This window comes from Okeania sp., from assembly GCF_035285525.1.
Taxonomy (GTDB): Bacteria; Cyanobacteriota; Cyanobacteriia; order Cyanobacteriales; family Microcoleaceae; genus Trichodesmium.
Genome location: NZ_JAYKGW010000050.1, coordinates 1 through 42,287, shown reverse-complemented (window position 1 = coordinate 42,287; position 42,287 = coordinate 1). Strand labels below are relative to the sequence as shown.

Genomic DNA, 42,287 nt, shown 5'->3' with positions numbered 1-42,287 from the left:
GATTTTTGAATTAATACTGGTGCGTTATGGCTAGCGCCTAACACACCCTACCCGACTTTAGGGATTTTTGAATTAATACTGGTGCGTTACGGCTAGCGCCTAACACACCCTACCCGACTTTAGGGATTTTTGAATTAATACTGGTGCGTTATGGCTAGCGCCTAACAAACCCTACCCGACTTTAGGGATTTTTGAATTAATACTGGTGCGTTATGGCTAGCGCCTAACACACCCTACCCGACTTTAGGGATTTTTGAATTAATACTGGTGCGTTACGGCTAGCGCCTAACACACCCTACCCGACTTTAGAGATTTTTGAATTAATACTGGTGCGTTACGGCTAGCGCCTAACACACCCTACCCGACTTTAGGGGGTTTGGAGACCAAACCCCTACGAGAAAATATTACAAATTACTTGTAACTTCTATAGGTTGAAAATCTGATGGCTGCTTGATATGAGTTGCCAACACTGTATTCTCTTCAAACTGAACTCGCTGTAACTGCACAGCACAAGCCTTTAATTCTGGTTCCCCAGACTCAGGACAAGCTTCAGGATGAGTCAAAGCATTTACTTCTGTGTCATCTCCCCACAATGCTCCCCAGTGCATCGGTACAAATACAGTTCCCGGAGTAATAGCTTTAGTGATTTTGGCTGGAAATTTGCCATAGCCTCGGCGCGATCGCACTTCCACCAAATCATTTTCGGAAATATCTAACTTCCGAGCATCCTTGGGATGAATTTCTATAAAAGGCATCGGGTGCATTTTCTTAATTTTCTGAATATGTGCGGTGCGGGTTTGAGTGTGCCAATGACCATATAATCGCCCAGTTGTCAAGACAAAAGGATAACCAGGATTAGGTGGTTCTGCCAAACCTTTAGAATAATATGCTGCAAACTTAGCTCTGCCATCAGAAGTATTAAACTTGAAATCAGTATATAAACGTTCCTGAGATACACCATTTTTATCAGAGCAAGGCCATTGAGTCGGACCTTGTTCTCGGAGTCGTTGATAGGTAATGCCAGTCATATCACAAGGACGATTCCGTGTAAACTCCAAAAACTCAGCTCTCACAGATTCTGAGTCAGGAAAATTAAACTGATTCACAAATCCTAAACGGCGACCTACTTCCACAAAAATTTCCCAATCTGCTTTCGCCTCTCCTGGAGGTTCTCGAAATGCCGGACATAAAGTCACCACTCGCTCCGAGTTCGTCATCGAACCGGTTTTTTCTCCCCACTGAGCAGCAGGCAATAACAAATGAGCATATTCAGCAGTTTCGGTGGGATAATAAGCATCTTGATAAATAGTAAAAGGCGATTTCAACAAAGCTGCTTTAGTCCGCTCTAAATCTGGCATACTCACAGCGGGGTTGGTAGCAGCAATCCACAAACACTCAACTTCCTCTTGTTCCAAACCTGTAATCATTTCCCAAGCAGAACGACCAGGAACAGGAGAAATTTTTCCAGGAGTTAATCCCCATAACTGTTCAACTTCAGCTCGATGTTGAGGATTTTTCACTACTCGATAACCAGGCAAAATATGAGCTAATCCCCCTGCTTCTCTACCACCCATAGCATTAGGTTGACCAGTTAGAGAAAACGGACCTGCACCTGGTTTGCCAATATTACCTGTCATCAAATGCAAATTAATCAGCGTCCGTACTTTTGCCGTTCCCTCGGAAGATTGATTGATTCCCATTGACCACAGAGACAAAACTCGTTTAGACTCTCCCCAATAACGAGCAGCTTTTTCCAAATCATCCAAACGAATCCCACAATGACGTGCCACCAGTTCTGGTTTATAGTAACGAATCACTTCAGCATATTCAGGAAAACCAGTTGTACATTCATCAATGAACCCTAGATCGAGCCGACCCCAACCCATGAGCAGATGAGCTATACCATTAACTAAATCAATATCTGTACCGGGTTTAATTGCCAAATGTAAGTCTGCTGCTTCTGCGGTTTGAGTACGACGGGGGTCTACCACTATCATTTTCACTTTTTTATTTTTTTTGTGATATACCCGCAAACGGTTGAAGACAATGGGATGACATTCTGCTGTATTAGTGCCTATTAAAAATGCACAGTCTGTCTGTTCCAGGTCATCGTAGCAACAGGGAGGACCGTCAGAGCCAAAACTTTTAATGTATCCAGATACTGCCGAAGACATACAGAGGCGGGAGTTAGAATCAAAGTTATTGGTTCCCAGATATCCTTTGAGCAATTTTTGGGCAATATAATAATCTTCGGTTTGAAGTTGACCGGAACCATACATACAAATTGTATCTGCTCCTTTAGTTGACTGTGCAGTTTGAATACGGTCAACAATGCGTTCAAAAGCTTTCTCCCAAGTGACACGATGGAAGGGTTGATCTAGGGTGTCGCGCATCATAGGATATTTGAGGCGACTTTTATCCAATGCTTCACTGATAGTAGCACCTTTGACACAAACTTTCCCTTGACTAGATGGATGATAGCGATCGCCTTGTACTTTCCAAATTGGATTACCTTCACTGTCTCGATGTGTTGGTTTTCCTGGTCTGGCTGGTGGTGATACTTCTAATCCGCAACCAACACCACAATAGGGGCAAAGAGTTTTTGTAGGTTCCATAGTTTATTTTTTATAGGGAAGAGGGAAGAGGGAATCAGGTGGCTATTTACCTGTAAATATTATAAAGAGTAATACTTTAATTTATCAATACCCCTCTTAATTAAGATATTTTTTTTATTTATCTTTGTAATTTTGATTGATTATTCAAGAATCTATGAAAAATTGTCTGTTATATTGGATACGTTTTCCAAATTTTTCAGCCCACATTCCGTGTTTCATAATTTAAACTATTGCGTATGGGGTTTTAAGCACTATATCTAAGGTCGCTGTTTCAATAATGGATAATTGATAATTACCTCTCCTTAAAAACGGATAGGATTGAATAAAAGGAAAAAATTTATTTTTCAAGGGGAGGTTAGATATGGTTAGGGAACCCATCCATTTCACCCTTCGGGAAGCTCTGCTGACGACCGCTTTTTCCCCTTGAAAGGGGAGGCTTTAAGGCGCGAATTATTTAGTTATTTAGTTATTTAATTATTAATTCTTTGGTAAGTTCTGAATAATTATAGAAGTTTTCATGTTTTATAGATAGGACTAAAGCCATGAACGCTATTGGTAGGTTGTGTTTTGCGTTCCGAAAGCTCCGCTTTATATGTCGGCTCAAGCGCCGAAACGCTACGCGGCATATAAAGCGTATCTCGTAACTGAGCAATACTCCATATATAGTGCCTTTGCGTAAGTCCTGATAGAGCACAGAGATTTGGGTTTACAGGAAGAATAAAGAAAGAAAGAAAGAAAGAAAGAAAGAAGAGTTTTTGTAGTCTACCTTTGTGAAAGCCACTATAACAATTAATAATTAGCTCTTCTTTTTAAGAAAAGGATTAGTTAAAAAGAATTTTTTTGTTATCTTAGTCTATAAGTCAACAGTCAAGGTTAAAAAGTCAAATGCTTTTTGTATTTAAAGACAAAATAGTGATATTGTATTCCACAATAATTTTAATTGCTAGCTAAATATTTAGCTGATAGCTGACGGCTAAATACTCTTACAAATATCTATCCAATGACAAAATTAATTATTCAAATACCTTGCTATAACGAAGAAGAATCTTTAGGAGTAACTCTCACTGCTTTACCTCGAAAACTACCAGGAATAGACATTATTGAATGGCTAATAATTAATGATGGTAGTCAAGATAGAACAGTGGAAGTTGCTAAAGAATATGGAGTAGATCATATTGTTAGTTTTCCGACCAACCAAGGTTTAGCCAAAGCATTTATGGCAGGTTTAGAAGCTAGTTTAAAAGCCGGAGCTGATATTATTATTAATACGGATGCAGATAATCAATATTGTGCGGATGATATTCCTTATTTAATTCAACCTATTATTTTGCATCAAGCAGAAATTGTCGTAGGAGAAAGACCAATTTGGAAAACTAAAGACTTTTCTTATAGTAAAAAATTACTGCAAAAATTAGGGAGTTGGGTAGTAAGAATAGCCAGTAATACAAATATTCCAGATGCACCTAGTGGGTTTCGAGCTTTTAGTCGAGAAGCTGCGATGCAACTTAATGTATTTAACTCTTATACTTATACCTTAGAAACCATTATTCAAGCAGGACAAAAAGGTATAACAATTACATCTATTCCTATTAGAACAAATAGAGTTTTTAGACCTTCTCGGTTAGTTAGAAGTACCCCTATTTATGTATTGCGTTCTCTATTTACTATTCTGAGAATTTTCTTACTTTACAAACCCCTACGTTTTTTTATAATGTTAGGAAGTGTACCATTTATTTTCGGAGTAATTTCTGGTATTCGTTGGTTATTTTTCTTTTTTAGTGGATATGAAAAAACCAGAGTACCTACTTTGATTTTAGCCACAATATTAGTATTAGTTGGATTTCAATTATGGATCTTAGGTTTAATTGCAGATTTAATGGCAGCAAATCGGAGAATTATGGAAGAAATTCAAGTGAGAATGCGTAGGCAAGATTGCAATTAAGTAAAGCAAAAGGAAGGAGGAAGAAAAATTTGCTGATATTAGGAGAGAAGGAGTAAATATTCAAAAAAAAAAGATAAAAATGATAGAGATATGTTTTACTCATATATCCTCTATTATAATTCCCCTAACTATAATTAATTTTAAATGATTTGTGATAGAAAACTAAACTGTAGGGGCTTGGAAACCAAACCCGTAAGTATTCAGCTATTAGTACCTCAGCACTTCAGCAATAAAAAGCTTAATCTCAAGGAAGATATTTAAGCGAATAAAGAAAGTGAAAGTTGAATTTTGTATCAGATAAAATTGTTGATTTATCGGGAACCGTATAATAAAGCTTTTATCTGAAAGTAAAATAAATAGCTGACCGCTAAATGCTGACGATGCAGAATGGTTTCCAAACCCTAGCATAAATCGGATTTAGAAACCAACCCTCTAGGATAAAATCTGACAATCTATTTAGGATTGCTAATCAAAGAAAATATGCAAAATCAAGAACCACCTATAACTAATCAAACTGATTTATCAAATACAGAATCTCATTTATCATCCAGTAAAAATGATATAACTCAGATGGAAAATATTGAGATGAGAGACTTATTTGCTGAAGAAGCATTAGCTCAAATCCCCAAAATTTTAACTTTGTTAGATCGTAATTTACATAGTCCTACCTACGGCTGTTTCGACCGCAATTTTTGGCATTATAAAATAATAGATTTTCCTAGTGGTATGGCTCAAGAATTTGTCTTACCTCTAGCCTTAGCTTATATTTTAGAAATTCCTAATAATCCATATTATCTTCAGGAAATGATCAAGGAATGGGTAGAAGCAGGAATTTTATATGCTGCCAATACTGCTCATGCTGATGGTTCTTGTGATGATTATTTTCCCTTTGAAAAAGCTAGTGGAGCTACAGCTTTTTCTTTATTAGCTAGTGTTGAAAGTTATCAAATATTAGGATTAAATAATTACGCAATTCTCAGTTTTTTTGAAAAACGAGCTAACTGGTTAGTTAATCATTATGAAAGTGGTAAATTGGCTAACCATGAAGCATTAATTGTTTTGTGTCTAGAATTATTAAGTATATTATTAGAAACCTCAAAGTGGGATAAAGCAAAAGCAAGTCGTCTGGAAAGATTATTAAGTTGGCAGAGTCAGGAAGGATGGTTTACAGAATATTCTGGTTTTGACCCTGGTTATCATACTCTCACAATATCTTGTTTAGCCAGAATTTATGAATTAAATCCTAGTGAAAAATTAAAAGATATTATTATTAAAGCAGTCGAACTAGCTGGTCAATTTGTTCATCCTGATGGTTCTTTTGGCGGAGAATATGCTAGTCGTAATACCTATAACTTTTTCCCTCATGGATTTGAGTTAGTTGGTCAATGGTTCCCTGCTGCTTTGTCGATTAATGACCAATTTTTAATAGGTTTAAAAAATGGTTTAGCCCCTTGTTATGCTGACGATCATATTATTGGTCATCATACTTGGAATTATTTGTTAGCATGGCGAGATTTTGTTACAGAAAGACCTGTTGATATTAATCGCGATGTTGCTAGTCTTTGGTTAAAAGAAGCTGAAATTTTGATTAAAAGACGACCAGAAACAGAATTATATGTAAGTTTGAATAAAGGTGGTGTTTTTAAGTTATTTCGTGACCAAAAATTAGTTGCTTCTGATACTCATTTATCCCTCCAAGTTACAAAAGGGAAAAAAGTTTTAAATGCAGTTAGTCATTTAAGCAGTGATTATGATGTGAAAGTATCTCAGGACGAAATAACTATTTCTGGTAATATGGGTTGGGCAAAACAAACTCAAATGTCACCTTTAAAATTAATAATTCTCAGATTAGTAATGTTAACTTTTGGGCGTTTTTTCCCCAATTTAATTAGAAAAATATTACAAAAAATTCTGATTACTGGCAAACAAGATACACCTTTTTATTTCACCCGAAATTTCACATATAAAGATGGAATTTGGCATATTAAGGATGAACTTTTTACCCAGTCTTGGTTAAATGTAATTAATGGGGGTATTGGTTGTGACCAAACCTCTATTTATGTAGTAATGAGTCGCACTTTTCAAGCTGGTCAATTACAGCAATGGCACGATTTAACGCCGGAAATTAAACAACTTTCTCCTGGTCAACCTTTGAAAATTGAACGTAAGTTTTGATTGTAATTATTTAGCTGCAAACTATTAGCTATTGGCTATAGGCAGTAAGTGTTTATCCCAAATTAATTAGGGTTTGCTGATTAAATCTAAAAGTCTTTATATACTAATGGTTATAGTCTTTTTAAAGGGTTGAAAAAGTGCAACTTTTTCAGCCCAAAATATCAAAAAGTTAGAATTTTTAGCAAACCAAGAGTCAAAAAATAAAAGAAGAATTATTCCTGCTACTATCTCTGTCTTCCCACCTTCCCAAGACTTTCCACACTTTCCACCCTCCCCACACTCTGCTTTTTTCAGTAAACCCTAATTAGGGTTTGTTTATTAAATCTAAAAGTATTGATTCATAGATAAATACTAAGTGCCTTTTTAGGGTTTGAAAAAGTGAAATTTTTTAGGTTGCTCAGGTGCGAATAATACCATTTCTCAAAAACTTTTCTACATTTGATTGAGCTGGGGAGTAGGAGAGTAAAGGAGTGAGGGGGAAATAAACATCATAAAAATTAACATTAACTTAGCTAAAATTGGTAAAAAATAATTTGGTTTGTGCTAATTATTTGATAACTGAATTATTCCTCAAGTATAGCAATAATGCATGGGAATTGGTATAATTAGTATTTTGGGGTAACTATGGCAGAAAAATAAAGGAACTATTTTGATTCGTGTACAAAAATTTATAAAATTGGTATTACACAAAATTGTTTCTAGTTTTTAATAAACTTTTGAAAATATTGCCTATACAAATCACAACTAGGCATAACCAAATTACCCTCCAGTTGTACTACTAAACCCATACTTTTTAACTTAAATGCTAATGATTCTTCTAATTCTACAGGGGTAGCTGCCTGCAATACCTTTTCAAAAGCTATTTGTAACTCTGGATATTGTCGAATATTTTGTAAATGTCTATGTAAATGATCCCTATAAATACTTGTATCTGCCCCAGCTATTTCAATTAAATTTTGTAAGCTAGCATGATGAGATTTAATATGGGAAAAAGTCATGTTAATTAGATAGGGATGACCGCCAAGTAATGCCATTAATTTTTTTTGCTCCCTTGGTAATAATTGAATTTGATAACATTTTGCTAATTCTTGGATTTGCCCTAAAATAAATGGTGATAAATCTATACCTATCCCCATATTAAATGGTGATTTTTTAATATTCATTTTAATATAAATTTCTGTAGATTCTACTAATACTATCCGCAATTTTTGCCATAGTTTAACTTCCTGAGCTTCTTTGTACCAATACCTTAGCATTGACAAAAAATCGTTGGCTATTTCTGGAAACTGAAAGATACGATCTACTTCTTCTATTGCTAAAACTATGGGACTATTTACTACAGATAGAAGATAGTCTTGAAAATAGAAACTACAGCTTTCTATACTACTAATATCTTGATCCCAATATTCATTTAACTTTGCTTCTAATTGTAATTTTATACTTGCATTAGCACAAAACCATCTTAAAAATTTATTGATATCTTTACCGAGTGTACTATCTACTTTTTGTAAATTTAATCGGATTATTTTATATCCTTGTTTTTTACAATAAGCAATAATTCTCATCAATAGAGAAGTTTTTCCCATTTGTTTAGGTGCTTTGATACAAATAAATCCCCCTGGTTTATTAATTTCTAAATAACAGATTAGTTCTTCAGTACGTTCTATATAATAAGGAGAATTGATATACATTATACCATCAAGTAGTTTATTATTATTAATGTCTAATTTTTCTGAATTTTTGATTTTATTTAGGTAAGCATTCAGCTATTAGCACCTCAGCTAGCCTCCTGCGGAGGAGCTGCGCTAACAGCAAGAAAAACTTCAACCTTAAGGAGAATATTTAAACGAATATAGACTTTAAAACTGAATTTTTTAGTCAGATAAAATTTCTGATTTATCGGGAACCTTATCATCAAACTTATATCAAAAACTAAAAACAATAGCTGATAGCTGAAGGCTGAATGGTTACGCTGATAGCTATCAGATATTCCGACGGAATGCCCTCCCATTCAGCAATAAAAACCTCAAGCTTAAGGAGAATATTTCAAGCAATATAGCATGAACGCTATTAGTAGGGTGCGTTACCGGATAATCTCCGGGAATGATACGCTATATATAGTGCCTTTGCGTAAGTCCTAAGGAGAATATTTCCAGCAATATAGACCTAAAAACTGGCTTTTGTAGTAATTTTTATTCTAAAATGAAAAAGCTTTTATTACAAACTAAAAGCAATAGCTGATAGCTAATAGCTGACGGCTGAATGCTTACTTATTTAGATTAGTCAAAGTTTTATTTTTAGTTTCCTTTTAACTAAATTTACACTATTATAGACAAATATGTGAAACAGGTTTAATAAAAAAAGCTTCTCAAAAAATTTGGAAGCTTTGAAACTATTTAATTGTTTGATAATGTCAGGATTAAATCTACTCAAACGACAATTGTTTTTACAAGTCCCAATCATTACCAACTCTTTCCATTAGACGATTCAAGATTACTTTTCCTTGTGGACTAACTACAGTTAGGCGGATAATTGATGGCTCTTTTGGTCGATGAGCAATAATATATTTGTAACCTGTGTTTTCAAAAGTATAAGTATACCGCCGACTATTCCCTCTCATAGAGGCATTTTTCAAATTTAGAGAACCGCCATTTTTTCGATCCAGACCTTCATAAGTATAGTTGCCAAACTCATCTAATCTTAGCCAAACAACCCAATTTTGGCTATTATCCATGAAAGCTCCGGTTGGACGGACAAAATCAGTAGGCATTGCAGCAGCAGGATGAGAGCTTAAGGCAATATCTGCGATCGCAGGAACAGATAAACCAATAACAGATGCAAGAGCAAGAGCTTTGATATTCATATTTTTTTTCCTTTGTGTGTTTTAGCAATGTGTTATGGCGCTACGCGCTAGGGAACAGTGAACAGAGAACAGAGAACAGTATCTAGCAAAGAGTTTCATTATTTATAAATGTCTGCGTTCTTGGCTTCGACTGCTTTATGTCTCTATAATTAACTATTCAAGCTGAACAATGTTATTTACGGATTTATTGTTAATAAAAGTGCCAGAATTAAATCTGGCACACACAAAGCTGCTATAGCGCTACATGCAAATCAAAAGTCAAAAGTCAAAAGTAAGCTTCGACAGAGTTTGAGCATTTATCAATGTCCTAATCTTTCCTTCGACTGCTATATTAGTAGACCTATTTGTTCAGATGTTGGTAGACAATTTCTAATTTGTCAGGGTGCATCTCCATTTTGAAGAAAGTTAAAAATTTATTTTTAGGGAAGGAACAGGGAATAATATAATCAGGACTTGCGCAAAGGTAGTGTATATAGTGTGTCGGTGCGTTGTGCGTTGTGCGCTTTTCATGTCGCTTAGCGTTTCGGCGCTTGAGCCGACATATAAAGCGGAGCTTTGCGGAACGCAAAACACACCCTACTGGACTGTTTCATCTAAAATGGTGGATTAGGGAGTAGGGGAGTAGGGGAGAAACATTTTTGTCACCTACAGCTATTGCACCATTTAAGGTGAAACAATGTACTACTAATAGCGTTTATGGGTAAGTCCTGATAATGTTCGGCTGAATAGTTCAGGACTTACACGGGAGAAACCCGGTTTCTATGGTAAATCATTGTTTTTGACAATAAACATAGGAGAAACCGGGTTTCTGAGTGCGCCTGCGTAAGTCCTATCAAAAATTTATTGCTTTGAGGGAACAGGGAAGAGGGAGTAATATCATGTCCGTTGGTATAGTTTGTGTAAAAGTTGCAGAAATATCTACCGCCATATAAGGTTTTTTCTTCTCTTAAAGCTTCTCTCCTAGATAAGTAAAGCCTCCTTCCTTATGCTTACGCAATAGATTTGAGTTCCCAAGACTCATTAGGAGTAATTTCTAGTAATTGTTGATGATAATTTATTAAAGTTGGACGATGCCCAACACTAATGAATGTTGTCAATTTTTCTTGTAATTGTTGATATAAAATTTCCTCACTTGGTACATCTAAAGCACTGGTTGCTTCATCCAGAATTACATACTTAGGTTTAGTTAAAAATAGTCTAGCAAAAGCAATTCTTTGTTGTTCTCCTACTGACAAAACTTGACTCCAATTTTCTACTGTATCTAAACCACCGAATCTTTCTTCTAATTGAGAGAGATTTACTCTTTTTAAAACTTGTTGTATTTCTACATCAGAAGTATCTCGATTAGTGTGGGGATATAAAAGTTGTTGACGTAGAGAACCTAAAATCATATAAGGTTTCTGAGGTAAGAATAATATTTCATCTAATTCAGGTCGATAAATAGCTCCTGTACCAGAGTTCCATAAACCAGCGATCGCTCTTAAAACTGAACTCTTTCCACTGCCACTAGCTCCCATAATTAATAACCCTTTTCCTTTGGGTATTTTCAAGGAAATATCTTTGACTAAAGTTCTTTGATAATTAGGAGTTTTTAATGTTAAATGTTCTAATGCTAAATGAGAATTTACTACTGTATCAATAGTTGATTCCTTTTCCGGAACTTGAGGAGATGATTCAATAGCATCGCAAAAAGTAGATAAACGATTAATTCCAGCAGCAAATTCTGTCAGTCTATCTAATTGATCGACTATAACTGTTAAAGAACCTAAAATAATAGCAAAAGCGGCTCCAGCTTTAGTAATCACTCCTACTTCTAGTTCCCCAGAAAGCACACGTTGACCGATAATTATAGATGGTAATGCCCAGGTAATAAAATCATAACTATTTCTAAAAATATCCAAATATAGTTGCCATTGAATTAACCGATTAAAATTATTAAACGCATCATTAAATAGATTATTTGCTTGCTGTAACTCCTGTTTTTCTCCACCATAAAAAGCGATAGATTCAGCATTTTCTCTAATTCTAATTAAACCAAAACGAAAGTTAGCTTCTCGCTTCAATTGTTCAAAATTAATTCCTACTAAAGCTTTACCAAATACCCCGGTTGTAATTACTGTACCAGCAATAGCGTAAATAATTACAAAAAATACCAATGGTTTAGAAATTGACCATAACAAAGCACTAAAACCAAATAACTGAAATATGGCATTGATAATAGTCACCAAAAAACTTAGAGATTGGTCTGTAAAACTTTTGATATCCTGAGAGATACGTTGGTCTGGATTATCAATTTCTTGGTTGTAACTAATTTTATAAAAAGAGCGATCGCTTAAATAATTTTTCAGAAAACCATGAGTCATCCACTTCCGCCAAAATACACTAAGTTTTTGTCGAACAAAAGAGTAGGAAGACACAAAAGGTACAGCAAATACAATTGTACCAAAAAATTGTATAATTGAGCGCCAAAATCTATCAGAATCTTGAGCAGATAGTGCAGAAATAAATTCGGCTCGTTGATTTGTTAGTAATAAATTAAATACCGTAAATGTTCCTAATAAAACAATTACCAACAATAATAAACCCCTAGCTTGCCATTTCTGTTCTGAGAACCAATAAAGTTTTGCAATTGACCAAAAATCTTTTAATAAATCCAAGTTAAAATTTTTTTTCTTTACCATATTTTTAGGTATTATTAATGTAACTTTCCCATTGAATTGCCATTGCTAATGTACCAGAATATTAATCTATTGTCAATCAATAAACGTACTTCCTGAGTAAGCATTCAGCCGTCAGCTATAAGCTATTGCTTTTAATTTTTGATCAAAGCTTTATGATTCATAAATTTTATCTGAGTACAAAATCTAGTTTTATAGCAGGGAACAGGGAAAAGGGAACAGCTGGAAAAGTGTTTCCTAGTCTAACATTCATCATTAGTCTATGTCCTAACCGCCAAGGGGGTTGCTAGTTGTTCTATGGAATACTCATCATCTCTCATCTAAGTTGATTAAATCACATAGGGCTTACCCAAAGCAACCTATTTCTCTCATTGCGTTTTCGGCTCAAGCGCCGACATGAAACGCTATGGGACATAAAAAGCGCTGGTTTGCGATCGCAAACCATAGCGTTTTTGCTCTCAAATGACTAAAACTCGTCGATCATGGGTAAGTCCTGATCAAGTTATTAGTTATTATAAGTGAATAAAGAATTTTTGTTAGCTTTTATAGCTTGATGTGGTTTTGATCCTATATCTATTTTCTATAAATATTGTGGACATATCTATTGAATTAACTTTTTTGAGCCAAAATTTCAGTTCAGATTAAATAACTATTAAATATAAAATCTGGAGCTTGTAACCTGGTATGATTTGACTTAAAACAATTAAGTAACTTTAAATAAGAAAAAAATGCTATTACGTCAATTGTTTGATCCAGAAACCAGCACTTATACATACTTAATTGCCGATATGAGTGCTAAAGAAGCAGCTTTAGTCGATCCAGTTCTAGAACAAGTGGAACGGGATGCTAAACTCATAGACGAACTCGGACTCACACTCAAATATTGTTTAGAAACCCATATTCATGCTGACCATGTAACAGGAACAGGGGAATTAAGAAAACTAAAAGGTTGTCAGGGAGTCCTCCCGGAAAATGCTAAAGTTGATTGTGCAGACTGCTTCATTAAAGATGGAGAAGTATTAAAAGTAGGGAAAATTGAAATTAAAGCGATCAGCACCCTTGGTCATACCGATTGCCACATGGCTTATCTCGTAAATAATGATAGTCTTTTGACAGGAGATGCTCTGTTAATAAGAGGTTGCGGTCGTACAGATTTTCAAAGTGGAGATGCAGGAACACTATACGATCACATTACTCAGAAACTATTTACCTTATCAGATGATACATTAGTTTATCCTGGTCACGATTATAGAGGTCAAACCGTTTCTACCATTGGAGAAGAAAAGCAGTTCAATCCTCGTTTTGTGGGACACAATCGCGATAGTTTCATTGAACTTATGAGCAATCTTAATTTGCCTAACCCTAAAAAAATAGCAGAGGCAGTCCCCGCTAATCAAGGTTGTGGTAAAGTGGCAGCTACTGTCTAAATTAGTTAGGACTTACCCATGAACGTTGTTAGTAGGGTGTGTTAGCGTAGCGTAACGCACCCTAAAGGACTGTTTCACTTAAAATAGTGCATTAGGGATTAGGGGAGTAAGGTAAGGACGTTGCATAACAAAAATGCGTTTTATGTCGGCTCAAGCGCCGAAAACGTCCGTACAGGAGAAAGATTGTTGTTGGGTTTCCTCCCCTGCTTCCCAATGAAGTGCGCAAACAACCCAACCTACATCTATTGCAACATTTAAGGTGAAACAGTCCACTACCAATAGCAAACGCACTATATTATATATGCAGTCTTGGTGCGTTAGCGTAGCGAAACGCACCCTACCAATAGCTATTGATTTTTCTCGAATCGCTCTATTACTGAATATTTTAATTCAAAATTAGATGACAACTCTTAATTACAACCCATTACAAACCGTTGATGCAGATACCTTAAAATCTTGGTTAGATGACAACCTAGCCACTCTGGTTGATGTTCGGGAAGCGTCAGAATATGCAGGGGAACATATTCCCCAAGCTGTATTAGTCCCCTTGTCTAAATTTGAACCTCATCAAATTCCCACAGAGCCAGATAAAACATTAGTTCTTTACTGTCAAGCTGGCAACCGCTCTGGTCAAGCAGCCAAAAAGCTATTGGCGGTAGGTTTCGAGAAAGTGACTCAGCTTGATGGTGGTATCGAAGCCTGGAAAAAAGCAGGACTACCAACTATTATTAATCGTAATGCTCCTATAAGTCTGATGCGTCAGGTACAAATTGTAACAGGTTTTTTAGTCGTAACAGGTACACTTTTAGGAGCATTTGTTTCCCAATGGTTTTTAATTCTTAGTGGTTTTATCGGATGCGGACTTCTGTTTGCTGGCATTACTAATACTTGCGCCCTGGCTATGTTACTGGCAAAATTACCTTACAATCAAAAGTTGTAAACGAAATTATGATTTGGATTATTGGACATTTTTTAGCGATTTGTATTGGACTAAGCCTGGGCTTGATTGGTGGCGGGGGTTCTATCCTAGCCGTACCAATTTTAATCTACGTTATGAAAATAGGGGCCAAAGAAGCCATCACTATGAGTTTATTCATTGTCGGTTCTGTGAGTCTCATTGGTGCAATTCCTCACTGGATGCAAGGAAATCTTAATTGGCGAGTGGCTGGTACTTTTGCTCCTGCTGCTATGTTAGGGGCTTATCTGGGAGCGCGGATAGCAGCGTTTGACTTTATTACGGAAACTTTTCAACTGATTTGCTTTGCTGTCATCATGGTTTTGGCCAGCGTATTAATGATTCGGAAAGGAAAGCCACCTGTGAAAAATCAGGACTCGGAACCAGAGAATGATAGTCATCAGGAAGGCCACAGTCAATGGTGGGCTATCCCATTAGAAGGATTGGGAGTAGGGATTTTAACTGGATTTGTGGGTGTAGGGGGTGGTTTTGCGATCATTCCGGCTTTAGTCCTTTTAGGGGGTATTCCGATGAAGGAAGCGATCGGGACTTCCCTGATCATTATTGCTTTTAAATCTATGACGGGGTTTGCGGGTTATCTTGACCAGGTGGAATTGGATTGGGCTTTAATGATTTCTTTCACGATCGCAGCTAGTTTCGGCACTATTGCTGGTGCTTATCTGACTCGTTTAATTGATGCTAAAAGTTTACAAAAAGGTTTTGGCTATTTTGTTTTAGCTGTGGGAATTTTTGTGTTAATTCAACGGTAAATTTATCCACTAATAAACCGGGTTTATAGAAGTGAGGTGTCAGTTTGAAAATTTAATTTCAAGCCGGTTTCTATACTTTTTTATACATATTATTACGCAGCACAATCCAGAAACCGGGTTGATCGCACAACCCAGAAACCCGGTTTCTTTAGGGATCTATACTTTTTTATACTTATATTTCTTAAAAAATGTAATAAAAAAAACGATCCCGTTGATATTAATATCTTTTCTAGATCGCTAACAATTCGTTCATTCTTTAAACAAATGTAAAAAAATCAAAATATCTGATTTTTATGTTTATTATATAAAAAAATAAATTAATTTAGAGATTGCTGATTAGGACTGACGCAAAGGTACTATGTATAGAGTTGAAAAACTATTGCGCTATAGTGTTAGACGCTATATATATAGGGTCTCTGCGTAAGTCCTATAAATATTAAAACATTGATAAATAAATGTTAAAGCTTTTAGCTAAATGCTGAACACAAAAGACTTTTACGGTTCCCGATCAATCAGCCAACTTTAATTAATTAAACAAGGAGAAAAATTTATTATGGTGAGTACCATACAACTTGAACAACAAAAATCTATTCCATTAACTAATTCTGTTTCTCACTATCAAATTGTTATTGTCGGTGGTGGAGCAGCAGGAATTACAACTGCAGCTCAACTGCTCAGACAACAATCTAACTTAGATATTGCGATCATTGAACCAAGTCAGAAACACTACTATCAACCGGGATGGACATTAGTAGGAGGAGGCATTGCACCCATCGATCAATTTATTCGAGAGGAAAAAGATGTGATTCCTCAAGGGGCAAAATGGATTCAAGATTATGTAACCACTCTCGATCCAGATCGCAACTGTTTGACTTTAGCTCAAGGTCAAACAATAGAATATGACTATCTCGTTCTTTGTCCGGGTATCCAGATCGACTGGCATTTAGTTAAAGGACTACCAGAAGCATTAGGTAAGGGTGGAGTCACCAGCAACTATTCCAAAGATTATGCCCCTTACACCTGGGAAACTATTAAAAATTTCCCAGGGGGTACAGCGATTTTTACCTATCCTAATACTCCCATTAAGTGTGGTGGCGCACCACAAAAAATTATGTATATGGCAGATGACTCTTTTAAGCAGAGAGCAGGAGTAGGAATTAACACTAAAGTCATGTTTTGCACCGCTGGTACAAGAATGTTTGGGGTTCCAGCATACAATGCAACCTTAGAAAAAGTTGTACAAAGACGTGGAATTACTACTAATTTTCAACATAACCTGAAAGAAATTAAAGCAGATAGTAAAGAAGCCATTTTTGATGTCACAACTGAAAACGGAGTAGAAGAGGTAAGTATTCACTATGATATGATTCATGTTAGTCCACCGATGAGTTGCCCTGATTTTATTAAACAAAGTCTCCTCGCTGATGAAAAAGGCTGGGTAGATGTAGACAAATATACAATGCAACACAATCGTTATCCTAATGTATTTAGCTTAGGGGATGCTTCATCTGCTCCTACTTCTAAAACGGCGGCATCTGCTCGGAAACAAACACCTATAGTGGTAGAAAACCTGCTTTCAAAGATGAAGAGTCAGCCATTAATGGCGAAATATGACGGTTATACCTGTTGTCCTTTGATTACTGGTTATGATTCAGCGATCATGGCGGAATTTGATTATGAGAAGAAAGTGGCTCCTTCTTTCCCTCTAGATCCGACTAAAGAACGTTATGTTATGTTTTTGGCTAAAGCTTATGCTCTACCTTGGATTTACTGGAATCGGATGTTGGCAGGTAGAGCTTTTGAAGCGGATGTTTTTCAGCCACTTAATCAATTAGTAAATAGGGATTAATGAATCAATAGTATCAGTAAAAGCAGAGAAACCGGGTTTATATGATTGATCGGGAACCATAATGTCCACTCTACTGATATCTGTCTCCCATAAACCCGGTTTCTTATAAGATAAATGCCAATGAATTTGATATTTTTAATCAGAAAGAAGAGTCCATTGAAGAGGATTTTTTACGGCGATCGCTACGCCAGAAATGAATTAATTTTAAACCTACAAAATAACTGAATATTCCACTAATTATACCCATTACTAAACAGCCTAAAAATAGAGATGTGACAAATTTAGTTCCATATTGAATTAATTCTGAAAATGAAAGTATACTTGCAGGAACAAACTGCTCTTGAGACTTCAGTAACCATTGACCAACTTGAAAATTAATTGCATATATTGGTAAATAAGTTAAAGGATTACTGACCCAAGTTCCAACAGCAGCAACAACTTTATGACCTCTGAATAAAGTTGCTAATGCGACACCAACTATGGTTTGAAAACCAAAAATAGGAAATAATCCAGCAAATACTCCTACTGCTAAACCTCTAGCAATATATTCGGGAGTTTCCCGCATTCGGATAAAACGCCAATATAAATATTGCCCGTATCTGTAAAATTTTGGCGGTTTATTTTTATTTGATGGAAATTTTTTTTGAATTAGATTGGGTAAAAGTTGTTCTGGAATTTTTGAGATATTTTTAAACATACTTAAATAAATTTGTTTTGGTTGAATATTATAGCTTTAAATGTTTTTTGTATCATTAGGACTTACGCAGAACAACGTGTTTCTGTCATTGCTCGCGAGGTGCGTTTGCGGAGCATTCCGGAGGAAAGCAATCTCAAACGTCGAGATTGTGTTACTCGTGCGTAAGTCCCGATCGTATTAAATCCGCTGGCTTTGGAGAACAAGGTTTACCATCAATATTGAGGAAAACTGCTAGTTTGTAAGGGTACGGTTCCCGAAAAATTGGATACCAAACCCCTACGATATTTATTTCTACCGATACTACCGGATTTGATATCATTCATTATAGCTATAAGAAATCATGCCTCAACAAAAACTGTAGGGGTTTGGTCTCCAAACCCTAGCGCATAAGGGAGCATATAGAGTCTAGCTAAAAAATTTTCATTGCCACGATAGGAAGGAATCGACCTGTCTCCCTTAGATTACTCCCTTTCACTCCATTTGTTGCTATGATTGTTCTGACAGCAAAAAATCCAATTCAGTATTTCCAGTTTCCTGCTGATAAATGATAACTGAAATTAAACTCCATATCCAGTATGTTGACGAATCTTAGGAGGATGAAAAGCAAGTACAATTTTATCCTTTGGTACTCCAGCATCAACAAGTTCATCCGTAATCCCATCTTCGATACCATCGTGGTGAATCCAAATTTTATCATTACAAATTTCAGCATGAACAATAGTACCATATAAACGGATCCCATTTTGCTGCCATCCTTCATTGATTAGCAGAAAATGGTTGCGATCGCTACTGACAATGAGATATGTTTTCACGTCACCATAGCGGTAAGGAAGATCGGCGTAGTATTGCAAGATATTTATCAGTGTTTCCCGCCATTTTTCCTGATCTAAGAGTTGATTTGTGGTTTCCATTGAATAATTTCCTCTTTCTGTGCATCAAAAACAAACAGACAAAAACCAGGTTCTTCTAACAAAAGTTGTGCAACTTCCTGCTTAAATAAGGTTTCAAAAACATTAGACTCGACTGCCAAATATATTTGACGTAATGAGTCTTGTTTCTTTAATATTCTACTATATAAAAAAAATTGCCCCCATGCTTTTTCCAGCTCGTTAACAAAAGAAGTTCCCATAAAAGTTTTGACTTCAACAGCTATTTTGACAGTACCTCGTTCTGCAGCAATTAATTTTTCCGCACCCATATCAACAAAGACGTTACGAATACCAATTTTGAGAACCAGTGGATCGTCAGTAATAGTCCAACTATCTTTGATTAAAGCAGTTTTGACAGTATCGTGATGAAAGTCTCTAGCAGCCATTAGTTAGTTTTTCTGTAGTTTGATGTTTAATGAATTGTAGGTTAATTTAAGCAATAACGCAACTCAACACAAATTATCATAGACTATGATAATATGAATCATCGGATGATTTTTGTTGCTATAATTATTCTCACAGAAAAAAATCAAATTCAGTATTTCCAGTTTCCTGCTGATAACTGTTAACGTTAGCGAAGCTCTTCTGTAAGAAGCAGTTTCGATCCAGGAGGCTAACTGATAACTGATAACTGATAACTGATAACTGAAAAAAATGGATACTATTGCTGCGATCGCTACTGCTATTGTTCCCCAACAAGGAAGTGTGGGTATCGTCCGAATGTCTGGTTCGGAATCAATGAAAATTGCTACCACCCTATTTCATGCACCGGGTCAACAGGTTTGGGAGACTCACCGTATTCTCTATGGTTATATTCGTCATCCCCAAACTGGGCAGTTAGTAGATGAAGCTTTGTTATTGATTATGAAGGCTCCTCGTTCTTATACCCGTGAGGATGTAATAGAGTTTCACTGTCATGGAGGAATTATTTCTATTCAAAAAGTATTGCAATTATGTATTGAAGCGGGGGCACGATTAGCTCAACCAGGAGAGTTTACTTTACGAGCTTTTTTGAATGGACGATTGGATTTGACTCAGGCTGAAAGTATTGCCGAGCTGGTGGGTTCTCAATCTCCTGCTGCTGCTCAAGTTGCTTTGGCTGGTTTACAGGGTAAGTTGGCTAGTCCCATTCGTCGGTTGAGGGCCGATTGTCTGGACGTTTTGGCTGAAATAGAGGCTCGGATTGATTTTGAGGAAGATTTGCCCCCTTTGGATGAATCGGAAATTAGTCAAAAAATAGATAGTATTTTGAATGATTTGTCAATAGTTTTAGGCACGGCAAATCGTGGAGAATTGTTACGGACTGGTTTGAAGGTGGCTATTGTGGGACGTCCGAATGTGGGTAAGTCCAGTTTGTTGAATGCTTGGAGTCGTAGCGATCGCGCTATTGTGACGGAGCTTCCGGGAACGACTAGGGATGTGGTGGAGTCCCATTTGGTGGTGGGTGGGATTCCGGTGCAGGTTTTGGATACGGCTGGTATTCGGGAAACTGAGGATCGGGTGGAAAAAATTGGGGTGGAGCGGTCCTATGGGGCAGCTAAGTCTGCTGACCTGGTTTTATTGACGATTGACGCTGAGGCTGGTTGGACGGAGTTAGATGAGTTTATTTATGAACAGGTAAAACATCGTTCTTTAATTTTGATAATTAATAAGGTTGATTTGGTTCAGGGAGAGTTAATTAAGTCAATTTTTTATCCAGAAACTATTAAAAATATTGTGACTACAGCAGTTATTAATAATGAAGGAATTGAGGATTTGGAAGCAGCAATTATTAAGGCTGTAAATTTGGATAATGTGGAGGTAGAAAACTTAGATTTTGCAGTAAATCAAAGGCAAGCAGCAGCTTTAAGGAGAGCTAAGATATCTTTGGAGCAATGTTTAAATACTATTAAAAATAATTTACCTTTAGATTTTTGGACGATAGATTTAAGGGGAGCAATTTATGCTTTGGGAGAGGTGACGGGAGAAGATGTAACGGAGTCTGTTTTGGATAGAATTTTTAGTCGCTTTTGTATTGGAAAGTAATTTCAGTTATCAGTTATTATTTGGCTACAGTGAGAGCATCTTGCTCTCTTCCTACATAATGGCCATTAGCTCCTACTCCCTACTCCCTACTCCCTACTCCCTAAATCAGTTATCAGTTTGTGATAGTGGGGGGCATTTTGTTCCCTTCCTATATCAGTTATTAGTTATCAGTTGGCGACAGTGGGAGCGTCTTGCTCTGATCTAGATAATCATTATTTACCCACTCTCTAAATTTGGATATACAGCATATTTCGGGCAAATGAGATATATGGTAAATGGTAAAAATATTGATCTTGTCCACGATTGATCTACCTCATAACCACGGAAAGCGCTGTAACTTTTAGTCGCTTTTGTATTGGAAAGTGATTTTAATTATCAATTATCAATTATCAATTATCAATTATCCACTCCCTACTCCTTAAAATGAGAAATTTTATGAAGGATTATGATAAAATTTAATATAAAATTAACATAAGCAAAATATCTTTATAGGATAGAAAAGACAAATGACAGGATTTATCAGAGGACTGTTTGGGAAAAAAGACGATAATCAACCGAAGGAAGCTTTCTTCCTAGATTCAGATAGTGCAAGTAGCATGGGTAATGTGGACTTTATGCGGAAATCTAAGACAGTTAAGAGGAGTTATCCCAAAGCAGCAGGTAAACTTAATGTGATAGAAGGAGAGACAGAAAAGTCTGTTTCTTCTACGCAAAAAAGAGAAAGTGGAGCAGAAACTCAAACTTCCTCCTCTTCTTCTACTTCTAGTTTTACCCAATCTTCCACATTTCAGCCTACTAAGATTAAACCTCGTACTGTTAGTAATTCTAATGATGGAATAGACTTTAAAAATATGGCTCGTGATATTAAGAAAAAGAGATAATTACTTGAATATGGCAAAGTAATTATTATCAATAATTTCGTAAGCATTCAGCAATCAGCCATCAGCTAACAGCTTCATCACATTTAAAGGATAAAAAGCAATTTGAGAGATTTCAAGGAATTATAAAGTATGGGCAAAAGTCCATCAGTTAATTTTAATAGTCTATCAAGCTACATCATTGATTAAAAAGCTAAGAGCTAAGACCTGAATGCTAGGAGTTGAATGCTTACATAATTTCTAAATATTAACCGAAAAATATAGCAATCTAATTTGAGGTTGAAAGCTTAACTATTGAGTAAGTTTATTGCACAATGTTTAGGTTTTAGCACCTACTAAAGATTGCTATATTTTTTTAGGACTTATGCAAAGAAACTCGGTTTCTGGGTTCTCCTGCGTAAGTCCTATTTTTGTAAGCATTCAGCTATCAGCTATTGCTTTTAGTTTGTAATAAAAGTTTTATTGACTAAGAAACGAAAAATCTTACTGAAAAAGTCAACTCTAAAGTTTATGTTCATTTAAACCCCGTGTTTGAGCAAAGGACTATATTGCTGAATGGGAGCGCATTCGGTAGGAATAGCTGAATGCTTACCTATTTTTTATTTATGACTAATAATTTCTTGCCATTCTAATAAGATTGGGAAAGGTATTTTGATTCTTGTTTCTTGGTGAGCTTTTAAAGGTAAATATAGAAAAAGTTTTGTACTTGTTTCGAGGCTTAAAAAATCTTCTGGAAATTGATAGTCACCTACATTATTACCTGGTGCTTTTTCGGCAAAATTATCTCTAGCTAGAAATATTTGATTATCTTTATTCTGATTCAAGCTAATTTTTAAAGGTTGTGGATGAGTAAATTCTACACTGCCAGGAAAAGCTACTAAACGCAAATTAATAGTATCTACTTCACCTGATTTTAGACGTTTATAGAATACTATTTGCCAGGAGTTTTTTGTATCATCTCTTAAGGTATATTTGGCTTGATAAACTATTTGATTAGGTGCTTCTTCAATTTTTCTAATTAAAGCGTTTGCTGGATTTATTATCAACGTACTTTGATAAACAAATATCAGCAAAACTAATCCAATTATTAACATAAATTTAGAAAAAATTTGTTTAATCATTTGGGTAGAAAATTTTTAATTGATGACTGATAACTGATGTAAGCATTTCCTGAGATAATTGTCAAGTTACTTTGATAAACAAATATCAGCAAAAACAATGGAAATATTGACAAAAATTGTATAATTATTTGGCGGGTAAACTGATCACTGAAAAAGACAGACTAATGTTAGCAAAATCAATGGTAATCTTGACACAAATTTGGAGAAAAATTGCTTAATTATTTGGCTGGTAAAGTATTAATTGATAACTTAATGTTCACAACCGATTTAAGATTTATATAGGCAAATATTCTATAAATAGTTGTACTATAAAAATATTTCTGTAAGCATTTCCTGCGGAATGCTGGGCAAACAGCCGTCAGCTAATAGCTATCACAAGAGTGCTTCTAGTTTGTGATAGAAGTATTATTATAAGGTTCCCGAAAAATCATAAATTTTATTTGACTATAAAAGCCAGTTTTCACTTTCTTTATTCCTTTAAATATCTTTCTGAAACTTGAGGTTTTTGTTGCTGATGGCTAACAGCTAATAGCTGAATGCTTACATATTTCTTTATTGAAGTTTGTTTATACATGAATATTCTTAGACAAGTTAGTTCTAGAAAACAAAGAGGTAAGCATTTAGCTTTTTAATGAATGAAGTAAACATTCAGTTATAATTTCTTTCTTCCTCATTGCTTCTTTCCTCTTCCTTCTTTTTAATCAAATACTAATAATCATATCTAACATTAATTTTTGCCAAACATCTGAATTTGTGAAACTATAAACATCAAAATCATAACCATAATCTTGATAAAGATTATGAAAACTTTCTACCCAATGATCGATAGTTTCTATAATAGATAAAGGAGTATATTTACAAGCTTTTCTTAGATATTTATCCATCTCAATTAAATCTCCATTTCGATGTGCTTGCCATGCTAACCAACTTAAAGTATAATAACGAGATTTTGCCTCTAATTTACGAATAGATATTGATAAATTTTCTCTGGCAAAAAAGTTATCTAAAACAGCCATCATACTAACAGCTTGTTGACTAGATTTTCTCGTAGCATTGCACTGATGTTGACGATAACAATAAGTAACTTTTGGCAACCAAACTGCCTCACAACCATTAATAGATAAACGCAAAACTAAGTCAATATCTTCTCCATGATGCCAACGAGTATCAAAACCTCCAGCGCTTTTTATCCAACTTTTACGAAACATCATAGAAATAGTTACAGGTTTCCAAACTACCCAAGTTTCTAAGTCTAATTCTAGGGAACCATGCCATAATTCTATATCCGAAATTTTCTCTCCTTTTTCATTAATTAAACGCCACCCACTATGAACAATTCCTAGAGAAGGACGACTATCAAAAACAGCTACTTGTTTTGCCAGTTTATCTGGTAGGAAAAAGTCATCAGCATCAAGAAAAGAAATAAATTCTCCCTGCGCCATTTCTAAACCTAAATTTCTGGCGTGAGAGACTCCTTTATTTTCTTGATAAACATAGCGAATTTTATCTAAATAAGGTTCTAAAATTTGACGAGTATTATCAGTAGAGCCATCATCAATAACTATTATTTCGTAAGACGTATAAGTTTGATTAAAAATACTGGCGATCGCCTCTAAAATATAGTTAGCATTATTGTAGGTGGCAATAATTACACTTACCCTCGGCACAACTGGATTAAAAATATTACTAATTAATTTTTTCCATTCTGGCAACTGACTAAAACTATAAGCATTAAATTGATTTCCTTCTTGACTATCTAGCTTAGTAAATAATTCTATCCAAGTACAAATTGCTGTTGTGGGAGAATCAGAAGTATAACTCAAAGACTTCTGCAAATAAGTAGCCATTTCTGATAAATTACCAGCCTTATATAAACGCCAACAATTCCAAAGTAGAGACCGATATTTTATCTGGTTTTCTATTTGACGTATGGCAGTAGGTAAATTAGGTTTATCGAAAAAATCATCTAATAATTTTTCTAATTCCTGAGTAATTTTTTGTCGATTATCCAAACCAGAGACACTACTACTACGCTGTCGATAACAAACACAAACTTTGCGTAACCAAGTCGCTTTTCCTCCGGTTAAAGCTAACCGCAAAACTATTTCTAAATCCTCAATGCCAAAATATCGTTTGTCAAACCCACCATTAACTTTTAACCATTCACTTTTAAACATCATCGCACTGGGTAAAGTCGCTTGCCAAATTAACCAATTTTCTAAGTCTAATTCCGTACTATTTTCCCAGGGTTTTACATCTTTAATAGTCTGACCTTTCTCATCAACAAATCTCCACCCAGTTTGCACCATTGTTAAAGTTGAATCTTCTGCAAAACATCCTACTTGTTCGGCTAATTTTTCGGGTAGAAAAAAGTCATCTGCATCGAGAAAGGCGATATATTTTCCCTGAGCTATTTCTATACCATAATTCCGAGCGATTGATGGTCCTTGATTTTCTTGATATACATATTTAATTAGACCTCTGGCAAATGTCAAAGTTGAATTTTGATTACTCTCTTTTTTCTGAATATTTTTATCGGCTTCCTCTTGTTTATTTCCTGTGGAAGAGTTTGACAAAAAGTCTAAAGTTAAATCTTGGTTACTTCCGGTTTCCTGAAAATTTGCTCCTGGTTTCTCTTGTCTGTTTCCTATTGGAAAGTTCTGGGAAAAGTCGGAAGGTAAATTTTGACTACTCTCTGTTTCCTGTAGTCTGTTTCCTATTGGAAAGTTCTGGGAAAAGTCGGAAGGTAAATTTTGACTACTCTCTGTTTCCTGTAGTCTGTTTCCTGTTGGAAAGTTCTGGGAAAAGTCGGAAGGTAAATTTTGACTACTCTCTGTTTCCTGTAGTCTGTTTCCTGTTGGAAAGTTCTGGGAAAAGTCAGAAGGTAAATTTTGACTACTCTCTGTTTCGGGAAAATTTGCTCCTGGTTTCTCTTGTCTGTTTCCTGTTGGAAAGTTCTGGGAAAAGTCGGAAGGTAAATTTTGACTTCTCTCTGTTTTCTGTAGTCTATTTCCTGTTGGAAAATTTGGCAAAAAGTCTATTTGATTAAGGTAAGATTCTAAAACTTGGTAAGTACGATCGGTAGAACCATCATCAACAACAATAATCTCCCAAAAAGTATAAGTTTGAGCAAAAACACTTTCAATAGCTTTAACAATATAATCAGCATTATTAAAAGTCGGAATAACCACGCTCACCAATGGTAAACCATTTGGCATAATTTTATTTATTAAAAATTGCCACTCTGGTATTTGATTCAAAGAAACTGAATTAAATGAATAGTTTTCTAGAGAAGCATAATAGTGAAAATAATAGAGCCATTCACAGATAGTTTTAAGCACAGAAACAGGAGAAAAATTTAAAGATTTATGCAAATAATCAGCCATTTCAGCAAAGTAGCCAGATTTATATAAACACCAACAATTCCAAATTAGAGAACCGTAGCGTAATTCTCTTTCTAAATGTTGAATTTCTAAAGGTAGATTAGAATTAGAAAAAAGCTCATCTAAAATTTTTTCCTCTACTGCTATTTGAGCAAGTAAATTTCTGGTCATATTGCCACTATGTTGACGATAACAGACAGCAACTTTAGGAAACCAAGTAGCTTGACAACCTGCTAAAGCTAATCGAATTACTATGTCAAAATCTTCTAATCTACGAAACTCTTCATTAAACCCATTTACTCTTTCCAACCATTCCTTCCGAAACATCATACTACTAGGATTAGTAGCTTTCCATTTTAACCAACTTACTAAATCTAATTCTGGAGATTTATGCCAAGGTTCAACATCTTCAATTTTTTCTCCTTTTTCATTAACAACTCGCCACCCACTTTGTACTAAACCTATATTTGGTTGAGCATCAAAAATAGCTACTTGTTTTTCAAGTTTATCAGACAGAAATAAATCATCAGCATCCAGAAGAGCAATTAATTCTCCTTTTGCCATTTTTATGCCTTGGTTACGAGTAGCAGATAATCCTTTATTCTCTTGATAAAAATAACGAATTTTTGTCATGTATGGTTGTAATATTTGATAGGTATTATCTGTGGAACCATCATTGATAACAATAATTTCATAGTCAGTATAAGTTTGATTCAAGACACTTTCAATTGCTTGGGCGATGTAAAGTTCACAGTTATAAACCGGAATAATTACGCTTACTTTAGGAGTCATAAAAGTTTGTAATATTATAGTTGTGTATTTGTAAGTATTCAGCTATTAGTTATCAGTAATTATAGCAATCCTAAACTGGTTGTAAGATTTTATTGTAGTAGTTTGGTCTCCACATCCAACTGAAAATGAGCTTGATCTGACAAAAACCCTACAATGTTTTTCACAAATAATTTACCCTTGTTATAGTGATTAACTAATTTTATTGGCAGGAGGAATAAATGTCTAGGGACAATTAAAAGTTATGAATAAAAAGATTATTAGCTAATTTTAGTAGTTGGTTCCCTGCTGATAGAAGCAGAGTATTTTAACCCAGAGCTGCTAAAAGCTCATAGCTAGTTAACTTTTAACTTTATGCTAAAATCACTAATCATCTTACCTTAATTATCAACTTAGTAATCAACTTAAATATCACGAATATTTATCAAAAATAAAACAATGGGCAAGATAATCTCAGTAATTCACTTAAATCAAAAAGCAGAAATATATTTAACTCAAGGAAAATTAGAAGAGGCAATAACAGCTTGTCAGCAAGTATTAGAAATAGAGCTTGATTTTCCACCTACCTGTAAAATATTGGGAAATATTCTGCAAAAAATGGGTGAAATAAATCAAGCCAAAGAGTGGTACATAAAAGCCATAAATCAACAACCAAATTTAGCAGAGAGCTATGCTAATTTAGGGAGTATATATGCACAACAAAAACAATGGCAGTTAGCAATTGAATGTTACCGAGAAGCGATAGGAATTAAACCAAATATTCCTGGTTTTTATCGGAATTTAGGAAAAATTTGGCAGGAATTAGGAAAAGTTGAATTAGCTAGAGATTGTCAAGAACAAGCATTGACTTTAGAAGCATATTATCCTCAAGCATCAGAATATTTAAAACAGGGAAAAAACTGTTTAGAAAATGATGAGATAGAAGAGGCGATCGCTTATTTCCAGAAAGCCATAGAATTAAATCCTTTTTTGGCAAATGCTTATCAAAATTTAGGAGATATTTCACTGAAAACAAAAGACTTCAACGGGGCAATAAATTATTATCAAAAAGCAATTGAATTGAAACCTGACTTTTGGGCAGTTCACCATAAACTAGGGAAAATATTTCAAGAAAGAGGAGAATTAAATTTAGCTATTAGTAATTTTCGCCTGGCTATAGAAATTAACCCTAATTTTCCCTGGTCTTACAAAAAATTAGGAGATATTTTTGAGCAAAAGGGAGACTTAGAATCAGCAGAAAAATATTATCAAAAAGTGATAGAAATCAAATCAGATATTTGGGAAATTCGGCGAAAATTAGCTGAAATTAAACTAAAAATAGGAAAATTAGATGCAGCTATTATAGAGTGTCAAACTGTGATAGAAACCAATCCAAATTTACCTTCGTTTTATCAAATTTTAGGAGATGCTCTTGCTCAAAAAGAAAAATGGGATGAATCTATAACAGCTTATCAAACAGCTACAAAAATTAAACCAAATAACTATTTATTCCATGAAAAATTAGGTTATGCCCTGAAACAAGTAGATGAATCTTATATTCCCAAAACTATCTGGGTATATTGGGAAAATGTCTATTCTCAAGAAATGCCAGACTACTTAAAATTATGCTTAGAAACAATGAAAATTCATTCTGGTTTAGCAGATGTTATTTTAGTTAATCCTCAAAATGTTAAAGCATATCTCAAAGAAATTCATCCTCGAATTTTTACCAAAACATTATTACCAGCACATAAAGCAGATTACCTAAGAATAAAGTTATTAAATGATAATGGAGGAATGTGGATTGATCTAGATACAATTGTGTTTAAAAATCTCTATACTAATTTTATATCTCATTTAAAAGATTTTGATTTAGTAACTTTGGGTTCAGCATTTGCTCTGACATCCTTTGCTGCTCGTCCTCAACATAATTTTTTGCAAACTTGTATTAATCAAATTGAGGCTATTTTTGACTCAGGAAAACATATCTCATGGACTGAATTAGGAAAAGAATTAATATGTAAAGAAGCTAAAAATTATAAATATTATAATGTTAAATTAAGGGCTTGGTTAGTACCCTGGAAAGAGTGGGAAAAGTTTCTTAAACCAGGAAAATTAAATGTCAAAAATTACTTGTTCTGTCCTCTTTATAACAAGTTTATGTTTGAACCATTGAAAAATGTTAGTAAAGCAGAGATTATTTCTAGCAATACACTCTTATCTTATTTATACAAAAAAGCCGGAATAATGAATAATTAATAATTAATAATTAATAATTATTGCTCTGCTGATTAAATCCAAAAGTATTGAAATCTAAAGGTTTGAGCATTTTTAATTCTTCAAATAGTTCTGTCCAAAAATTAACTCAGGAATATTATCAAAAAGTAATCATTATGAATTTTAACCTAGTAGAACCTTATATTAATTTAGGTGATTTATTTTCCCAACAGCAACAATGGCAAGCAGCAATTGAACATTATAATCAAGCAATTCAGTTAAACCCAAATAAGGGAGAAATTTACCACAAATTAGGAGAAGCATTACTACAGTTAAAACGATGGGATGAAGCTGTGATTGCTTATAAAAAAGCTACAGAACTAAATCCTAATTTTCCTTGGTATTACCCTAAATTAGGAGAAGCATTACTACAGTTAAAACGATGGGATGAAGCTGTTGATGCCTATCGTAAAGTTATAGCAATAGAACCAAATTTTCCCTGGTCTTACAATAAACTAGGTGATGCTTTTATGGAACTGAAAAATTGGGAGGAAGCTATTAATGCCTATCGTAATTTTATTAAAATCAAACCAAATTTTCCTTGGCCTTATAATAAACTGGCGCAAGCTTTTATAAAACTAAAAAAGTGGGAGGAAGCTGTTAGTGCTTATCGTCACTTTATCAAACTTAAACCAGATATAGATTTAGCTTACAAAAATCTAGGGGATGCCTTAATAAAACTCGAAAATTGGGCAGAAGTTTTAGCAGCTTATCGTCAAGCAGTGAATATTAATCCTAAGTTATATACTGAGTTAGGAGAAAAATTCATCAAACTAGAAAAGTGGTCGGAAGCTGTAGAAATATATCAAAATGCTATTGAAATTCATCCGAATAATTATTGGTATTATTATAATTTAGGAAAAGCTCTATCTAAACTATCTAGATATGAAGAAGCTATAACAGCTTATCAACAGGCAATTGAAATTAACCCTAACTTACATTTTGCTCACCACAATTTAGGAAATACTTTTCTACAACTAAAAAGATGGAATGAAGCCATATCTGCCTACCGTCAAGCAATTAAAATTAAACCAGATTCTGATTGGTCTTACTATGGTTTAGGAGAAGCTTTAACGAAACAAAAAAAATGGTCTGATGCTGTAGCAATATATCAACAAGCTATTAGTTATCAACCAACAGAAAAACTATACAAAAAATTAGGGGATGTTCTCCAAACATTAGGTCAGCTAGAAGCAGCAATAACTAATTATCAAAAAACCTTACAAATCTTTCCAGAATCTTTTTCAAGCTATGAAGCATTAGTAGATATTTATATGCGACAAGAAAAATGGTCTGAAGCCAGAAAATGTTTCCAAAAAGTTTTAGAAATAAAACCAAATTATGAATTTTTTGGGATTAAACAAGTATCTATAAAAGAAAAGGTAATTGCCTTAACTTATGATGATGGGCCGAATCCTCCCTATACTAATCAAATTCTCAATATATTAGATTTTTATCAAGCTCAAGCTACGTTCTTTGCTCTTGGTAAAAATCTGAAAAATCATCTAAAATTAGGGAAATTAATATTAGCTAAAGGGCATGAATTAGCTAATCACTCCTATTCTCATTTAGATTTATCTCAGGAATCTCCAGAATTAATCAAAGCAGAAATTGCCAAAACTGATGAAATTTTACAGCAGTTAGGTGTTACTCATAAAATTAGATTTCGACCTCCTTTTGGTCTGAGTAGTTTCTCTCTAATTGATATGATATTAGAGATGAAAAAGAAAATGATTCTGTGGAATATTGACTCGAAGGATTATGTAAAAGAAAATGACTGGGAAACAATTGCTAATTATGTCATAGAAAATGCTAGACCAGGTGCAATTATTTTAATGCACGATAATCGTACCAAAACAGTAAAAGCAACAGAAATTATTCTTGAAACATTGACAGTTCAAGGTTATAAGTTTAAGACAGTTTCTGAAATACTTGAAAAAGAATACCCTTGATTTTTGGTAAGTATTACAGTTTAGATAAGACAAAAACTTATAAGGTATCAATCTAACGAGAATTAAAAGTTATCAATGAAATATTTCTGTCAGTTAATCTTAGTCTTTGCTGAATTATTTTAAAAGCTGATAGCTGAATGTTAATAGCTGAATGCTTGCTGTATATTTACAGCAGATTCCAAGTATAAGAAGTACAAATATTAAGATTAATAATTAAAAGTTCCTAGCCCGCGTGGGTGTACCTCACAAAAGTAGAATCGGCTGTAATAGATAATTACCAGGAGAAAATACTGTGAACCAGGAAATATCAGTAATAGATTTAAACCAGAAAGCACAATCTTGTTTAGCAGAAGGAAAATTAAATGAAGCTGAGATATTTTGTAATCAAGCATTAGAAAAACTAGAATATTTGGCGTTAGTTTGTAATACTAAAGGCCAGGTACTTGAAGCTATGGGCAATCAAGAATTAGCCCAGGAATATTATCAAAAAGCCATTGTAATTAATCCCCATTTTAGTCAATCTCATTCTAATCTAGCTAATCTATATTTTCAAGAAAAAAAGTGGGATTTAGCAACCATTAGTTACCGCAATGCTATCAAGAATAATCCTAATTTTCCTTGGTATTACCAAAAATTAGGCACAGCATTGATGGAACTGAAAAAGTGGAACGAAGCGGCAATTGCTTTTCGCAAAGTTATAGAATTAAAACCAGATTTTCCTTGGTCTTATCACAAACTTGCAGAAGTATTAATCCAATTACAAAAGTGGGATGAAGCTGTAAATAATTATGATAAATTCATGGAATTAGAACCAAATTTTCCCTGGTCTTATCACAAAATTGCCAAAGCATTAAAGGAATTAAAACGATGGGATGAAGCTGTGGTTTATTATCGTCGTGCCACTAAGACTAATTCTAATTCTGAGGAGTTATATAAAAATTTAGGTGAGGTTTTAATAGAACTCAAAAGGTGGGATGAAGCTGTAACTGCTTATGAATATGCGATAAAGATAAACCCAAATATCCCAAATGATTACAACAGTTTAGGGAAAGCTTTAAGCAAACTAAAAAAGTGGGATGAAGCAGTTTTAGCTTATCAAAAAGCTATAGATATTCAGCCGGATTTTTATTGGTACTACCATAATTTATGGGAAGTATTACTCAAAACAAAAAAATGGGATGAAGCAGTCGTCAACTATAAACTTGCTCTGAAAAAAAATCCTGACTATTATTGGTTTTATTATCAGTTAGGATATGTGCTGCACAAAAAAGGATTAATAGATGAAGCAATTATTTATTATCAAAAAGCTATCAATTTAAAGTCAGATTTAGCTTGGTTTAATAAAGACTTAGGAGACGCTCTTTTAGAAACAGGAAATTCAGATGAGGCGATCGCTTGTTATATTAAAGCTATTCAACTACAACCTGATTTTTTTATGGCTTATAATAAGCTCAGATCGATTCATAGTTACCAGTTAGTTAAATTAGATCAAAATCAATTAAATAAATTGATTAACTGTTACCAAGAAGCTATTGAGATTAAGCCAAAATTTCCTGAGCATTATCTGAATTTAGCGAATATTTTAGCTAAACAAAATAAAATTCAGGAGGCTACCAGTTACTATCAAAAAGTTTTACACTTAAAATTAGCACAAACTCATCCAGAATTTATCAATAAATATGGAGAAAGAACAGGAGTAGGCAAACCAAATTTTTTGATTATTGGTGCAATTAAAGGTGGTACATCATCTCTTTATTTTTATCTAGCTAAACATCCCTCAGTTTTACCTGCTGTAGAAAAAGAACTGTACTTTTTTCATGTTAATTCTTACAAGACAATTAATTGGTATTTATCCCAATTTCCAGCTATTCCAGAACAGCAAAACTTTCTGACAGGAGAAGCAACTCCTAACTATATTTATTCTGTAGAAGCAGCAAGTAAAGTATTTAGTTATTTTCCCAACATTAAGTTAATTGCTATATTGAGAAATCCTATAGAAAGAGCTGTTTCTCACTACTATATGGATAAACGACTAGGACAAGAACAAAGAAGTTTTGCAGAAGTAGTAGCTTTAGAAACAAAAATATTGCAAAAAATGATAAATCAGTCTCAAACCAGTCCTAGTTTTCTCCAAGGTAAAAAAACTAGGTATTTAGGTCTAGGTTTATATCTATATTTTCTCCAAGAATGGATGAATATATTTCCAAGAAAACAGTTTTTAATATTAAAGAGTGAGGATATGTATGAAAATCCGGCAGCGACAACTAAACAAGTTTTTGATTTTCTAGGTTTACCAAATTATCAACTTTTAGAATATAAAAATTACTACCCTGGTTCTTATCCTCCAATAGATACTCATTTGCGCGGTCAACTTTCTGAATTATTTCAACCCCATAATCAAAAATTAGAAGAGTATCTTGGCATGAAATTTAATTGGGATTAACAAGGTTTTGTGTCAGCATTTTTCCCAAATTAATTACACATATTTAGTCAAGGAATATATAGGATAAAAAACAAATACATATTTATCCGATGATGAGATTTATTAGGGACTTCAATCCAGATACTAGAAAGCTTAAAAAAAATGAGTCGCCTAACTTTTAACTCGGAACTTTCTAGAAAAGGAAAAGTAAATTTCTGCTCAGAGGTTAATTTCGACTTTCACATTTTGACATAGCTAAATTTTTGCCTCAGAAATTACTCAGATTACTTTTGACGAATCCTGTTAAGAGGATGAAAAAAAATGAGCTTCAGTATTTCAAGTCTCTGGATTTAGTCAGAGGTATTGATAACTGATAACTAATAACTGAAATGACTTTTATGCCCTCAAATAAAGACTTACAAACTATAGCACTGCAAAACCAAAAACAAGCAGAAAATTATTTATCCCAAAGCCAAATAGACGAAGCGATCGCCTGTTATGAAAAAGTTATAGAACTGCAACCTGAACATTGGGAAATTTACCAAAAATTGGGAGATATTTACCTCAAACAAAAACAATTTTCCCAAGCTATTACTATTTACCAAGATGGAATTAAACTGAACCCTAATTTTTCCTGGTTTCATCACAAATTAGGGGAAGCATTAATGCAACTTCAACAGTGGGAAAAAGCTGTAAATTATTATCAACGTGCCATAGAACTTAACCCTAACTTTTCTTGGTCATATCAAAAACTAGGAGAGAGTTTTCTAGAATTATCAAAATGGGATTTAGCTGCTACAGCATTCAGACAAGCAATTAAACTAAATCCCGGATTTTATTTATCTTATGAAAAATTAGGAGAAGCACTAACTAATCAAAATAATTTACATGAAGCAGTAACTGCCTATCAAAAAGCAGTAGCAATTAATCCTAATTCTTATTGGTCTCACAATAAATTAGGGGAAACTTTAATTATATTAGGTAGATTAGATGAAGCAGAAATTATTCTCGAAAAAGCAGTAGAAATAAATCCCGAAATTTACTTTGCTCACCATAATTTAGGAGAAGTTTTCTTAAAACAAGAAAAAGAAACAAAAGCTATTACCAAATATCATCAAGCAATAGCAATTAATCCTAATTCTTATTGGTCTCATAACTCATTAGGAGATGCTTTAGCCAAACTAGAAAATTGGTCAGAAGCTATAACAGCATATCGTCGTGCCATAGAAATTAATCCTAATTATTATTGGTCTTATAATTCATTAGCAGATGTTCTGGAAAATACAGGAAAATTAGAAGCAGCTATTCTTAATTACTTAAAAGCAATCCAACTTTCTCCAGAAATAGATAGACCGCAAATATCTTTATGGAATGTATTTCTGAAACAAGATAAATGGGAAAAAGCAGAAACTATTTATCGCCAAGAAATTCAAAAAAATCCCAGTAATTTTTGGTTATGGAATTACTTAGGAAATACTCTAGTCAAACAAAAAAAATTAGAAGAAGCGATCGCCTCTTATCAAAAAGCTATTTCTCTTCAACCCAATATTTCCGAAATCCATCAATTTTTAGGAGATGCTTTTATTGAGCAACAAAAATGGGAGGAAGCTGCTATATCTTATCTCCATGCCATAGAAATTAATCCAGAATTATCTTGGTCAAATTATAATTTATGGAATACTTTAGACCGCTGCAATAAATTAGATACAGTAGTCAATTTATATCGGCAATTTATTAACAAAAATCCAGATTCATTTTTATCTTATTTACATCTAGGAGAAATTCTGACAAAACAGAATAAAATCAATGAAGCAATTATTTGTTACCAAACTGCTTGTTACCAACAAACCATAAAATCTCACCCCTATCTTTTCCAAAAACAGTGGCATTTAAAAGAAGTTAAAAATCCTGATTTTCTAATTATTGGAGTAGGAAAAGGAGGAACTACATCTTTATTTAGTTATCTAACCCAACATCCTCAAGTTTTGTCTCCAGTGGTGAAAGAAATAAATTTTTGGTCGATGAATTTTGACAAAGGCATAAATTGGTATCTCTCCCATTTTCCTGCCATTCCTAACCATCAAAATTTTATCACTGGAGAAGCAAGTCCAAGTTATTTAGGAAATTGGGAAGCGCCAGAAAGAATGTTTAGTTATTGCTCAAAAATTAAGTTAATTATTATGTTGAGAAATCCTGTGGATAGAGCTATTTCTCATTATTATCATTGGTTGAGAATAAATAGAGAAAATCGCGATCTAGAAACTGCATTAAATGAGGAGTTAGAAACTTGGGAAATGATTTATAAAAATTCTCCCTTAGATAGTAGTTATTGGCATCATAGATTATATTATTTAGGCACTGGAATATATATAGATTTTATCCAAAATTGGATGACTAGATTTCCGTCAAAACAATTTCTGATATTATCAACAGCAGAATTTTATCGCACTCCCACAATTATAATGAAACAAGTCTTTAACTTTCTTGGTTTGCCAAATTATAAAGTTCCTGATTATAAGAAATTAAATTTAGGTTCCTATCCACCTATCAGTAAATCATTGCATCAAAAATTAAGCAATTTCTTTCAACCTCATAATCAAAAATTAGAAGAGTATTTGGGTAGGAAATTTAATTGGGAAAATTGAGGAAAAAGGAAAAAGGAAAAAGGAAGAAGGAAGAAGGAAGAGAGAATATATACAGCAAATTTCAAGTATCTGAAGTACAAATATTAATAATGAAATATTCCCAGTACGATTTTTCGGGAACCGTGCATTTTGCCCGCGTAGATGTACCTCACCAATAAATCCATTGCATATATTAATCCTAAATAGGTTGTTACCAATCAAAAAGTAGATAAAAAAAACGGAAACTCTTACCTTTTCCCTGTTCCCTATTCCCTAAAAATAAGGAAGAATTAATTGGCAAGGAGAATTTAAAGTTATGAATAAAAGTTGTAATATCTTATCTCAGGGTTTTGGTTTCTAAATCCCATTTTTGCTTAGGTTTGGAGACCAAACGCCTACAGTTTTTTTCACAAATAAAATAGGATTAATATGGAAATAAATTACTACGACTTAGGAGAAAAATTCCTAGAACAAAAAAAGTGGTCAGAAGCTATTACTAGCTACCGCCAAGCCATCAAATCAAACCCTAACTTTTCTTGGTCTTACTATAAATTAGGAGAAGCTTTAACTCAACTAAAAAAGTGGTCAGAAGCTGTTATTGCTTACCGTCAAACTATCAAACTAAATCCTGATTTTCCTTGGTCTTACCACCACTTAGGAAATGCCTTAATTAAACTAGAAAAATGGTCAGAAGCTGTCATCGCTTACCGCCAAACCATTAAACTTAAACCTGATAGTTATTGGGATTATAATAAATTAGGGGAAGCCCTGGTTAACGTAGGAGAATTTGCCGAAGCAATTACTTGTTATCAAACAGCAATAAAACTCAAACCAGAAGTTAAAGGAACTCACCAAAAATTAGCAGAAATTCTCTTTCAAACTGGAAAACTAGAAGCAGCAGAAATTGCATATCGTCAGACAATAAAACTCAATCCAAAAGTTACTTGGTATCGCCAATGTTTAGGAGATGTCTTACTAAAACAAAAAAGATTAGACGAAGCGATCGCTACTTATTTAGAAGTTGCTCAGACTAAACCTCATTTACCTTGGATGTTCCTTCAATTAGGAGATGCTTTTGCTCAAATTTCTCAATCAAATTTAGATAAAACTATCAATTATTACTGTCATGCAATTCAAAACCCAGACCAATATCCTATTTACCAAAAAGCACTAAATATTATCAGAAAAAATCCAGAACTATATCTAGAATTAGGAAATTCTCTAGCACAAGCAAATCAAATTCCTGGAGCAATTATTATCTATTATTTGTTACTAGAAATATCACCAAAGCAAACAGAATTATATCAAGAAATCGCCAAAATATTCAGAAAAAAAATTCAATTAGAACAACAATTAAACTCATTTTATTCTGTTGTTAAAACAAAACAAAATAGTCAATCTTACTATCATCTAGCATTAGTATTAACCCAACAAAAAAAATGGTTAGAAGCTGCCATTACTTACCATCGTGCTATAGAATTAAATCCTGATTTTGCTTGGTGGTCTGATACTCGTCTCTGGGAAACTTTTGAAAAACTAGACAAACTTGAAGAGACAATAAATTTATTTCAAAAATTTATTGAACGTCAAAATAATTCAGTTTCCATTTACCTAAATTTAGCAGAAGCTTTAACTCAAATAGGTAAAACTAAAGAAGCAATAAAATATTATCAAAAAGCTTGTAAAAATCACGTCAATAAATCTCGTCCTATCTTTGTTCAAAAACATTGGAACTTAGAACAATTATCTCCAGCAAACTTTCTCATTATTGGAGTCGGTAAAGGAGGAACTACCTCTCTTTATAACTACATAACAAAACATCCCCAAATTTTACCTTCCATCAAAAAAGAAATACATTTTTGGTCTTTTTATTTCCATAGAGGTATAGACTGGTATCAGGCACATTTTCCTCCTATTTCCGACTCAAAAAAATTTCTAACTGGAGAAGCAAGCACTACCTATTTTGATGCTGAATATGCTCCCTGTAGAATTTTCCATTTCTTTCCCAAAATTAAGCTAATTTTAATACTAAGAAACCCTGTAGATCGAGCAGTTTCTCACTACTATCATCAAGTACGTTTAAATCAAGAATTTCGTTCTTGTGAAATAGCTCTTAATTCTCAACTTGAAAAACTAAGGCAAATTTCTAATCCTTATTATTGGAATTATGCAGGAGATTATATAGCTGCTGGTGTATATGTAGAATTTCTCAAGAAATGGTTAGCTATTTTTCCCAGAGAACAGTTACTAATTTTGAAAAGTGAAGAGTTTTATAGTAACCCGAAAAACACAATGAAACAAGTTTTCAATTTTCTAGATTTGCCAGATTATGAAATTCCAAATTATCCTAAATTAAATGCTGGTTCCTATTCATCTATCAGTGAATCACTTCGACAAAAATTAAACGATTATTTTCAAATTCATAATCAACGTTTAGAAGAATATTTAGGTATGAAATTTAATTGGTAGAAGTAAGGAATAAAGAAGGAGGAAAAAGTAAATAGGGTTTGCTGAAACAATGTTTTTGATCTTTGCAGTAATTAGGAAGATTATATGTAAAGTCATTACAAAGTCATACCATATAAGTAAGCATTTCGCATAGGGAATGCTGCGCAAACAGCTATTAGCACCTCAGCCAACTTCCTGGGTCGGAAGTGCCTCTTGCAGAGGAGCTTTGCTAACGTTAACAGCAAAGAAATCCTGTGTTTAAGGAGATTATTTCAATGAAAATAGACTCTAATATCAAGTGGACTGACTTTTTTAGTAAGATTTTTTTGGCTCAATTAATAAAGCTTTTATCAAAGATTAAAAGCACTCTTCTGATAGCTGATAGCTGATAGCTGACGGCTGAATACTTACCCATATAATTAGGGCTTGCTGATTAAATATCAAAGTCTTTACATACTAATGATTGAAGTCTTTTTATGGTCGAAAAAAGTGCAATTTTTTAGATGGTGAGGATTGAAAAACTGAGCATTTTACGTTAACTAAGACAGAAAAAATAAGGAACTATTTTTTCAAATACTTCCTCTGTAACTCCTATTCTTTCTAACTCTATACGGACGTTGCATAAAGGCGTCCCTACAACTCCCTACTCCCTACCTCCACCATCAGACTTTTGAGCGCCAACCCTATTTATAACCATTTAATTTAAGAATGAAACACTTTTTCGGCTGAAACCTTTTCATAGCAAGAAACATTTGTCTCATTCTTAACTTGAACAACTATAGATATTAAATATCTTAGCTAAATACCTCATATCTATCATTTTGTCAAATTAGATAATTTCTTGAATATTTGTAATTGCCTGAATTTTGTTTTTTTGAGCTTATTTTTCTCCGCTCAAAATTGCTAAATTTGAAATGTGATTAACGATAATACATAAATCTGATGGCTTTAATTATGGGTTTGGAGAACTGGTTAATCAAAAAGTTAAAGTTGTCAAACCAGCAATTAATCAGCCAATTAATCCTACTCAGCTTAACCTTTTTGATACTTCTGACTTTTCTGCTCAAGCCACTCAAACTCAAACCAAACGTAGTCGTAAATTCAAAGGAACAGAGGGAGAGCAATTGAGTTGGTTTTAAGACTCACGGCGATTAAAATCCCCTGAGTCGTTTTTCCGCCCCGATACATAAAAGGCGAGGCTACCAAACTCCCATCTTTATTTTTCGTGTTAAAAGTTAGTCTTTTCTCAAGTTTAGACACAACATTGGCACAATACCTTATGTACAGGGTATGATACCAAATTTCTGAAATAACGCAAGCTCGTGAAATAATTTGTCACAATCTGGGAAAAATGAGGCTAATTAAATTTATAAAAACAATATCAAAATATAATTGAATTAGTAAAAGTTATATTAAGTCTTCAGTATGAAAGTTTAGATAGTTAGTTTTTTTCGTGCCTACCTCTACCTATCTTGTCTTCTGTTTTCACCCACTTAATTTCCGCTTCTGAAATCTTGAGTTTCAAGTATTTAGCTATTTTTTAAAGATAATAAAATTAGACATATCCAAAAATAACAATTAAAATCAATTCTGCTCTAGAAGTTATCAATTATTCCACTTGTTTCTCTGTTCCCTATTTCCTCTTTTATATGACTATATTTATTAACTAACTGAGTAAGTTTAGAGGGTACTGTACTGCATCAGCAAAGTGTAATACCATTTCTCAAAAACTTTTCTACATTTTGTTGAGTAGGGGAATAAGGGAGTAGGGGAGTAGGGGAGAAGCAAACATAAGAATAATTAACATTAACTTAGCTAAAGTTAGCAAAGAAGTGATTCTGTTTGTGGTGATTAGTTAATAACTGAAGTATGACCCAAGTATAGCACTACTTTTAGGAATTAGTATAAGATCAGTAGTTAAGCAATTTATCAGTTATCAGTTATCAGTGCCTCTTACTGAAATAGGAGACTAAAAATACTTTACAATACTAAGTTTTCTTTTTTATCTCCTGGAAAAGGGAGACTTGAGACAAGATTTTTTGGTCAAAAATAACAATCAATACTTGGTTTATACATCTATTAAAATTACAGACTAAAAATAGGGAAGTCTTTTCTTTGTCAAGAAAATACCCCCCTATACTTCATAACTAAAATCAGGTTATATCTATTCTATAACATACCAGCACTACCAAGCCCTAAAATCATTCCTGCTCCCAAAATATGACCAAAACTGGTAGTAGCTAATAATTCTGGTATTCCAAACCCAGTAAAAATTGCGGGTAAGGATACAGGTAAATCAGGTCCTTGTCCACGATTTTTCTTAGAAATAGCATAGTAGCCAATCACAATCGCTACTATATTACAAGTTATCATGACAATTGCCACTTTTGGCGACCACTCCGCAGAAAGAGGATGAGATTGCACTGCTAAAATTAAGTCAGAATAAATCAAATTCTTATCTCCTGAAATTAAAAAGATTTGGAGTTAATTTAAAATACCTCGCCCAATGGCGTGGTGTCTAAATAAACTTATACTTGGCAAATTATCAAAAAGGTTCAACTAAAAGCTACAATTTGTTTTAATAATTAACAATAACTTTAAGTTTTGATACAAAAATCTAAAATTTAGTTACCATCGTAACAAACTAAAACACCTAAAATATTGCAATTGTAAGGGCAGATTTTAGTTGAAAATTTTAATGCTAAACCTAAGATTATATAAACCCACTTGCCTTAATTTACCGAAAAATAAAGGCATAAAGCTCTCCATTCATGGAGAAAAAACACTGCGTCATATCCAATCAACCAAGAAAAACAAAAAAAATTTCTTTTAGCTAATCCTTTTCTTGATCAGAATAGATAATTATTAATTATTAATTATTAATTATTAATTATTAATTATTCTAACCCATTAGCTGTCTCACTCCATTAGGTAAAATTAATGCGCATCAAAATTTGTGGAATTACAAAACCAGAGCAAGGACAAGCGATCGCTCAAATAGGAGCAACAGCTCTAGGATTTATCTGTTTTCCTAAATCACCCCGTTATATTACTCCAGAAAACATCAGAAATATTGTGGATAAACTACCAAAAAATATTGATAAAATCGGAGTATTTGTTAATGCCAAAATCGACTTATTATCAGAAATAATTACTCATACAAAAATAAATGGAATACAACTACATGGAGATGAATCTCCAGAATTTTGTCATCAACTACGTCAGTCAATACCAAATGTAGAAATAATTAAAGCGATGAGAATCAAATCTTCTGAAGATTTAACCAAAGCAAATATTTATAAAAATTATGTTGATACATTACTTCTAGATGCTTATGCTCCAGATAAATTAGGAGGTACTGGCAAAACTTTAAATTGGGAAATTATTGCACAATTTCATCCTACTTATCCTTGGTTATTAGCAGGTGGTTTAAATCCAGAAAATGTAACTACAGCCATCTCAAAATTTATATTAAATTCTCAACCTCAA

25 protein-coding genes are annotated in these 42,287 nt (G+C 33.8%); 15 read left to right on the top strand and 10 right to left on the bottom strand.

Features of this window, described 5'->3' with window-relative positions; all coding sequences use genetic code 11:
- Positions 1 to 404: 404 nt before the first annotated feature.
- Positions 405 to 2,615, bottom strand: coding sequence for a molybdopterin oxidoreductase family protein (locus tag VKJ25_RS05515; RefSeq protein ID WP_324235622.1), 2,211 nt, complete (start codon positions 2,613 to 2,615; stop codon positions 405 to 407).
- Positions 2,616 to 3,615: 1,000 nt separating this feature from the next.
- Here VKJ25_RS05515 and VKJ25_RS05510 point away from each other — a divergent pair.
- On the top strand, positions 3,616 to 4,557 hold the full coding sequence (locus tag VKJ25_RS05510; RefSeq protein WP_324235621.1) for a glycosyltransferase family 2 protein: 942 nt from the start codon (positions 3,616 to 3,618) through the stop codon (positions 4,555 to 4,557).
- A 585-nt stretch (positions 4,558 to 5,142) separates the two neighbouring features.
- Positions 5,143 to 6,732, top strand: a complete 1,590-nt coding sequence (locus VKJ25_RS05505; RefSeq protein WP_324235623.1) for a hypothetical protein — start codon at positions 5,143 to 5,145, stop codon at positions 6,730 to 6,732.
- Between the two features lie 698 nt (positions 6,733 to 7,430).
- Here VKJ25_RS05505 and VKJ25_RS05500 read toward each other — a convergent pair.
- The 3 genes from VKJ25_RS05500 to VKJ25_RS05490 form a co-directional block, all read right to left on the bottom strand.
- On the bottom strand, positions 7,431 to 8,423 hold the full coding sequence (locus VKJ25_RS05500; RefSeq protein WP_324235620.1) for an AAA-like domain-containing protein: 993 nt from the start codon (positions 8,421 to 8,423) through the stop codon (positions 7,431 to 7,433).
- 755 nt (positions 8,424 to 9,178) lie between these two features.
- Entirely contained in the window at positions 9,179 to 9,595 is a 417-nt protein-coding gene (locus VKJ25_RS05495) for an L-type lectin family protein (RefSeq protein WP_324235619.1), read from the bottom strand.
- 989 nt (positions 9,596 to 10,584) lie between these two features.
- Positions 10,585 to 12,276, bottom strand: a complete 1,692-nt coding sequence (locus VKJ25_RS05490) for an ABC transporter ATP-binding protein/permease (protein ID WP_324235618.1) — start codon at positions 12,274 to 12,276, stop codon at positions 10,585 to 10,587.
- Positions 12,277 to 13,001: 725 nt separating this feature from the next.
- Between VKJ25_RS05490 and VKJ25_RS05485 the strand changes: the two genes are divergently transcribed.
- The 4 genes from VKJ25_RS05485 to VKJ25_RS05470 all read left to right on the top strand — a co-directional run bounded on the left by VKJ25_RS05485 (position 13,002) and on the right by VKJ25_RS05470 (position 17,274).
- Positions 13,002 to 13,700: an MBL fold metallo-hydrolase gene (locus VKJ25_RS05485; RefSeq protein WP_324235617.1), complete on the top strand. Its 699-nt coding sequence runs from the start codon at positions 13,002 to 13,004 to the stop codon at positions 13,698 to 13,700.
- Positions 13,701 to 14,100: 400 nt separating this feature from the next.
- Positions 14,101 to 14,640 carry a rhodanese-like domain-containing protein gene (locus VKJ25_RS05480; protein ID WP_324235616.1) on the top strand — a complete coding sequence of 180 codons (540 nt, stop codon included), beginning with the start codon at positions 14,101 to 14,103 and terminating at the stop codon, positions 14,638 to 14,640.
- A gap of 8 nt (positions 14,641 to 14,648) precedes the next feature.
- Positions 14,649 to 15,425 (top strand): sulfite exporter TauE/SafE family protein, encoded by a 777-nt coding sequence (locus VKJ25_RS05475; RefSeq protein WP_324235615.1) that lies wholly within the window; start codon positions 14,649 to 14,651, stop codon positions 15,423 to 15,425.
- Between the two features lie 553 nt (positions 15,426 to 15,978).
- Positions 15,979 to 17,274 carry an NAD(P)/FAD-dependent oxidoreductase gene (locus VKJ25_RS05470; RefSeq protein ID WP_324235614.1) on the top strand — a complete coding sequence of 432 codons (1,296 nt, stop codon included), beginning with the start codon at positions 15,979 to 15,981 and terminating at the stop codon, positions 17,272 to 17,274.
- Between the two features lie 139 nt (positions 17,275 to 17,413).
- Here the strand turns inward: VKJ25_RS05470 and VKJ25_RS05465 are convergent, their stop codons facing one another.
- Positions 17,414 to 17,971: a DUF2062 domain-containing protein gene (locus VKJ25_RS05465; protein WP_324235613.1), complete on the bottom strand. Its 558-nt coding sequence runs from the start codon at positions 17,969 to 17,971 to the stop codon at positions 17,414 to 17,416.
- A 12-nt stretch (positions 17,972 to 17,983) separates the two neighbouring features.
- Here VKJ25_RS05465 and VKJ25_RS05460 point away from each other — a divergent pair, with 12 nt between their 5' ends.
- Entirely contained in the window at positions 17,984 to 18,136 is a 153-nt protein-coding gene (locus VKJ25_RS05460) for a hypothetical protein (RefSeq protein ID WP_324235612.1), read from the top strand.
- A 392-nt stretch (positions 18,137 to 18,528) separates the two neighbouring features.
- On the opposite strand, the gene VKJ25_RS05455 is transcribed toward VKJ25_RS05460, so the two are convergent.
- Both VKJ25_RS05455 and VKJ25_RS05450 read right to left on the bottom strand, forming a co-directional pair.
- Positions 18,529 to 18,882, bottom strand: coding sequence for a XisI protein (locus VKJ25_RS05455; RefSeq protein ID WP_324235611.1), 354 nt, complete (start codon positions 18,880 to 18,882; stop codon positions 18,529 to 18,531).
- The gene (locus VKJ25_RS05450; protein WP_324235610.1) at positions 18,858 to 19,286 is read right to left on the bottom strand and encodes an element excision factor XisH family protein; all 429 of its coding nucleotides are present in this window, start codon (positions 19,284 to 19,286) and stop codon (positions 18,858 to 18,860) included. Before VKJ25_RS05450 ends, VKJ25_RS05455 begins: the two co-directional genes overlap by 25 nt.
- 268 nt (positions 19,287 to 19,554) lie before the next feature.
- Here VKJ25_RS05450 and mnmE point away from each other — a divergent pair, with 268 nt between their 5' ends.
- Both mnmE and VKJ25_RS05440 read left to right on the top strand, forming a co-directional pair.
- Positions 19,555 to 20,925: a tRNA uridine-5-carboxymethylaminomethyl(34) synthesis GTPase MnmE gene (mnmE, locus tag VKJ25_RS05445; RefSeq protein WP_324235609.1), complete on the top strand. Its 1,371-nt coding sequence runs from the start codon at positions 19,555 to 19,557 to the stop codon at positions 20,923 to 20,925.
- Positions 20,926 to 21,431: 506 nt separating this feature from the next.
- A complete protein-coding gene (locus tag VKJ25_RS05440) occupies positions 21,432 to 21,806 on the top strand; it encodes a hypothetical protein (RefSeq protein WP_324235608.1) in 375 nt (124 codons plus the stop codon).
- 596 nt (positions 21,807 to 22,402) lie between these two features.
- On the opposite strand, the gene VKJ25_RS05435 is transcribed toward VKJ25_RS05440, so the two are convergent.
- Both VKJ25_RS05435 and VKJ25_RS05430 read right to left on the bottom strand, forming a co-directional pair.
- Positions 22,403 to 22,924 (bottom strand): DUF3122 domain-containing protein, encoded by a 522-nt coding sequence (locus VKJ25_RS05435; RefSeq protein WP_324235607.1) that lies wholly within the window; start codon positions 22,922 to 22,924, stop codon positions 22,403 to 22,405.
- Positions 22,925 to 23,625: 701 nt separating this feature from the next.
- Positions 23,626 to 27,099, bottom strand: coding sequence for a glycosyltransferase family 2 protein (locus tag VKJ25_RS05430; protein ID WP_324235606.1), 3,474 nt, complete (start codon positions 27,097 to 27,099; stop codon positions 23,626 to 23,628).
- A gap of 435 nt (positions 27,100 to 27,534) precedes the next feature.
- Between VKJ25_RS05430 and VKJ25_RS05425 the strand changes: the two genes are divergently transcribed.
- The 5 genes from VKJ25_RS05425 to VKJ25_RS05405 all read left to right on the top strand — a co-directional run bounded on the left by VKJ25_RS05425 (position 27,535) and on the right by VKJ25_RS05405 (position 38,819).
- Entirely contained in the window at positions 27,535 to 29,334 is a 1,800-nt protein-coding gene (locus VKJ25_RS05425; RefSeq protein WP_324235605.1) for a tetratricopeptide repeat protein, read from the top strand.
- Positions 29,335 to 29,468: 134 nt separating this feature from the next.
- Positions 29,469 to 31,304: a tetratricopeptide repeat protein gene (locus VKJ25_RS05420; RefSeq protein ID WP_324235604.1), complete on the top strand. Its 1,836-nt coding sequence runs from the start codon at positions 29,469 to 29,471 to the stop codon at positions 31,302 to 31,304.
- Between the two features lie 292 nt (positions 31,305 to 31,596).
- Positions 31,597 to 33,747, top strand: a complete 2,151-nt coding sequence (locus VKJ25_RS05415) for a tetratricopeptide repeat protein (RefSeq protein WP_324235603.1) — start codon at positions 31,597 to 31,599, stop codon at positions 33,745 to 33,747.
- Positions 33,748 to 34,115: 368 nt separating this feature from the next.
- Positions 34,116 to 36,371, top strand: a complete 2,256-nt coding sequence (locus VKJ25_RS05410; RefSeq protein ID WP_324235602.1) for a tetratricopeptide repeat protein — start codon at positions 34,116 to 34,118, stop codon at positions 36,369 to 36,371.
- 408 nt (positions 36,372 to 36,779) lie between these two features.
- On the top strand, positions 36,780 to 38,819 hold the full coding sequence (locus VKJ25_RS05405; protein WP_324235601.1) for a tetratricopeptide repeat protein: 2,040 nt from the start codon (positions 36,780 to 36,782) through the stop codon (positions 38,817 to 38,819).
- Between the two features lie 2,148 nt (positions 38,820 to 40,967).
- On the opposite strand, the gene psaK is transcribed toward VKJ25_RS05405, so the two are convergent.
- On the bottom strand, positions 40,968 to 41,249 hold the full coding sequence (psaK, locus tag VKJ25_RS05400; protein ID WP_324235600.1) for a photosystem I reaction center subunit PsaK: 282 nt from the start codon (positions 41,247 to 41,249) through the stop codon (positions 40,968 to 40,970).
- 489 nt (positions 41,250 to 41,738) lie between these two features.
- Here psaK and VKJ25_RS05395 point away from each other — a divergent pair.
- On the top strand, positions 41,739 to 42,287 hold a 549-nt coding region (locus tag VKJ25_RS05395), incomplete at its 3' end, for a phosphoribosylanthranilate isomerase (protein WP_324235599.1).

Coding starts and splice junctions, on each gene's coding strand:
- VKJ25_RS05405 (WP_324235601.1), top strand. CDS start 36,780: ATGGAAATAAATTACTACGACTTAGGAGAAAAATTCCTAGAACAAAAA.
- VKJ25_RS05515 (WP_324235622.1), bottom strand. CDS start 2,615: ATGGAACCTACAAAAACTCTTTGCCCCTATTGTGGTGTTGGTTGCGGA.
- VKJ25_RS05430 (WP_324235606.1), bottom strand. CDS start 27,099: ATGACTCCTAAAGTAAGCGTAATTATTCCGGTTTATAACTGTGAACTT.
- VKJ25_RS05500 (WP_324235620.1), bottom strand. CDS start 8,423: ATGTATATCAATTCTCCTTATTATATAGAACGTACTGAAGAACTAATC.
- VKJ25_RS05470 (WP_324235614.1), top strand. CDS start 15,979: ATGGTGAGTACCATACAACTTGAACAACAAAAATCTATTCCATTAACT.
- VKJ25_RS05410 (WP_324235602.1), top strand. CDS start 34,116: ATGACTTTTATGCCCTCAAATAAAGACTTACAAACTATAGCACTGCAA.
- VKJ25_RS05450 (WP_324235610.1), bottom strand. CDS start 19,286: ATGGCTGCTAGAGACTTTCATCACGATACTGTCAAAACTGCTTTAATC.
- VKJ25_RS05435 (WP_324235607.1), bottom strand. CDS start 22,924: ATGATTAAACAAATTTTTTCTAAATTTATGTTAATAATTGGATTAGTT.
- VKJ25_RS05420 (WP_324235604.1), top strand. CDS start 29,469: ATGAATTTTAACCTAGTAGAACCTTATATTAATTTAGGTGATTTATTT.
- VKJ25_RS05495 (WP_324235619.1), bottom strand. CDS start 9,595: ATGAATATCAAAGCTCTTGCTCTTGCATCTGTTATTGGTTTATCTGTT.
- VKJ25_RS05465 (WP_324235613.1), bottom strand. CDS start 17,971: ATGTTTAAAAATATCTCAAAAATTCCAGAACAACTTTTACCCAATCTA.
- VKJ25_RS05475 (WP_324235615.1), top strand. CDS start 14,649: ATGATTTGGATTATTGGACATTTTTTAGCGATTTGTATTGGACTAAGC.
- VKJ25_RS05485 (WP_324235617.1), top strand. CDS start 13,002: ATGCTATTACGTCAATTGTTTGATCCAGAAACCAGCACTTATACATAC.
- VKJ25_RS05490 (WP_324235618.1), bottom strand. CDS start 12,276: ATGGTAAAGAAAAAAAATTTTAACTTGGATTTATTAAAAGATTTTTGG.
- VKJ25_RS05425 (WP_324235605.1), top strand. CDS start 27,535: ATGGGCAAGATAATCTCAGTAATTCACTTAAATCAAAAAGCAGAAATA.
- mnmE (WP_324235609.1), top strand. CDS start 19,555: ATGGATACTATTGCTGCGATCGCTACTGCTATTGTTCCCCAACAAGGA.
- VKJ25_RS05505 (WP_324235623.1), top strand. CDS start 5,143: ATGAGAGACTTATTTGCTGAAGAAGCATTAGCTCAAATCCCCAAAATT.
- VKJ25_RS05480 (WP_324235616.1), top strand. CDS start 14,101: ATGACAACTCTTAATTACAACCCATTACAAACCGTTGATGCAGATACC.
- VKJ25_RS05440 (WP_324235608.1), top strand. CDS start 21,432: ATGACAGGATTTATCAGAGGACTGTTTGGGAAAAAAGACGATAATCAA.
- VKJ25_RS05510 (WP_324235621.1), top strand. CDS start 3,616: ATGACAAAATTAATTATTCAAATACCTTGCTATAACGAAGAAGAATCT.
- VKJ25_RS05455 (WP_324235611.1), bottom strand. CDS start 18,882: ATGGAAACCACAAATCAACTCTTAGATCAGGAAAAATGGCGGGAAACA.